Source organism: Vibrio sp. 10N.222.55.C7 (assembly GCF_041473335.1).
Taxonomy (GTDB): domain Bacteria; phylum Pseudomonadota; class Gammaproteobacteria; order Enterobacterales; family Vibrionaceae; genus Vibrio; species Vibrio crassostreae_C.
Genome location: NZ_JBFRSC010000040.1, coordinates 101814 through 159484, shown reverse-complemented (window position 1 = coordinate 159484; position 57671 = coordinate 101814). Strand labels below are relative to the sequence as shown.

Here is a 57671-nt window from a genome sequence, read left to right as displayed (position 1 = left end):
GTTGAGGTGACGATTGTTGATTTGCCACAGCAGCTAGAAATGGCAATGGCAAACGCGGCAAAGCATGGTCATCAAGAGCGAGTCACGCCATTCCCAGCGAATATGCTCGATAAACAGCAAACTCTGCCAACGGGCGCGGATGTTTGGTGGATGAGTCAGTTCCTTGATTGTTTCTCGCCAATGGAGATTCTGAGCATATTAAAGCGCGTTCGCTCTCATATGTCAGAAGACGCGACTGTCTATATCCTTGAACTGTTTTGGGATGCACAGAAATACGATGCGGCTTCTTATAGCTTAAACGCGACGTCTCTCTACTTTACCTGCTTGGCAAATGGCAACAGCCGTTTTTACCGCAGTGAAGATTTCTTAGAGATCGTTGAAGAAGCGGGCTTTGAAGTGGTAACTCGCACCGACGATATCGGTCTTGGTCACACGCTTCTTGAATTGAAAGCTGGCGCGCAATAAAAATAACAAACATGGCTTAAATAATGAAAAAACTATCAACTCAAGTGGTGATCATCGGAGCTGGGCCATCAGGGTCTATTGCTGCGTCTTTACTTCATAAAAAAGGCATCGATGTTCGAGTGATTGAAAAGAGCGTATTCCCTCGCTTTTCTATTGGTGAAAGCCTATTACCAGCTTGTATGGAAGTGATTGAACAGGCTGGGATGACTGACGCAGTGATCAACGCTAACTTCCAATACAAAGATGGCGCTGCCTTTCGCAAAAATGGCGTTTATACGGCGTTTAATTTTGAAGACAAGTTCTCTTCTGGCCCTGGAACTACGTTTCAGGTTCAGCGAGGTGCCTTTGATAAGGTTTTGGCAGATACGGCTGAGGCGCAGGGTGTCTGCATTGATTACCAACATGAGTTAATGGGCATTAATTTCACCGACGACAGCACCATTTTAGATGTACAAGTGCTGGGTGGAGAGCGTTATCAGATAGAAGCGCAATACGTTCTGGATGGCAGTGGTTTTGGTCGAGTGCTACCAAAAATGCTTAACTTGGCAGAGCCGTCATCGCTCCCTCCACGCAAAGCTATTTTTACGCACATTAACGATCATATTGCAGAGGTGGATACCGATCTTGAATATGACCGAAATAAAATTCTTATCTCTGTGCATCCAACCAACCCTGATGTTTGGTATTGGTTGATCCCGTTTAGTAACGGTGTCTCTTCGTTTGGTGTCGTAGGAGAGCCTAAGTTCTTTGAGTCCTATCCAGAAGACAAGATTGCTGCAATTAAACAGCTGGCAGCGGAAGAGCCGGGCTTGGCTGAGATACTGGCAAGCGCCGAGTATCCAAACCCTGGGGGTGAAATTGGTGGCTATTCTGCCAATGTAAAACATTTGGCGACGGATAAGTACGCGTTGCTTGGCAATGCCGGCGAGTTCCTTGACCCGGTGTTCTCGTCAGGCGTGACGATTGCGATGAAGTCGGCACAGTTTGCGGTTGAGTGTGTCGAAAAGCAACTTAACGGTGAGAAGGTAGATTGGGAACGCGATTATGCCGCTCCTTTGATGGTTGGTGTAAACACCTTTAGAACGTATGTTGAGGGGTGGTACTCAGGTACTTTGCAGGATGTGATTTTCTATCAAGATCCAAATCCAAAGATTAAGCAGATGGTGTGCTCAATTCTGGCGGGTTACGCATGGGATCAAGCCAACCCTTATGTGAAAGAGTCTAAGCGCCGATTGGCGACACTGGCTGAGATATGCCGAAACTAGGTAATCGATTTTGTATGTAGCAATACTCTAAATTGCCACGATGGATCGTCATAAATTAAAAACAGCCGCAATGTGCGGCTGTTTTTGTATCTGAAAAATATGGGCGGTCAGCTTAATCGGATTTAAGCCTATTTTAAGTCGATGCTGTTCAATCGTCCCATAAATATAAGTAGATCAATTACGTCTTTGTGAGCATCAAGCAGCGCACGTTTGGTTTGGCTATAAGCTGCAAGTCGGCCGTGCTTTCTGATTGAACATACCTTGGTTTTGTACTTGTAGTCACCATTCTCAGAGAAGACGCGCCACTTAGCGATGTAGCACTCGTCGCGGTGCTCAGGATCACTCTGAGTTGGATTTGGCTTGAATACAATTTTGGGTTCTAAACTATGAGGCAGGCGCGTCATCAGGAAGGGCTCTTTGAGGACTTTGGGCCAAAATTTACCCCAAAGCTGTCTGCCCAGTTCATCTCTTAATTTAATGGTTTTCTTTAGTGCTTTGTCTTCACCCATACGAACAAAACCGACCGACCGATGCAGCACCGTATCTTCGGGAGTATGGATGTGGATCTTAAAAGCGGTTTTACCTTTCGAGATAAAGCGGTAACCGGTAGCACCAATTAGATTATTCTGACTCATAGTTTGCTAAGTGATGATTATGTTATTAATAAGATTACGCCAAATACTACAAAACCGAAACTAATACCCATGAAAAAAAATAAAGCCTTAACAAAAGTGCTAAGGCTTTATTAGAAACTGTGAGGCGGGCGTGTCGCTAACTACATGATTTTCTGCATCACATCACCAATTTGAATGCTTCCAGCAAGGCTTGGTTGGTCGATCGTCAGTTCTGCTTCGTTTTCATAAACGCGAGAAACGGTCAGTGTGATATCGCTTTGAGATACCTTATTACGTGGCAAGCCGCGTTGGTCGATAAACGAACCTGTGTGCCACAGTTGCAGTTTGTCACCTTGTTGAACACCATGCATTCGACCTAAATCAATGGTCACCGTGTTACCAAATACCGCTGCCACCTCTGGAAGCGTGATCTTACATGACACTTCAGATTCCAAGTCCAACATAATATTGCGGCTAACACGCAGCATCATACTGCCGTAGGTTGATGCCCAGAAACGAGCACTGCGGGTGTCCACTTCACTGGTCTTAGCAAATGGCCACTTTGCCACTTCACGATAGCTACGGTTGTAAACCTGATGTCCTGTTTTACCATCGAAGACTTGCATCTCTAACGCAAACTGGCGATTGATGATGTCGTCTTTCAACAGTTTGGACTCGATGGTCGCGGTTAAATCGGTAATGTCGCCACCAATGATGTATTGTGCGCCAGTGTCTTGGGCGATCATCTTGATCACTTCAGGTCGACGTTTGTCGATGTCGTAATTGGTCGTGCCAACGGAAACAAAGCTGCGAGACTCTTGCGCCAGCTGTCGATCTACGACATGACCAAAATCATCACCGATGTTATAGATTCTGCCCATTACAGCTTGCTGTGGGGAAGTCACATCGATGTTGCCGACCAAAAATGTCTTCTTATATTGGCTCTCATGGCAAGCATTTGCCGAAGGATAGATATCGATCCTTGCGGTGATCATTATATTGCCACTGCGTTTTTTCTCTTTTTCTACCAAGATGTAGCGCACTTCATGATTGGTAAATTGAAACTCTTTTTTGTTTGCGTCGAGGTAGGGCGTGAGGTTGGCAATGCTACCAATATCGGCTCCTGAGAACTGGATCGCTTTATATACCGCGTCTTCCAGAGCATGGACCCTTGCCGTTTCCTCTGACGATACGATGGCTGCGGTACCGGTAACCTCATACCAAGAGGCATGAGCACTGAAGCTTATGGTTATCAGTGAACTTATTGAAAATAAGTAAGAAATTATTTTTTTCATCTATTCGTTACCAGTTGGGTATAAATATTGCTTAACAAATAACTATAAGCTTGAAGCTGACTTAAGTGCGTTTTTCTTAATCTGAACCATTAATGAAAAGCAAAGACTGTTCCAACATTGTAATCCATTGAAAAGAATAATGGTGAGAACATATTGGAACAGGTGGCACTAAAACTATCTGGAGATTAGAGAATGAAAAAATGGCTCGTAGTAATGAGTGTCATGTTACTGACATCATGCGCTTATTCGCCGATCTATAACGGCAAGTCTGAATATTCAGGCAGTCAGTTTATGTTGATGGACAGCCCTCGTCATACCATGGATTTTTTTGTGGAAAGTATGACTGAAGATTTGATCATTTCGAATACAAGTATTTCAGCGAGAACGCCAATAGCAATTACTTCGTTTGTGGACCTGCAGCACATGGACACAACGAACTGGCTAGGCAACTCGGTATCAGAAGGCTTCATTCATCAGTTTCAGCGTCGTGGCTTCAAGGTAGTTGATTTTAAAACTACTGGCTCTATCCAAGTGACTCACCAAGGTGACTTTGCGTTGAGCCGCGATTGGAAAGACTTAGCTCAAGAGCAAGACGTACAGTATGTACTGACAGGCACCATGCTTCGCCAAGAAGGCGGTGTACTAGTAAATGCTCGCGTTGTTGGCATGCAAACTCGAATTGTAGTGGCGACGGCACAAGGCTTCTTACCTGCAGACCGTATTGGCCGTGACCTAGATACTCTCAACAGTATTCGAACTCAAGATGGCGTGATCATTCGTTCCGATCCAACGATCAGTCAGCCTTATACTGTTATTCTTCGCCCTTAGGAGTTCGAGATGAAGAAGTTAATGTTTGTTGTTGCCGCTTTATTGCTTGTTGGCTGTCAGCCATTGCAGAGCATGAGACCTGATGATTTCTTAGTGGCTGTTGGCTATGCGAGTATCAGTGAGCAGAAAGGTCGTAACGACGAAGAGAGACGTATCCGCGCGATGAGAGCCTCTAAGATCGATGCTTATCGTGAGCTTGCTGAACAGGTTTACGGCATGCGAGTAAGCGGTCGAGCAGAACTTGAAGATCAACGGCTTGGTACAGAGCGTACGTCAGGTGCGGTTGATGGTGTTATCCGTGGCGCAGAAGTGGTGCGCAGTTACCCTGTGGGTGATAGCTACGTAACAGAGCTTCAGTTGGATATTCGCAAGATGGATCAGCTACGTAACTACGGTGAAGTTCAGGCAGTACCTGAGAAGAGACAACAAACACTGTTCTAATTTCGGTGTTCGAATTGAATATTCAGTGATATTGGTTGCTACTCGCTTTCCAGATGGCATATCGGCAACCAATAACTAATATGGATGTAAAAGCGGCAAGTATGAAAATACTTGCCGCTTTTTTGTTTATCGATTTTGTCAGGGTGTTCAAAGGCTGATTAGAAATTTTGATAAAGAACAACGACAGAAATAGCCTGAGATACAGACTTAAGTAGGAGTGTTGTTGAAGAGGTAGCTTAACTAGGCTTTTACGTTGGTTCCCAGCGTGGAAATAGTATGCGTTTGACCACCGGCATTGTAGGTCATGCCAATTTTACCGTGGCTTTGCTGCATCATATTGCTGAGTTTTTTGAAGCTAAGGTGTGCTCGATTCAAGGCTTCGCCATTAACAAGGTTCGCTTGCTGGCAATCGTGCACTATCGACTGGATCTTTGTGACTAACTGAGCAAGTTCAGGATTCTCGGTCAGTTCTGAGATATTGGTATGGGTCGCGATTCGCTGATCGGTTGATCTTAATTGTTCAACAAGGACTACTTTTTCTTTGGCGATTCGCTCAATATCGTTTGATTGTCGGCTCGTAATAGCGGTTTTCTCTGAACTTAGTAATTCAGATAAGGCTTTGGCATTTTGAAGTTGAAAATTAACTAAATCTGCTAGTGCCGCCATAACGTAAACCTATTCATAACCTCGTGTACTTTAAGACAATAACTTCAATCAAAAGTTAGTGTTTTCTTAAAGGCCTTTTAATTCATCTTCGAACTTGATCATGTTGTCAGCCAGTTTCTCTGGATCGACAGTGTATGAACCATTCGCAATTGCTTCTTTGATCGCTGCTACTTTCACAGAATCAAAGCTTGGCTGTGCTGCCATATCTTGGTGGAGCTGACCAATCGCTTTGCCTTGTTGGCTCAGTGAAACCGCATCTTTGCTTGCTGGTGATTTAGTTGATACATCAGAGCGTGATGCCTCAGAACTAGAATCAGAGCGTACTGCTGATCGGTTAGTGGTCGTTAGGGTTTGCCCTGAACGAATATTATCAATGCCTGCCATAGTTAAGCCTTTTTCTTCAAAAATGGGAACCTGTACAGTCAATATCGACCAAGGGTTCGAATACTTTAGCAATTTTTAGCTCAATAGTCGAAAAGGGACAAAACACCGCAGCCGTTATATTTGGCGTTAGAGTTGAGGGTGAAATCGCTAACGATACCGTCAATTTAGAAGTAAAGAGTTAAAAGTAAACCGTGACTTCAGACATGCTGGTAACAATCCCTTCAATTATACGCTGTGATTTATCATTTTTCACTCTTACTTGATCACCCATAGAGCCATCGGTAAGCGCAGTTCCTTTGGTGGTAATGGTCATGCCACCTTTTACTGCCTGTATGATAACCTTCTCGTTTCGGCACACGACACAGATATCACCTCTTTCTACAACATCGCCCGGTCTTAGGTTCTTTTTTACCTTAGCGCCGATGACCTGATGTGGAGCTGTGAAACCTTGGCGACGAAACTTGTTAAGAGAAATCATAGCGGTGGTGACATCGTATTGACCGACGATTTCGCCTCTCGCGAGTGAGCGAGTGGTGGTGACAAGAGGCACCGACATCGAAAGGCGCACCGGTACATAAACTCGCCACTCATCAGGAACACATTGCACTAAAACCGTAATACTGCTGCGGGTATTGGTGGTTGTTGAAGCGCTGGTCTCTAAAGGCACTGGGCAGTCTGTCGCTTTGATTCTTGAGTCAACATTTGCTGAATTAACAAAGAGTTCGCCACCTTGTGGCTGCTCAACTGTATCAAGGATATGTTGCTCCGCTGCAGACTGAATCATCTCAATTTGTTCTGGGGTCGCAGCTTGTACAAAAAAACTAAACAATATTGATAAAATGCCGATAAACTTAGCGACAGTTTTAAAAGTAGCTCTACACATTGCTATGGAAAGAGGTGGCAAATTTGTTTTATAATACGTCATTCCGTTTCTCTGGTGGTTCGTAGCCTGCAGTAGACTAACACTTTTTATACAAAAAAGTTTGATATGGAGATGAGCTCATGACGGGTATTCTTGATTCGGTGAATCAGCGTACGCAACTCGTCGGTCAAAACCGATTAGAATTACTAACCTTTCGCCTAATGGGGCGTCAGCGTTACGGCATTAATGTCTTTAAAGTAAAAGAAGTGCTGCAATGCCCTAAGCTGACAAAGATGCCAAACTTGAACCCACTGGTTAAAGGTGTAGCACACATTCGTGGCCAAACGATCTCTGTGATCGACTTGAGCTTAGCGATTGGTGGCCGTCCTACAACGGATATTGAAAAGTGTTTTGTGGTTATCTCTGAGTTTAACCGAACCATTCAAGGTTTCTTGGTAAGTTCAGTTGAGCGCATTATTAACATGCACTGGGAATCGATTCTTCCGCCGCCAGATGGCGCAGGTAGAGCTAACTACCTGACAGCGGTAACCAACATTGATAATGAATTGGTAGAAATTCTTGATGTTGAGAAGATCCTTGCAGAAATTTCTCCTGTTGATGAAACAATGGACAGCAAGATTGCTGAAGATATTGCGAAAGTAGAACAAGAGAAAGAACTGGTTCGCCGCATCTTGATTGCTGATGACTCGACCGTTGCTCGTAAGCAGGTTCAACGTGCTATTGAGTCGATTGGTTTTGAAGTTATCTCGGTGAAGGATGGTAAAGAAGCCTACGAGAAGCTGATACAGATGTCATCAGAAGGCAGTATTTACGATCAGATTTCATTGGTGATTTCTGATATCGAAATGCCAGAAATGGATGGATATACGCTGACTGCTGAGATTCGTCGTCACGCCGAACTTAAAGATTTATACGTAATTTTACACTCATCGTTGAGTGGTGTATTTAACCAAGCCATGGTTGAGCGTGTTGGAGCTAACTCCTTCATCGCTAAATTCAACCCAGATGAGCTTGGTGCAGCTGTAAAAGCTGCGTTAACTAACTAAAAGAGACATTAATGACTGCTATAACAATAAGTGATCAAGAGTATCGCGATTTCAGCCGTTTCTTAGAATCTCAATGTGGCATTGTATTAGGTGACAGCAAGCAGTATTTAGTGCGCAGTCGTCTAAGCCCATTAGTAACGAAGTTTAAGTTAGCTTCTTTGTCTGATTTGTTGAGAGATGTAGTAACAGGTCGAAACCGTGAGCTGCGTGTGGCTGCTGTCGATGCCATGACGACGAACGAGACACTTTGGTTCCGTGATACTTACCCGTTTGCTGTGCTTGCGGATAAGCTTCTACCGGAAATAGCGGCAAATAAACGTCCTATTAAGATTTGGTCTGCGGCAAGCTCTTCAGGCCAAGAAGCATACTCAATGGCAATGACGATTCTTGAAACTCAAGCTCGTAAGCCAGGTATGCTGCCAAATGTATCGATTACCGCAACTGACATCTCAGCAAGTATGTTGGATATGTGCCGTACTGGCGCTTATGACAACCTTGCATTGGGACGTGGACTTTCTCCAGAGCGCCGTCGTACTTTCTTTGAAGATGCGGGCGATGGCCGTATGAAAGTGAAAGATAACGTCAAGCGCATGGTGAACTTCCGCCCTCAGAACCTGATGGACAGCTATGCATTGTTAGGCAAGTTCGACATTATTTTCTGTCGTAACGTGCTGATTTATTTCTCGCCTGATATGAAGTCAAAGGTACTTAACCAGATGGCAAATAGCCTGAACCCTGGTGGTTACTTACTGTTGGGTGCGTCTGAATCGTTAACAGGCTTAACCGATCGTTTTGAAATGGTTCGCTGTAATCCAGGCATCATCTACAAATTAAAGTAACGAGTGGCACCCATATTAGGTGTAACGTTACCGTCTAAATTTAAAACCCAGCCAAGTGCTGGTTTTTCTTTTTCCTGCTTAAGCTATATCTTTAAGTCAGAGTGACATTCCAATTTACTCTATTTTTTGGCTTGTATATTGCAAGTTTACCCACGAGTAACCTGTAAAAGCATTGATAGACCGCCTCGTTTTAAAAGTTGGTATATATATTGCTTTGGTTATTTCATAACAGTCAGTTCTTGAGTTGAGGTTTACATGGCTATTTCTTTTGACAATGCTTTGGGCATTCACCAGCACACAGTTGGTGTACGTGAGCGTAACGCTGAGGTGCTTTCCACCAATATCGCGCAAGCAAACACGCCTGGGTATAAAGCAAAGGGACTAGACTTTAAGAAATCACTGCAAGCGGCAAGTTCTGGGGCAAGCATTGGTCTTAGCCGTACAGATGGTCGGCACATTTCTGCCTCAACAACGGTGAACGGGGAAACGAAGTATCGTATTCCTACCCAACCTGATACAGGAGATGGCAACACGGTTGATTTGGATTTGGAAAGAAACCTTTTCATGCAAAACCAAATTAGGCATCAAGCCTCTCTCGACTTCTTAGGAAGTAAGTTCAAGAATTTAACTAAAGCGATTAAAGGGGAATAATTAGATGAGTTTATTCAATGTATTCAATGTGACTGGTTCTGCGATGAGTGCTGAATCTGTTCGTCTAAATACGACCTCGAGCAACCTTGCGAACGCGGACAGTGTAAGTAGTTCTGCTGAAGAAACTTACAAGGCTCGTCACGCAGTGTTCGGCGCTGAGTTAAATAAAGCACGCAACAGTGGTCACACTGTGCCTGTGAAAGTATTAGGTATTGTGGAAAGCGATAAGCCGCTAAGCGCGGAGTACAACCCGGATCACCCATTAGCGAACAACGAAGGCTATATCTACAAGCCTAATGTCAACGTTATGGAAGAAATGGCAAACATGATTTCGGCATCACGTGCGTACCAAACGAACGTACAGGTTGCTGACTCGAGTAAACAAATGCTGCTGCGTACGCTGCAGATGGGTCAATAAGGATAAGGAGGTAGCACATGGCTGGAATCAACAACAATGTTGGTCAAAGCGGCTTGTCCTATGTTGACCAGCTGAAGAGTCTTCAAGATGGCGCTAAAAAGCCCGATGAAACAACAGGTAAGCAGGATCTTAAACAAGAAGATTTCTTATCTTTGTTGACTAAGCAACTAGCACAACAAGACCCTTTCAAGCCGGTTAGCAATGACCAGATGATTGCGCAAATGGCTTCATTTGCGACTGTAGATGGCATTGGCAAAATGAATACACAGTTTGAAAGCTTGAATTCATCAATGACCTCTAACCAAGCTCTTCAGGCCTCCTCTTTAGTTGGGCGTGATGTATTGGTTCCTGGTGCGGCAGGTGTAAAACCCGGTGATGGCGGTATGGCGGCAATGGTTAAGCTTCCTCAGGCAATGGACAATGTAATGGTCCGTGTTGAGAACGAAGTTGGCCAATTGGTTCGCACATTTGATATCGGCTCTAAACCATCTGGTGATACACGTGTTGAATGGGACGGAAAAGACGAAGACGGTAACCCATTGCCGGCCGGTAAATACAACGTGAAAGCGTCGGGTTTGCTGGATGGCGAGAACACAGAGTTCCAAGTTTCCAGTTATGCGAACGTGAACAGTGTGCTTCTTGGTAAGGGCGATGGCAACGTACTACTCAATCTGGCTGGTTTCACATCGCCAGTACGACTTGCTGAAGTACTAGAAGTTGGTAAAGCGTAGCTCTTTATTGAGTGACTATGCTAGCTAGATAGATTAGGAGAATAATGGAATGTCATATGTAGCTTTAAGCGGCCTATCCGCTGCACAATTAGACCTGAATACAACCAGTAACAACATTGCGAACGCGAACACATTTGGCTTTAAAGAGTCTCGTGCCGAGTTTGGTGATGTTTACTCAAGCTCGTTGTTCACTAACGCAAAAACGACGGCAGGTGGCGGTGCGCAAGCTAGCCAAGTGGCGCAACAGTTCCACGAAGGTTCAAGTATTTATACGAACAACCCAATGGACTTACGTGTAAGTGGTACAGGTTTCTTTGCAGTATCGAAAGACCGCATGGTGCCAGAGATTAACGAATTAACGCGTAATGGTGCATTTCACCTAAACAAAGACAACTACATGGTTACCGCTAACGATGAGTTTCTTTTAGGTTACGATGTTGATCCAAACTCGGGTGAAGTTCTTTCTTACGCGCCAAAGCCTCTCGACATTCCTGCTGAGTTTGGTAAGCCAAAACAGACAGAAAACATTGAAGTAGGGGTTAACCTTCCTGCAAACGGTGATCTTAAAGACCCGGCTGCATTTAACTTCAAAGATGCTGATACTTATAACCGTGCAACGTCTTCGACGGTATACGATTCTATGGGTCAGTCTTACAAGTTAACGACTTACTACCTCAAAGATCAGACTCAACCAAACACTTGGCAAACGTACTACACCATGTCAGATGAGAACGGTGAAAAGCCGGTCAACATTACTGGTGGTGATGCGACGAATGCACAAGGTCATGTTGGTCACACAATGAAGTTCAACAATGACGGTACGTTAGCAAGCCTAAACAATGGTCAGCCGATTAACTCGGAACCACTGGGTGCTGGTGCGAACCCTATTGACTTGAACGGTGCTGATCCAACTCAAGTGCTTAAGTTTGGTTTAGATTCTTCAACTCAGTTTGCCGCTCCGTTTGAATTGACTAAGTTTGATGAAGATGGCGCGACAACAGGTTTCTTAACAAAAATCGATTTCGATGAGTACGGCAGTGTTCTAGGTACTTATTCAAATGGTGAAAACGTGATGCTTGGCCGTGTAGGCTTGGTTCGTGTACCAAATGAGCAAGGTCTGGATAAGAAAGGAGGTACTCAATGGGATTCTACCAACGACTCTGGTGACAAGATCTGGGGTGAATCGAACAAAGGTTCATTTGGTAGCATCAACAACGGCTCGCTAGAGCAGTCGAACATCGATATGACTCAAGAACTGGTTGATTTGATTTCTGCTCAACGTAACTTCCAGGCGAACTCGCGTTCTCTAGAAGTACACAACCAGCTACAACAGAATATTCTTCAGATTCGTTAATCGTTTAAAGCGTTTGAATCATCTGCGAATACCCAATTCAATGTTATTGAATTGGGTATTGTTGTTTGTCTTTTTATTTGCCGCCCCTATTGCCGCCCGGTAATGCCACTGGCAACAATTCTTCCTCAATGATCCTTTGATGATCACCCTTCTTGTTCGTTTTCTATTTAAATTATTGATAAATAACAGTTAAAAATATTGGCACAGTGTTTGCTTTATTAGCCCCAGAAGATGATTTTTGGAGCAAAATTATGGATCGCGCACTGTTTCTTGCCATGAGTGGCGCTAAGCAAAATATGCAAGCTTTGCAGCTACGTGCAAACAACCTTGCCAACGTAAGTACAACGGGTTTCCGTGCTGATTTAGCACAGGCACGTTCAATGCAAGCGTATGGCGAAGGCATGCCTACTCGTGTTTTCAGCATGACAGAGCGTCCGGGTCATAATTTCGCTCAGGGTAGTGTGGTTACTACTGGCCGAGATCTAGACGTTACCATTCAAGGTGATGGTTGGATTTCAGTGATGGACAATACTGGCCGTGAAGGTTTAACACGTAACGGTAACCTAAGGGTGGACCAAAACGGTTTACTAACCAACGCAAGCGGTCACTTAGTGCTTGGTGAAAACGATGCACCAATCACGCTGCCAATCCCAATCAGCAAAGTAGAAATTGGTACAGACGGTACGATTTCGGTGATTCCTCAAGGCGCTCCAGCTGAAGAATTGGCCGTGGTTGATCGTATTAAGCTTGTACGTCCAGACAACCAAAGTTTGTTTAAAGACACGAATGGTCTATTCCGTTCGAAAAACCCAGATCAGGCATACGAAGCAGATGCAGCGGTAACGTTGCTAAAAGGTGCTATCGAAGGCAGTAACGTAAATGCCGTAGGTGAAATGACCAGCCTAATTGACTTACAACGTCAGTTTGAAATGCAGGTCAAAATGATGAGCACAGCAGAGGAAATGGACAAGTCGTCTGATTCACTGCTTCGTATGAGCTAATAGAATTTAAAGGACATTGCTATGCATCCAGCATTATGGGTAAGTAAAACGGGTTTAGACGCCCAACAAACCAATATCTCAACGATTTCGAACAACCTTGCCAACGCCTCGACCATTGGTTTTAAAAAGAGCCGCGCGGTATTTGAAGATCTGTTCTACCAGAATATTAATCAACCGGGTGGTCAATCGTCTCAGAATACTGAGCTGCCAAGTGGTTTGATGCTGGGTGCCGGTTCTAAGGTCGTCGCGACTCAAAAAGTGCACACTCACGGTAACGCACAAACGACATCTAACAGCCTAGACATGATGATTGAAGGCGACGGTTTCTTCCAAGTTGAAATGCCAGACGGTGAAACAGGTTACAGCCGCAATGGTCAGTTCACACTGAACGGTGAAGGCGCGATCGTAACGTCGGGCCAAGGTTATCCTCTACAACCAGAAATTGTGATTCCTGAAGACGCGATCTCGGTAACGGTTGGTAACGACGGTGAAGTATCGGTTCGTCTACGTGGCGAGCAAAACAACGTCGTGGTTGGTCAAATTACCATTACTGACTTTGTAAACCCAGGTGGTCTAGAGCCAGTAGGTCAAAACCTTTACTTGCCAACTGGCGCGAGTGGCGACCCACAAGAGGGTGTACCGGGCTTTGATGGCCTGGGTAACATCCGCCAATCGATGCTAGAAACATCGAACGTAAACGTAACCGAAGAGCTGGTAAACATGATTGAAGCTCAGCGTGTATACGAAATGAATTCGAAAGTTATCTCGTCAGTAGACAAGATGATGAGCTTTGTTAACCAACAGCTGTAATTGGTTTATTCGCCGTTTACTTTTTTAATTAATCTATCTGTTTTTGCTAATTGACCCATTTACCACTGCCTGCTGAGAGTATATCGCCATGAAACGTATTTTTTGTTTAGCTTTGTTTATGTCTATGTCGGGATGTGCTGTTCTGGACCCGATCGAGACTCCGGCAGAAGAAAATGCAACCACAGTGGTTGATGCTGTGGAAGGTGATAAGTCGGCGCAAGAGAGCTCTGGCATTATTGACACGCTTCGTGGGCGAACCGATCCAATTGCTGGTGACCCTGCATGGGCGCCAATCAACCCCAAGCAGAAACCAGAGCATTACGCAGCGGCAACGGGCTCACTGTTTAATGTGAACCACATTGGCAGCATGTATGACGACTCAAAACCGCGTGGTATTGGTGACATAATTACTGTAGCGTTAGATGAGAATACTCGAGCGACCAAAAAAGCCAACGCAGACATGTCTAAGTCGAATGATGCATCAATGGAGCCGCTGGCTGTTGGTGGTCAAGATCTGACGATCGACAAGTACAACTTCTCTTATGATCTGAGTAACACCAATACTTTTGCTGGTGATGCGTCAGCCAACCAAAGTAACAGCATCAGCGGCTACATTACCGTTGAAGTCATCGAAGTATTAGCTAATGGCAACCTAGTGGTTCGTGGTGAGAAGTGGATGACACTGAACACCGGCGATGAGTACATCCGCCTAAGCGGTACCATCCGTCCAGACGATATTGACTTCGAAAATACCATTGCTTCAAACCGTGTTTCTAACGCACGAATTCAGTACTCAGGGACTGGCGTACAGAAAGATATGCAAGAGCCTGGATTCTTGGCACGATTCTTTAATGTATCTCTGTAGAGCTTGATAGGACGACGACATACTGACAGCCTCTATCACTCAGCCACATTTAGCTAAGCTATTATAAATTAAAGCAATACAGACAGGTTACTCAATGAAAAAACTGACACTCGTACTATTCGGCATGCTATTTCTTGCCACCAGTGCCCATGCTGCGCGAATCAAAGACGTGGCAAAAGTGGCGGGTGTTCGTAGTAACCAACTTGTCGGTTATGGTTTGGTCACGGGCTTGCCGGGTACTGGTGAGACAACTCCCTTTACCGATCAAACATTTAACGCAATGCTGCAAAATTTTGGCATCCAATTGCCGCCCGGCACTAAGCCAAAAACCAAAAACGTCGCGGCTGTTATTGTGACTGCTGAACTGCCAGCATTCTCTAAGCAAGGCCAAGAAGTTGACGTAACCGTTTCTTCTATCGGTTCAGCAAAAAGCCTTCGTGGTGGTACCTTGCTACAGACCTTCTTGAAAGGTCTAGACGGTCAAGTGTATGCGGTCGCGCAGGGTAACTTGGTGGTAAGTGGCTTTAGTGCACAAGGTAACGACGGTTCTAAGATTGTCGGTAACAACCCTAACGTTGGTATCATCTCTAGCGGTGCGACGGTTGAACAAGAGATCCCAACGCCATTCGGTCGTGGTGACTACATCACCTTCAACCTAATCCAATCAGATTTCACAACGGCTCAGCGTATGGCTGATGCGGTTAATAATTTCCTAGGCCCACAAATGGCTTCAGCGGTAGACGCAACTTCAGTAAAAGTTCGTGCACCGCGTGAAATCAGCCAGCGTGTAGCATTCTTGTCGGCTATCGAAAACATCGAGTTCGACCCTGCTGAAGGCTCTGCAAAAATCATCGTCAACTCTCGTACAGGTACGATTGTGGTTGGTAAGCACGTTCGCCTAAGAGCGGCGGCGGTAACCCATGGTGGTATGACGGTTGCAATCAAAGAAAATCTCAACGTAAGCCAACCGAATGCATTCTCTGGTGGTCAAACGGTAGTGGTTCCTGATTCTGATATCGAAATCACGGAAGGCGATGGCAAGATGTTCAAATTTGAACCGGGCCTAACGCTGGACGATTTGGTACGCGCAGTCAATGAAGTAGGCGCTGCACCTTCTGATTTAATGGCAATCCTTCAAGCACTGAAACAAGCCGGTGCAATTGAAGGCCAATTGATCATTATCTAAGGAATAAAGCATGATTAAGAATAACAATGACATCGGCTTTATTCACGACATCGGTAGTTTAGACCGTCTTCGTCAACAAGCCGTAAACGGTGAAGAAGGCAGCGAGAAAGAAGCATTAACCGCGGCGGCGAAACAGTTTGAATCGATTTTCACCTCGATGTTGTTTAAGTCAATGCGCGATGCTAACTCGAGCTTTAAGTCGGATATGCTGAACAGCCAGAACGAGCAGTTTTATCGTCAGATGCAAGATGACCAAATGGCGAGTGAGTTGAGTGCTTCAGGTTCATTAGGCCTTGCGGACATGATTGTAGCTCAGTTAAGCGCGGGTCAAGCAAGCGACGCGACAGAAGATAAGGTTCGCAGTGAAGGTTTTGATACCTCGCTGGAAAGACCGCAATACTCAGGTCGTTCAGAAGAGAAAGTCTCTGAAGTTCAATCTGCTAAGTCAGCAACAGCCATGTCAGCAGCAAAACAACCCGCTTCATTTGATTCGCCAGAATCGTTTGTTACGTCGATGAAGCCTTACGCTGAAAAAGCGGCGAGCGCACTCGGTGTTGACTCGTCACTGCTACTGGCGCAAGCGGCACTTGAAACAGGTTGGGGTTCTAAGATGATTAAGAACTCTTTGGGCAACAGTAATAACCTATTCAACATCAAAGCAGATAGAAGCTGGAAGGGCGATAAGGTCGCGACTCAAACTCTTGAGTTCCATGGCAAAACCGCCGTTAAAGAGTCTGCTTCTTTCCGTTCTTACTCTAATTTCGAAGATAGCTTTAATGATTACGTGAAGTTCTTGAACGAAAATCCAAGATACGAAACAGCGCTACAGCATCAAGGCAATTCAGAGAATTTCATCAAAGGCATTCATCAGGCTGGTTACGCAACTGACCCTAACTATGCAGACAAGGTTTTACGAGTTAAAGCCAAGATTGATGAGATGAACTAGCGTCATCAATCAACATAGAGAGCTTGCTACTGGCAGGCTCTTTTCTTCTCCGCCCCTTCAGTTCTTACGCGTAATCCATAGTTATCTCCTTACACTTCAATAAATTATCGTATTTTAACTCTCCATTGTTTGTATTGGCATATATATTGCTTTTATCTTAGTAATATACGGTTGTAGTTAATCAGTTCATTCTGGTTTTGTTAAGTTTTTTGGGGGCATTATGGCGTCGGATCTTCTGAATGTAGGGGCACAAAGTGTTCTTACGGCTCAGAGACAGCTCAACACCACAGGTCATAACATTTCTAACGCCAACACAGAGGGCTATAGCCGCCAGTCTGTGATTCAAGGTGTGAATGACCCGCGCCAGTACGGTGGGCAATCCTACGGTATGGGGGTACATGTGGAAAATGTTCGCCGCTCTTGGGATCAGTTTGCCGTCAAAGAACTTAACTTATCGACAACCAATGCCGCCAACAAAGGCGATACCGAAGCCAACCTCGATATGCTGTCGAGCATGTTGTCGTCGGTCGCTTCAAAGAAGATTCCAGAAAACCTCAACGAATGGTTTGATTCCGTTAAGACTCTCGCCGATACCCCAAATGATGTGGGTGCGCGTAAGGTCGTGTTAGAGAAAGCAGGGCTTGTAACTAAAACCTTGAATGAATTTCATGAAACAGTTCGTCAACAGTCTGATTCTACGAATAAAAAATTAGATATGGGTATCGAGCGAGTTAACCAACTTGCGTACGAGATCCGTGATGTTCAGCGTTTAATGATGCGAACTCCTGGGCCTCATAATGACCTACGAGATCAGCATGAAAAGTTGATTAATGAGCTTTCTGGTTACACCAAAGTTACGGTGACACCACGCTCAAATGCCGAAGGGTTTAATGTCCATATTGGTAATGGCCATACCTTGGTCTCTGGTAGTGAAGCGAGTCAGCTGAAGATGGTTGATGGCTTACCCGATGCACATCAGCGCCGCCTAGCGATTGTTGAAGGTAAGTCTTTAAAACCGATCACCAGCAGTGATATCGACGGAAAAATCGGCGCCATGCTAGACATGCGTGACGAACATATCCCAGCAATCATGGATGAGCTTGGTCGTTTGGCGACCGCGTTTTCATATGAGGTCAATAGTCTTCAAGAACAAGGTTTGGATCTTAACGGCAACGTAGGTAAGGGCTTGTTTACCGACGTGAACTCAGAGCTGGTGGCAAAATCTCGTGTCACGGCTAGCGGGCAATCGAAAGCCGATGTTGCGGTATACATTGATGATACTTCTGCCTTAAAAGGCGGTGAGTATGGACTGAAATACGATGGCAGTGATTATGTCGTGACTAAGCCGAACGGTGAGACCGTTAAGATGGCGACCGACTCTAGCGGTAGTGCTTTTTATCTTGATGGCATGCGAGTGGAAGTACGTAACCCTCCTGAACTAGGAGAGAAACTGTTACTGCGTCCAACGCGTAATTTTGCTGCGCAGATTCATATGGAAACCAAAGACCCGAAAGACATTGCTGCGCAAAGTTATGAGGCATCGACCACGTTTGCCAAGGGTACAGCGGGATTTAAAATCCTAGAAGCAGGTCAACTGCGTGAGTTTGAAGTGATTGTCTCACCAAAAGGTGAGCAGTTTGCTGTGACGGATCCGAAGGGTAACATTTTAATGCAGCCTCAACCGTATCCGCCACAAGGGCCAGTGACCATCAACGGTACAACGTTTGAGCTCACACCCGGTGCGGTGGCAAATGATAAGTTTACGGCAAACCTTGTCCCATCAGAAGGTGACAACGGTAACCTGCGTAAGCTACAAGATCTTCAAACAGGAAAGCTGTTGAATGATGGTGAGTCTACGATTTTAGACCTTTACCACAACTTGAATACTAATACGGGCTTGAAGTCTTCAACGGCAAATCGCCTGAGTGATATTGCGACATTAGAAAAACAGTCGGCTCAAGAACGTATTGCTTCTATCTCGGGAGTAAACCTCGATGAAGAAGCGGCAAACATGATGAAATTTCAGCAAGCGTATATGGCTTCTTCACGTATCATGCAAGCAGCCAATGATACGTTTAACACTATTTTGGCTCTGAGATAGGAAGGTATAAATGTTGAATCGTATCTCTAGCTTCCATAATTATCAGTCAGTACAAAACGACTTGCGCCGTCAAGAGAACAAGGTGCATCACAACCAAGCACAACTTGCTTCGGGTAAGAAGTTACAGTCGCCAAGTGATGACCCATTAGCGACGCACTATTTACAGAACATTGGTCAGCAGTCAGAACAGCTTAAACAGTATGTCGATGCGATTACTCTAGTCAGAAACCGTCTTGAGCATCATGAAGTATTGGTTTCTAACACTGAAGGCTTTGCTGATGAAGCAAAACGAACCGTGATGGAAATGATCAACGGTGCGCTTTCTCCGGAAGACCGTTTAGCTAAGAAGCGTGAAATTCAAGAACTGGCGAATAACTTCCTGCATTTAGCCAACTCTCAAGATGAGTCGGGTAACTACACGTTTGCAGGCACTAAGCCGAAAAATCAGCCTTTCTTTCGAGATAACGAAGGAAATGTGACATATCAAGGTGATGACTACCAACGCAAGATGCGTGTGGCAAGCAGCTTTGAAATGGCAATGAATGATCCGGGCAGCAAGATGTTTATGGAAATAGACAACCCGTTCGGTGACTACGAACCTCAGTACGAGCTTGAACCTGCGTCTGAGTTATTGCTCGGGCGTGCGACCAACAGCGATGAAGATGGGTCTACTTATAAAGTGACGTTTGTCGACATGCAGACGGGCAATTTCGCTTATCAGCTTGAAAAAGACGGCGCAGTGGTTGCGGCAGAAGATTTTGATCCTTCGACAGGCATTGTTTATGAAGGGCTGAATATTCAAATCAAAGGCCAAATCACTAAAGGTGATTCGATCACCTTAGAACCACGAGAGACTTTCTCTATCTTTGATACGTTCAAAGAGGCTGCTGAGCAGGCTGAAAACCCGGTATCGGATGCATCAGCAACAGCGAAACTGCACCAAGTAACTGAAGAGTTCCACGCTGCGTTTATCCATTTGACCAAGGCAAGAACCGATGTTGGTGCACGTTTGAGTACTTTGGATATTCAAGAGCAACAACATGAAGATTTCAAGTTGTCTTTAGCAAAAGCAAAAAGCAACTTTGAAGACTTGGATTACTCGAAAGCGATCATTGAGTTCAATGAAAACTCTCGAGCACTACAAGCTTCTCAACAAGCGTTTGGCAAAACCAAAGACCTGACCTTGTTTAACTATATTTAATGATCAATCGGTATTTAATGGTGGCTTGTCGATCACCATGGCGTTGATTCCTTGCCGTATGTGCTATGCCATACGTGCGAATGACGCCACAGTTTGCCGCTTTTTTGTACGAAGCATGATGTTTCTAGAATAGCGGCAAAAAACGGCAATAAGGAAGGTGAATGTTTTTCATCTTCTAATAGTAGAAAATCATAATTGCGCAGTGTTGTTTGTAAGCTTCTGATTTTTAGATAATTAAAAAATTATTTATATGATATTAAACTTGGCATACAACTTGTATCTGTGTTGGTTATAAATGATTAATACAGATCTTAAACCTTGTATAGGGTTTATCGAGTAATACACGGTCAGTGCTTATCCATATGAGAGTAAAGCTGGCCGCTTCGCAGAAACTTTGCGAACTCATAAGGAGAGCAAAATGGCTATCAATGTAAGCACTAACGTATCTGCTATGACAGCACAGCGTTACCTGAATAAAGCATCTAATGACTTAGCGACTTCTATGGAGCGTTTGTCATCTGGTCACAAGATCAACAGCGCGAAAGATGATGCGGCAGGTCTGCAAATCTCGAACCGTCTAACCGCTCAGTCTCGTGGTCTTGATGTGGCAATGCGTAATGCCAACGACGGTATTTCGATTGCTCAAACAGCAGAAGGCGCGATGAACGAATCGACTAACGTACTACAACGTATGCGTGATCTAGCGATTCAATCATCAAACGGCACTAACTCGCCGGCAGAGCGTACTGCACTGAACGAAGAGTCAATGGCACTTCAAGATGAGCTTAACCGTATTGCGGAAACCACATCGTTTGGTGGTCGTCGTCTACTGAACGGTTCATTCGGTGAAGCTTCATTCCAGATCGGTTCTAACTCTGGTGAAGCAATGATCATGGCTCTGACAAGTATCCGTGCAGATGACTACCGTATGGGTGGTACTACGTTCGATTCAGAAAACGCGAAAGATAAGAACTGGGAAGTGCCGCCAACAGCGAGCGATCTTAAGTTCGAATTCAAAACCAAAGCGGGTGAAGACATCGTTTTAGATATCAATACCAAAGCGGGCGATGATATCGAAGAGCTTGCGACTTACATTAATGGTCAGTCTGATCTTGTGAACGCATCGGTTACTGATGATGGTCGCATTCAACTGTTCGTTGCTGAACCTGACCTTGACGGCCCAATGTCTATCTCTGGTGGTCTAGCGTCTGAGCTAGGTATTAAGAGTGAAGGCAGCGCAACCTCGGTTCAAGATGTTAGCTTAACCAGCGTTGCGGGTTCACAGAACGCGATCAGCGTGATTGATTCTGCAATGAAGTACGTGGATTCACAGCGTGCTGATTTGGGTGCAAAACAGAACCGTCTAAGCCACAGTATTAATAACTTGGCAAACGTACAAGAGAACGTAGACGCTTCAAACAGCCGAATCAAAGATACGGACTTTGCGAAAGAGACGACGCAAATGACCAAATCACAAATTCTGCAACAAGCAGGTACTTCAATACTTGCTCAAGCAAAACAGTTGCCTAACTCTGCAATGTCATTATTGCAATAGTTATTGGTTGAACTTGCTGCTCGTGTTCAGACGTGAGCCATGCAGCAAGGGAAACTGGCAAGCATACTTACTATTGAATGTTTAGCTCTCTCATCTCTCACCTGCTATCCATTTTTGCAGTAAGAATGCAACGGCAAGTCGGAAATGTGTTCATTTCTCGATGATCTCCACACAGGCTCTGACGCGCCAACTAGCCCCGGTTCTCTCAAAGGAAAAGGGGCTTTTTCCTTTCTGTATTTCTTGTTTTTGCTATTTATTTTCCTGTGAACTTTCTCGCACTACCTTTTCCAAATCTCTATTTGATGGTTCTTCTTCACGACAAATAATGTCATCTATTACACAAGATTTGCGTAAGTCAGAGATCTTTGGCGATTGATCATTTCTCGACCTTGAGCCATTTAGACGGCGGTTCGTACGCTTTCTGAACAGATTAAGATCTTTTTCCAATTGAAATCTATCGCTGTATTAGAAAATGATGAAAATTAAGTTGTTGATAAATATTAGATTAATATTTTTTTTGTGGTTTTTTGAAAGTTTTTCTAAAGCTTCTGATTTTCGCGCCGTTATTAAAAGTAACTTTGAGAGAACTACTTGGTTTTCCGAGACGTCGGAAACCGCTATACCGGAAAATCAATTGGAGAAATCACCATGGCAGTGAATGTAAATACAAACGTTTCAGCGATGACAGCGCAACGTTACCTAAACAACGCAAACAGCGCACAACAAACATCAATGGAGCGTCTAGCTTCTGGCTCAAAAATCAACAGCGCAAAAGATGACGCTGCGGGTCTACAAATCTCGAACCGTTTGAACGTTCAAAGTCGTGGTCTTGATGTTGCTGTACGTAACGCGAACGACGGTATCTCAATTGCACAAACAGCTGAAGGTGCAATGAATGAGACGACTAACATCCTGCAACGTATGCGTGATTTGTCTCTACAATCTTCAAACGGCTCAAACTCAAAATCTGAGCGTGTAGCGATTCAAGAAGAAGTAACAGCGCTGAACGACGAACTGAACCGTATCGCGGAAACGACGTCTTTTGGTGGCAACAAGTTGCTTAACGGTACTCACGGTACTAAATCATTCCAAATCGGTGCAGACAACGGTGAAGCGGTAATGCTTCAACTGAAAGACATGCGCTCTGATAACGCTCAGATGGGTGGTAAGAGCTACCAAACTGAGAACGCGAAAGATAAAGATTGGAACGTTCAAGCAGGCTCTAACGACCTAAAAATGTCGTTCACTGATAACTTCGGTCAAGCACAAGAAATCGACATCAGCGCAAAAGCGGGTGACGACATCGAAGAGCTAGCAACGTACATCAACGGTCAACAAGACTCTGTTAAAGCGTCTGTAACTGAAGACGGTAAGCTACAAATGTTTACTGGTAACAACAAGGTTGAAGGCGAAGTGGCATTCTCTGGCAGCCTGGCTGGCGAACTAGGCATGCAACCTGGCAAAGACGTAACGGTTGATACTATCGACGTAACATCAGTTGGCGGCGCACAAGAGTCTGTAGCTATTATCGATGCGGCACTTAAGTATGTAGATAGCCACCGTGCTGAGCTAGGTGCTTTCCAAAACCGTTTCGACCACGCTATCAGCAACTTAGACAACATTAACGAGAACGTTAACGCATCTAAGAGCCGTATTAAAGATACCGATTTCGCGAAAGAAACGACTCAGATGACTAAGTCTCAGATCCTTTCTCAAGCTTCAAGCTCGATTCTTGCTCAAGCGAAGCAAGCTCCGAACTCGGCACTTAGCCTACTAGGTTAATCGATTAAAAAGCCACGTTGACTATAAGCGTCAACGTTAGGCTTCCACAAATTAGCTCGTGGTGAGAGATGAGCGCTAAACAGACCCAGCTTCGGCTGGGTTTTTTATTGCCTGCAATTTGGAGAAGGGGGGAGTTTTGGTGTTGGTCGTTGATTGGAAAGCGAGATTCCCTATCACGCTCGCTCCTCACTGTAGGGAGTGACGGGAATTGGGAAATGATGGTTTCCTCGCTTACTACATCGAAGCAGTCTTTCGTCACCCCAGAATCGAGTAGAACGAGATATCAGGGATCTCTTCTGACTTTATATTCAACACTACGCTCATTAACTTAAATAATGGGGCAACTTTAGCGAATGTCGCCCTATTAATTGAAGCCCGATCACACTTTCCTTTGTTGTTGAAAAGAATATGAAAAAAAGCGCATTTTTTATTAAAGCTTCTAATTAAGGCGCCGTTAAAGGGATTGAGAGAAATGATATGTACCAATGTAAGGTGAGAGAGACACTGGTGCATAAACAAAATTGACATGTATTAGTGTGAGGTGAGAGTCACATAAGTACATTAAAAAATGCCTAAAGGAGATCAACTATGGCGATTAATGTAAGCACAAATGTGTCTGCAATGACGGCTCAGCGCTACCTAAATAGCGCGGCTGAAGGTACTCAAAAATCAATGGAGCGTTTGTCTTCTGGCTATAAAATCAATAGCGCAAAAGATGATGCTGCAGGCCTACAAATCTCTAACCGCTTAACGTCGCAAAGTCGTGGCCTAGATATGGCTGTGAAAAACGCGAATGACGGTATCTCTATTGCACAGACAGCTGAAGGTGCAATGAATGAGTCAACCAACATTCTGCAACGTATGCGTGACCTTTCTCTTCAATCTTCAAACGGTTCGAACAGCAAATCTGAACGTGTTGCGATCCAAGAAGAAGTCTCTGCTCTAAACACAGAACTTAACCGTATCGCTGAAACGACCTCTTTTGGTGGTAACAAGCTTCTGAACGGTACTTACGGCAGCCAATCTTTCCAAATCGGTGCTGACTCAGGTGAAGCAGTAATGCTATCTATGAGCAACATGCGTACTGACACTCAAGACATGGGTGGTAAGAGCTACGGCGTTACAGAAGGCAAAGATGCTTCTTGGCGTGTAGGTGCGGGTGCTGATTTAACAATCAAATACAACGATAAGTTTGGTGAAGCGCAAGAGCTATCTATCTCTGCTAAAGAAGGCAACGATATCGAAGAGCTAGCAACTTACATCAATGGTCAAAGCCAAGACGTTAAAGCGTCTGTGGGTGAAGGCGGTAAACTGCAACTTTTCGCTTCAAGCCAAAAAGTTGAAGGTGATGTTGAGTTTGGCGGCAGCCTTGCGGGCGAACTAGGTATCGGTGCTGGTAAAGACGTTACCGTTAACGATATCGACGTAACTTCTGTTGCAGGTGCAAACGAAGCAGTATCTATCATTGATGGTGCTCTAAAATCTGTTGATAGCCAACGTGCTTCTCTAGGTGCTTTCCAAAACCGTTTTGACCATGCAATCAGCAACTTAGACAACATCAACGAAAACGTTAATGCGTCTAAGAGCCGTATCAAAGATACCGATTACGCGAAAGAAACAACAGCTATGACGAAGTCTCAAATCCTACAACAGGCGAGTACTTCTATCCTAGCTCAAGCAAAACAGTCACCATCAGCAGCTCTAAGCTTATTGGGCTAAACTTACCTCGGTAAGTAGCGGTAAACTCTACTCTGGGTAGAGTTTTACTGTTTGGCTCATAAAGGAGGGAGGGAGAGTGTTATGGAAATATCATCCAACGCATCGAACATCCAGCCTTATGGCTCACCTAATGGCATTAAAATTGCAAGCGATGAAGGTAGTAGTGCGTCGAGTCTTTCGCGACTAAAAGAAGCAACATCTTATGACAAGGTAGAGAAATCGAAAGAGGAAGCTACCGAAGCGGCGATTCAATTAGCTCAACATAGACAAGAGTTAAATGATGAAGAGCGAGTCAAAATGGTGGAGAAGGTAAACGAGTTTATCTCCTCTCTCAATAAAGGTGTGGCTTTTAAGGTCGATGAAGAATCTGGGAGAGATGTGGTTACCATTTATGAGACCACAACCGGTGATATTATTCGCCAGATCCCTGATGAAGAAATGCTTGAAATTCTAAGACGCCTAGCAGCCCAAAACTCGAATAGTCGAATATTTGAGGTGAAGGTTTAAGTCGTATTATTGAGGTGATTTAATGAGTTTTGGCCCAATGGGGATTTCGTCTGGCATGGATATCAATTCCATGGTCAGCAAAATTGTTGATTCGGAGCGTGTACCTAAACAGCAACGAATCGACAATGAACGAACGCGAATCGATACCAGCATTAGTGCCTATGGAAGACTCAGAGAATCCCTTGATTCGATGAAAAACCTGATGACAAACTTTCGTCAGGAAAAAGCTTTTGCTGTGCGAACAGTGGAAAGTACCGATGAAGCGCTTGTCTCTGCAACCGCGACTACCGAAGCGATCGCTGGCAAATATGCCATCGATGTGTTGCAGCTTGCCCAAAGCCATAAAGTGGCTTCTGATGTACTGTCAGAGGACATGAAATTTGGCCCAGGTAAGCTGCAGGTTTCGCTTGGTGATGACAGCTTTGACGTGCAAGTTGGCGACAGATCGAGACTTATCGAAGTTGTTCGTGGTATCAACGGTGCAGATAGCAACCCAGGCGTTCGTGCATCTATTATCAACGATGTCGAAGGTCCAAGACTTATTATTGCCTCGAACCAGTCTGGTTCAGATCAGCAGATCAGCATTAATGTTGAGTCAGATGCTGCCAATCCCTTAAAAAAACTCGAATACAAAACGCTTGAAGAACGTGTTAAAGCGCTAGAGAAAGCGCGCGTTGCTGCTCAAGATATTCTAGCTCTAACCCCTGCAGGAAAAGCCGTTGAACTCATCGATGAAGTGATCGCTAGCGATGACCCAAATGCGAATGAAACACTCGATAAAGATGGCAATATCATCCCAGCAGCCCAAACCGATTCTACTTCAGATGTTGACGGAGACTCTAAAAGTCTCAGCTACGGTGAGCAAGCAGCCGCCGACGGCCAAGCCGCCCTAGACGCAGCTCAAGCGGCAAAGTCTGTGATGCCTGAAGATAATATCCCTGGCTGGACTGAAACCGCGTCAGGTACGCTTTTAGATTCTTACTACACACCAGAACTTGAGCTTGATGAAAAAGCGATAGAGAAGGCACCCGATGTGCCGGGGTGGTCAAATGCTGCCTCAGGTACTCTGACCGATTCATACGTGACACCGAAAGAAGCCCAACAAAAGCTTGAGGCTGAGCAAGCGCGTATCGAAGAGAAGATTTCACAAGAAAAAGCGGAGTTGGCTGAGAAAGTTCAAAAAGGCGAACTCACCGCAGAGCAAGCCAAGAAAATTGAGCGTGCCAAATTAGAACCCGAAGAGCGCGAGCTCTTAGAGAAGGTCGATAAAGCGCAAGCAGATCTTGAACAAGCACAGCAATCTTTTGATACCTATAGTGGAATGACTGAAGTTCAGGCTGGCCAAGATTCTATGGTTGTCCTAGATGGTGTTGCTCAACTCTCTAGTAATAACAATGTGATTGAAGATGCCATTGAAGGTATTGATATTACGGTGAAAGGAAAAACGCCAAAAGATAAGCCGCCGGCAGAAATTGGTGTGGAGTACGACCGTAACAGTGTTCGCCAAGATATCGAATCCTTTGTGAGCTCTTATAACCAGTTCTATCAAGTGTCGAAAGACCTCGCGGGTGTTGATCCAACGACTGGTCAAAAAGGCCCGCTCTCTGGTGACAGTACAGTGCGTAACGCCGACTCCCGATTGAAAGGGGTGTTCTCATCAAGTATCGAAGGTGCGCCAGACAATCTAAAGTCTTTGACTGAATTCGGTATCACCACCACAAGACAAGGCTCGCTAGAAATCAACTACGATATGCTTGACCGTCAACTCAACAATAACTTTGATAAGTTGGGTGAGTTCTTTGGTGGCAACAACGGTTTCGCCAAAAAAGTGGAAGATGCGATTCAAGGTATCACAGGTATCACGGGTTCAATCCGTACTAGAGAAAAGAGCTTGGTCGAGCAAAACTACCGTTTGGTTGATGACCAAAGCGCGCTCGACCGCCGCATGGACAGCCTAGAGAGCCGTACCCACTCTAAGTTCACAGCCATGCAAGATGCGACCAGTAAGATGCAATCTCAGCTGGGCAGTATGATGAATGCGTTGGGCTAATAGATGAATAGCCAGCTACAAGAGCTTTGTGAACTCGATCAACTAATTATCTCTAAACTGGAATTTAGTGAAATTAATGCTGAAGAAATAACGCAGCTTGTCGATAACAGAGAACAGTTATTGCAAAACGTGGTTCAAATAATCGACTCACATCCCGACGTTAAGCAAAGTTCTGAATGGTTTGAAGCCATTACCAGAACCAGAAAATTAGTCGAATTGATGCAGTCTGAGACGAGTCGAGTAGGTAAGACCCTACATAAATACCGTCACGGCGCTAAATCAGTTCAACAATACAAAAAGTTTTTATAGAAGAGGTTTACTATGCGCGGTTCTTTACAGGCATATAAAAAGGTATCAGTGGATAGTCAGCTAACGGCTGCCTCACCGCATAAGATTGTACAAATGCTAATGGCCGGTGCTATCGAGCGTTTGATTCAAGGCAAAGCGGCAATGCAAGCAGGCAACATCCCAGTGAAAGGTGAGCGACTTGGTAAGGCTCTAGATATCATTATTAGCCTACGTAGTTGCCTATCTATGGACGATGGTGGCGATATTGCGAAAAACCTAGATCAACTTTATGAGTTCATGATCACGCAAATTTCTGCGGCAAATCACAAAAATGACCCACAGCCTATTGATGATGTTATCGATATTATTCGCGAAATTAAGAGCGCTTGGGACCAAATTCCGAACGAATATCACAACTTGACGTCCGCTGACGTAGGTATTTAAAGAAAAATTGCAGTTTTAACCAATCTCATATCCCTTAATTGGTTGGTTGCCTTATTTTTTTAATCAAATAAAATAGAAGCCATTAGATAGCCTAATGGCTTTTTTCGTTGCTGATTTCCTAAATTTGTCCACGTAGACCATAATCATTGATACATCTCACTGTTTTATAGACTACGTTGCTCACCGTTTTTCCGCATCGCACCAAAATAAAGGCAATAATTCCTACTTATGCAAGGTTTGGCAAAACTGCTTGTCGTCGACGATAACGCTCAAGATCGTCACAATTTAAGCACAATATTAGAGTTTGTAGGAGAGAGCTGCGAAGTAATCAGCTCTGAACAAGCACGTAAAGTTGACTGGTCACTACAGTGGGCCGGCTGCATTATTGGTACCATTAAAGGTAAAGGCTTCAACGCATTACTGAATGAGAAGCTTGTTCACGCCAATCACATCCCTTTACTGGTGATTGGCAAAAACAATCACCCGGTTGACGAGTTGACTAACTATGTTGGTGAGCTTGAACTTCCTCTTAACTACCCGCAATTAAGTGATGCATTAAGACACTGTAAAGACTTCTTAGGCCGCAAAGGTGTTCAAGTTGTGTCTTCGGCACGCAAGAACACCCTGTTTCGCAGCCTAGTAGGACAAAGTGCTGGCATTCAAGAAGTACGTCACTTAATTGAACAAGTCTCTTCTACGGAAGCGAACGTGCTGATTCTTGGTGAATCTGGTACAGGCAAAGAAGTCGTAGCGCGTAACATTCACTATCACTCTAAACGTCGTTCAGGGCCTTTTGTTCCTGTAAACTGTGGCGCGATTCCACCTGATTTGCTTGAAAGTGAACTGTTTGGTCATGAGAAGGGCGCATTTACTGGGGCGATTACCGCACGTAAAGGCCGTTTTGAATTGGCTGAAGGTGGCACACTGTTTCTTGATGAAATTGGCGATATGCCGATGGCGATGCAAGTTAAGCTGCTACGAGTACTGCAAGAGCGATGCTTTGAGCGTGTAGGTGGCAATAGCACCATACAAGCTGATGTTAGAGTGATTGCGGCAACCCACCGCAACCTTGAAGATATGATCGACGATGATTCGTTCCGTGAAGATCTTTACTACCGCTTAAATGTATTCCCGATTGAAATGCCGGCGCTTCAAGATCGTAAAGAAGATATTCCACTGTTGCTTCAAGAGCTGATGACTCGAATGGAAGCGGAAGGCAGCATGCCTATCTGTTTCACGGCTCGTGCTATCAACTCTTTGATGGAGCATTACTGGCCAGGTAACGTTCGTGAACTAGCGAACCTGGTTGAACGAATGGTTATCTTGTATCCAAACAGCTTGGTTGATGTGAATCACCTGCCAACTAAATATCGATACAGCGATATCCCTGAGTTCCAGCCAGAGTTTAATAGCTTTGGATCTGAAGAGGAGCAAGAGCGTGATGCACTTGCTGACTTATTCTCAGAAGATTTCAGTTTTGATCAGCAAGATGATATTGCCGACAATGCTAATGCGCCTCAAGAGTTACCGCCAGAAGGGGTTAACTTGAAAGAGCTACTCGCGGATATGGAAGTGAATATGATCAATCAAGCGTTGGAAGCGCAGGGCGGCATTGTTGCTCGTGCTGCTGACATGCTTGGAATGCGTAGAACCACTCTGGTTGAAAAAATGCGTAAATATAACTTGCAGCGATAGTGTCCAGTTTTCGATGAAAACGAAAAACTAGCACACACTTTTTAGCTATTTGGTAACTCTAGCTAAGTGAACAGATAAACCATAGTCGAGTTGTTGCTTGCTTAACTATGTGATAAATATAGCAAATAGCCTGACTCGTGTTGTACGTCTCAGGCTGTTTTAGTATTTGAGGCAAATTTTTGACATGCGCGTATCTAACGAACCAGAAAATCAATCACACCTAGATTCTGTTGAACAGCAGGTTGAGCGCTATAAGCAAGTACTCGACGTGATGCCAGCTGGGGTTATCTTGTTAGATACACACGGCGAAGTGAGAGAAGCGAACCCTGAAGCGCATCGTATTCTTGGTGTTGAGTTGGTTGGCGAGAAGTGGTTTTCAGTGATTCAAAGTGCCTTTGACCCAAAAGACGATGACGGTCATGAGATCTCATTGAAGAACGGGCGAAAAGTGCGTTTGGCGATTTCAGCCTCTACCACGGGTCAGCTGATTTTGATTACCGATCTGACCGAGACCCGACTATTGCAGTCTCGCGTGAGTGATCTTCAGCGTTTGTCTTCATTAGGTAGAATGGTGGCCTCGCTTGCCCATCAAGTGCGAACGCCGCTTTCAAGTGCGATGCTGTATGCATCAAACCTTGCCGCGCCAAATCTGCCGCCGGCAACAAAAACGCGTTTTCAATCTAAGCTTATGGATAGATTGCATGACTTAGAGAAGCAAGTGAACGACATGCTGTTGTTTGCCAAAGGTGGTGACAACAAAGTCGTTAAGCCATTTACTGTGGCTGAATTGATCACTGAATTTCACCCTATGGTGGAAGCGGCATTGAAAACTAACCAGATTGATTATTGCCAAGAAGTTGAGGGCGAACAGACTCAAATGTTCGGCAACGCCAATGCTATCGCCTCAGCGTTAAGCAACCTAGTGTTGAACGCGGTTCAAATTGCGGGTAAGGAATCGCAGATCGATGTGTTTTTTAGGCCCGTAAATGGCGAGCTTAAGATATCAGTGCAAGACAGTGGCCCCGGCGTACCGAAAGAGCTTCAAGGTAAAATAATGGAACCCTTCTTTACCACTCGTTCACAAGGTACAGGTCTAGGCTTAGCGGTTGTACAAATGGTATGTCGAGCACATGAAGGCCGACTGGAATTGATATCAGAAGAAGGCGACGGCGCATGCTTTACCATGTGTCTACCGCTTGAAAGAAGTGCTTCTTCTGAAGACTAATAAGTTTTAACTGAATTTACACTGGAGAATCCTATGGCTCAAAGCAAAGTGTTAATCGTCGAAGATGATGAAGGTCTACGCGAAGCCCTTGTCGACACACTCGCGCTTGCTGGCTATGAATGGCTGGAAGCGGATTGTGCGGAAGATGCTCTGGTCAAATTAAAATCGAACTCCGTTGATATTGTCGTATCTGACGTGCAGATGGCGGGCATGGGTGGCTTGGCACTATTGAGAAACATTAAGCAGCATTGGCCAAATTTGCCGGTATTGCTAATGACAGCGTACGCCAACATCGAAGATGCCGTTGCTGCAATGAAAGAGGGCGCTATCGACTATATGGCAAAGCCATTTGCGCCAGAAGTGCTGCTCAACATGGTCAGCCGTTATGCGCCTGTAAAGTCGGATGACAACGGCGACGCTATCGTTGCTGATGAAAAAAGTATCAAGCTAATGATGCTGGCTGATAAAGTTGCGAAAACCGATGCCAACGTCATGGTGTTGGGCCCGAGTGGTTCTGGTAAAGAGGTGATGTCTCGCTACATTCACAATGCTTCTAGCCGTAAAGACGGTCCATTTGTTGCGATTAACTGTGCCGCTATTCCAGATAACATGTTGGAAGCGACCCTGTTTGGTTATGAAAAAGGCGCATTTACTGGCGCTATTCAAGCTTGCCCGGGGAAATTCGAGCAAGCGCAGGGCGGTACAATTCTGTTGGATGAGATCAGTGAAATGGATCTTAGCCTACAAGCCAAACTACTGCGTGTTTTGCAAGAGCGCGAAGTTGAGCGATTAGGTAGTCGTAAGAGCATCAAATTGGATGTTCGTGTATTAGCGACCAGTAACCGAGACCTTAAACAGTATGTTTCTGAAGGGAATTTCCGTGAGGATTTATACTACCGCCTGAATGTATTCCCAATTTCTTGGCCTCCATTGTGCGAGCGTAAAGGCGATATTGAGCCTTTAGCCAAGCACTTAGTTGAGCGCCACTGCACCAAACTTGGTATGCCTGTACCCGTTATGTCAGCACAAGCGATCAGCAAACTCGTCAATTATCCGTGGCCGGGCAATGTTCGCGAATTAGACAATGTGGTACAGCGTGCGCTAATATTGAGCGAACAAGAGAACATCTCTGGTGAGCATATCCTTCTTGAAGGTGTCGATTGGCAAGACGCAAGCAGCCTACAACAAATCGTCGAAGGCAGTGACGTAGCTGCGCCAGAAATTAAGCCTATTACCGAAGCAAACCCAATCAATAAAATCGCGGCTAGCAGCGAAGGGTTAGGTAATGAGCTTAGAGATCAAGAGTATGCGATCATTCTTGAAACCCTGATTGCATGTAATGGCCGACGCAAAGATATGGCTGAAAAACTGGGTATTAGCCCTCGTACACTGCGTTACAAGTTGGCTAAAATGCGCGATGCTGGAATAGATATCCCAAACTGAGGATAGATTAGTAGTGTCAGCTTTCTGACTAGTGTAATACGATATCTAGTCAATTTAATGTGTGGCACGCTAATTGCTCTGTCAATAATATAGCTAAATAGATGGTCATAATTTTGACTCCTGAGGTAGTAGATGAGAATAGATGGTTTACAAGGCGAAATGCAGGCGATGATGGTCGAAGCTGCCAGCGCGCGTCCCGCAGCAACGGGGCAAGCGGTCGGTGCAGATTTTGGCAACATGCTGACTAATGCCATCAATAATGTGAACTCATTACAAAAGACCTCAGGTGATCTTCAAGCTCGTTTTGATAGTGGCGACCAAAGCGTATCCCTATCGGACGTGATGATTGCTCGTAATAAATCTAGTGTGGCTTTTGAGGCGACGATCCAAATTAGAAATAAATTGGTCGAATCGTACAAAGAGCTGATGAATATGCCGGTATAAGTTGGGTAGTTAAATAGTGGCAGATAATAGTCAAACAACAGATTTAACCGTAAGCGATAGCAATGACCACGCACTGATTGCAGGCTCTGAGCTAGACGGAGAAGGGCAAAATCCCGATCTAGGTGAACGCAGTTCATCGAAGTTCGATATGGCTGTCGGTGATCTCGATTTACTTCGTCAGGTCGTCTTAGTCCTTTCTATCTCTATCTGTGTAGCGCTGATTGTGATGCTGTTTTTCTGGGTAAAAGAGCCAGAAATGCGTCCATTAGGGGCTTACGAAACAGAAGAATTGATCCCCGTTCTTGATTACTTGGATCTGCAAAAGATCCAGTACACGCTTGAAGGCAATACCATCTCAGTACCGGCGAGTGAGTACAACTCATTAAAGCTTAATATGGTACGAGCGGGTTTGAATCAAGAGCGAAACGCGGGTGATGACATCCTCATGCAAGACATGGGTTTTGGTGTATCACAACGTTTAGAACAAGAACGCCTTAAATTAAGCCGCGAAAGACAACTTGCCAAAGCCATTGAGCAGATGAAACAGGTGCGTAAAGCTCAGGTTTTATTGGCCCTGCCGAAGCAGAGTGTTTTTGTACGTCATAATCAAGAAGCCTCTGCTTCTGTATTCCTAACTCTAAAAACAGGTACTAACCTCAAGCAGCAAGAAGTTGATTCTGTTGTGGATATGGTGGCAAGTGCCGTTCCGGGAATGAAAACCTCACGTATTACGGTGACCGATCAGCATGGCCGATTGTTGAGCTCAGGCTCTCAAGACCCTATGTCAGCGGCGCGTCGTAAAGAACACGAGTTAGAGCGCAATCAAGAACAAGCGCTGCGTGAAAAAATTGACTCCATCCTGATTCCTATTCTTGGGTTTGGTAACTACACCGCTCAGGTTGATATCCAGCTCGATTTCAGTGCTGTGGAGCAAACCAGAAAACGTTTTGATCCGAATACACCGGCGACTCGAAGTGAATACACTTTAGAAGATTACAACAATGGAAATACGGTGGCGGGTATTCCGGGTGCGTTGAGTAACCAGCCTCCAGCGGATGCCTCAATTCCACAAGATGTGGCTCAGATGAAAGACGGCGCGATGACAGGTCAAGGCTCTGTTCACAAAGAAGCGACTCGAAACTTTGAGCTAGACACCACCATCAGTCATGAACGTAAACAGAGCGGCACGGTTAATCGTCAGACGGTTTCTGTTGCGATCAAAGACCGCCAATCCTTGAACCCAGATACGGGTGAAGTGGTTCATACGCCAATCCCGGCGAGCGAAATCAATGCGATTCGCCAAGTACTGATTGGTACGGTGGGCTTTGATGAAACTCGTGGTGATTTGCTCAACGTATTAAGCATGCAGTTTGCACCTCAAGTAACAGATGTTGTTGCTGATGTGCCAATCTGGGAGCATCCAAACTTCAATGATTGGGTTCGTTGGTTTGCAAGTGCCTTGGTTATCATTGTGGTGGTGTTGGTACTTGTTCGCCCTGCAATGAAGAAACTGCTTAACCCAGCAGCAGACAACGATGAACAGATGTACGGACCTGATGGCATGCCAATTGGTGCCGACGGCGAAACCAGCTTAATTGGTGGTGATATTGAAGGTGGTGAGCTGTTTGAATTTGGTTCAAGTATCGACTTACCAAACCTTCATAAAGACGAGGACGTGCTGAAAGCAGTACGTGCACTTGTAGCGAATGAACCAGAGCTAGCAGCTCAAGTAGTTAAGAATTGGATGGTAGATGGCTAACGAAATAGTTCCACAACAAACTGAAGGCGGTGAAGTGCTTGATGTCTCTAGCGTGGATATCGGCTCTATTTCAGGCGATGAGCGCGCTGCGATCTTGTTGCTCAGTTTAAATGAAGAAGATGCTGCTGGTATTATTCGTCACCTAGAGCCAAAGCAGGTTCAGCGTGTGGGTAGTGCGATGGCGCGAGCTACAGACCTATCCCAAGAGAAAGTAGGCGCTGTGCACCGTGCTTTCTTAGATGATATTCAGAAGTACACCAACATTGGTATGGGCAGCGAAGACTTCATGCGTAATGCGTTAGTTGCTGCTCTGGGTGAAGACAAGGCGAATAACCTTGTTGACCAAATCCTTCTCGGCACAGGTTCGAAAGGTTTGGATTCGCTTAAGTGGATGGATCCTCGTCAGGTGGCGAGCATTATCATCAACGAGCACCCTCAAATTCAAACTATTGTGTTGTCGTACCTCGATGCCGATCAATCGGCTGAGATCCTGTCTCAGTTCCCAGAGCGAGTTCGTCTGGATCTGATGATGCGTATTGCCAACCTTGAAGAAGTTCAACCTTCGGCGCTTGCTGAACTGAATGAAATCATGGAGAAACAGTTCGCGGGTCAAGCGGGTGCTCAAGCTGCCAAAATTGGTGGCCTGAAAGCCGCGGCTGAGATCATGAACTACATGGATAACAACGTGGAAGGCGTCTTGATGGATCAAATCCGTGACCAAGACGAAGACATGGCAACACAGATTCAAGATCTGATGTTTGTCTTTGAAAACCTTATTGAAGTTGATGACCAAGGTGTTCAACGACTACTACGTGATGTTCCACAAGATATTCTACAGAAAGCACTTAAAGGTGCAGATGAAGGTCTACGTGAGAAGATCTTCAAGAACATGTCTAAACGTGCTGCCGATATGATGAGAGACGATATTGAGGCGATGCCGCCAGTCAAAGTCTCTGATGTTGAAGCGGCTCAGAAAGAGATTTTGGGTATCGCGAGGAAGATGGCAGACAGTGGCGAAATTATGCTGTCTGGTGGCGCCGACGAGTTCCTTTAATACAGAAATCTCAAAAGCCCCACACTGTTGGGGCTTTTCTTTATCCAATCTCGAACCACAGATTAACTCAGTTTAACTGCTTGAATTCACAATACAGTTAAGCCACTCATAGATAGGTACTGATATGTCAGGTGATAGAAAACGCGGCTTCCTTCGCCCTGAAGAAGATAACACGGTTGCCCAACCTCAGAAATGGGGGCTGCCTGACTACACCTCTGACGTGAGCAAACAAGCCAAAGAAACCGCTTTTAACTACGACCCTAGTTGGATGCCAACGGTTGAAGAAGCCATTGAAGATGAAGAGCTGGTTCTGACTGAAGAGCAAATCGAGCTGATTAAACAAGGCGCTTATCAGGAAGGGCTGCATCAAGGCCAAGAGGCGGGCTTTAAGCAAGGCTATGAAAAAGGCAAAGAAGAAGGTTTTGCTGCCGGTCACGAAGAAGGCAACGAAGCCGGCAAGCTTGAAGGCGTAACCGCGGGTCAAGAGTACATTCAACAGCAGGTGGCCGTCTTCATGGGGCTGGCAAACCAGTTCGCTCAACCATTAGAGTTGATGAACGCTCAGGTGGAGAAGCAATTGGTCGACATGGTGCTTACCATGGTCAAAGAAGTGGTTCATGTTGAAGTGCAAACCAACCCACAAATCATATTAGATACCGTTAAAGAATCGGTAGAGTCGTTGCCGATTTCTGGTCACGCAATCACATTGAAACTCAATCCGGAAGATGTGGCGATCATTCGCTCTGCGTATGGCGAGACTGAATTGGACTGCCGTAATTGGACGCTGGTCGCAGAGCCAGCACTCAACCGTGGTGATGTACAAATTGAAGCGGGTGAGTCGAGCGTTAACTACCGCATGGAAGATCGTGTAAAGAACGTTATTCAAAATTTCTGCGGCGCAAATCGTCACCAAGGTCATGAGTAATGCTTGAGTTAGCGAATCGTCTCAGTCAGTACAAAGTCGAGGGGCTAAAATCGCGACCAATTGCCTCTGGTAAATTAGTACGCGTTGTTGGCTTAACGCTTGAAGCGACCGGCTGTAAAGCGCCAATCGGCAGTTTGTGTTTAGTCGAAACCATGTCTGGTCAGATGGAAGCCGAAGTCGTCGGTTTCTCTGGCGATAACCTATTTTTGATGCCGAGTGAGCAAATCACCGGGATCTTACCTGGCGCTCGCGTCACGCCAATGACTACCGAAAGTGGTATCCCTGTTGGAATGGAACTGCTCGGTCGAGTGATCGACGGCGTAGGTAATCCACTCGACGGTTTAGGTCCAATCTATACAGAGCAATGCGCTTCATTTAATGCGGAGCCAATCAACCCGTTAGCTCGTAAACCGATTTCTGAACCACTCGATGTCGGCTTGAAAGCCATTAATGGTTTGCTAACCGTGGGTAAAGGGCAACGTATCGGTCTGTTTGCTGGCTCTGGTGTCGGTAAATCCGTAACTCTGGGCATGATGACTCGAGGCACAACTGCGCAAGTAGTGGTCGTAGGCCTAATCGGTGAGCGTGGACGAGAAGTTAAAGAATTTATTGAAGAGATTCTTGGTGAAGATGGCCGTAAGCGTTCGGTTGTTGTTGCCGCTCCTGCCGACTCATCACCATTGATGCGCTTAAAAGGCTGTCAAACCGCGTTGGCTGTCGCCGAGTACTTCCGCGACCAAGGCTTAGATGTTCTGCTACTCATGGATTCATTGACCCGTTTTGCTCAAGCTCAGCGTGAAATTGCTCTGTCTGTGGGTGAGCCGCCAGCAACCAAGGGCTATCCGCCATCAGTCTTCGCTAAGCTTCCTGCGCTGGTGGAACGAGCAGGTAACGGCAATGATGAACAAGGTTCTATCACGGCTTTCTTTACCGTGTTAACCGAAGGCGATGACTTACAAGATCCGATTGCGGATGCGTCGCGAGCAATTCTCGATGGTCACGTTGTGTTATCTCGTGAGATGGCCGATGCCGGTCACTACCCAGCGATTGACGTTGAGAAATCCGTCAGTCGTGTTATGCCGCAAATCACCACTGAAGAACATGTCTTGATGTCGAAAGCGGTAAGGCAAGTGCTGTCTATCTGCCGTAAAAACCAAGATTTGGTGTCGATTGGTGCTTACAAGCCAGGAACGGATCCAGCAATCGATAGTGCCTTCACGTTGAAACCAAAACTGGATGAGTACTTGCAGCAGAAGATGAAAGAGACCGTCCCATACGACATGTGCGTCAACATGTTGAAACATGTATTGGGTGGCTAACGGGTGAATAAGGTTAGTCATGGATAACGCATTAGAATTTTTGCTCGATCAAGCCAAAGATCAAGAGAACCAAGCGGTACTTGCGCTCAACAAAGCGAACTCTGAGCTGCAAGGCTACTATGAGCAGGTTGCGCAGATTGAAAAGTATCGACTGGATTACTGTCAGCAGCTCGTTGACCGCGGCAAGGCAGGCTTAACGGCGAGCCAATATGGTCACTTGAACCGCTTCTTAACTCAGTTGGATGAAACATTATCCAAACAGAGAGAAGCCGAGCACCACTTTAAAAATCAAGTCGACAACTGCCAAGGCTACTGGATGGAGTTACGCAAAAAACGTAAATCCTACGAGTGGTTGATGGAGAAAAAGCAGAAAGAGAAAGCAAAGCTGCAAGATCGAAGAGAACAAAAGCAAATGGATGAGTTTTCGACTCTGTTATACAGCCGAAAGAAGATGTGATCCTAAGCCACGAATGACGTCAGTGCTGTTCTCTATATTGTGAAAACCGAACTTATAGGCATGTTTCTTGCTCCGTTTTATATAAAATTGCGCGTTATGCCCACCAAAGGCATGAAAAGCATCCGACTTTCTTTTTGTTGCCTGATTCATGGCAGCAAAGCTAGTAGATAGAGCTTGTATATATGAATGTTAGTCTTTCCTCAAATTCAGCGACCAACAAAATGTCATCGTTGTTGGACACCGGTTCTGCCTCTTCCAAGGTAGAAGAAACCGGCGACTCTAAAGGTTTCTTTGAGTCCTTCAAAGAAGCGCTCGGCTTTGAAGAAAGTGACAGTAAAGTCGCAGCAAAAGACACAGAAAGCACTGCGAAACCTGATACTAAACAGACATCTACCGAAGGTGAAGCGTCAGCCGAAGCGAACAAAGGTGATTCCGCTGAATCAAAGGCTACTGACGAAGTGAGCGAAGCGCAAAGCAAGCAAGCAGCTTCAGAAGTAGAAGGCGAGAAAGCTGCTGATAAAACATCAGCAGAGGCTGCGTCTGGATCTGAGGCTCAGCTCAAAGCCAATTCGGGCACTGATAGCACTGTCGCTGATAAGACTGTTGCAGATAAGGCAGATGGTAAAGATGCGCAGGATACGACTAACGAGTCTAAAGAACATATTGCTCAATCCCAAACTCAGGGTCCATCAGCGGTAGATGGTGCTACGCAGGCATCGCAAGCCAATGCAGCGATGAGCGAAGGCAATAAATTGCTTGGTCAATTGGATGAGGCAAACAAAACCCTAAATCAAGCGCCAAACGGCAAAGGCTTGCCTCAGCAAGGTCAGGTAGAACAAGCCCAAGGTAATATCACCGGTGCTTCTGTTGCAGGAGTTTCCGTTACGGATAAGGCGACACAACAAGCTAAGGCTGCAAATCAGGAGAAGAGCCTTGAAGTCGATTCTGAAATCGCTGTACTTACCGGAGGTAAGGGTGTTTCTCAGCTAACTGATACTGAAATTCGACAGTTGATGGATAAAGGCGTCACTCCAGAACAAATTGAAGCCAGTATGAGCCGAGAGCTGAGCCAAAAGAATGCAGCTAGTGCGGTTGCTGCCGAGCAGAGCCAAGCATTGTCAGCCGTGGATATTGAACTGGCAAAGCAAGTAGATGCCCATACCAAAGCGCTAAACCAATTGAATGGACAAATCGAATCAGAGCAGTCTGTTGTCGATAGCTTGCTTGATAAGCAACAAAGTGGCGCTAAGTTGACGGTTGATGAGCAAGCCGCTTTGGCTAAAGCGACCTCTAACCTAGACTTGTTGAATCAACAGCTCGCTAACGTTCAACAACAAGTAACAGCTTTGCTAAGTCAAGCTCCGGCTGCGAACAGTGCGTCTGGTGAACCCACTGCTATCGATTGGGATAATACGGATTCAAGCGAAACTAAAGCCTTAGCTGCGGCAGCATCAACAGCAGCTGTAGCGACGGCTACACAACAAGTGTCAGCGCAGGCCGCTTCTCAATCAGCAAACAATGCTCTTACGGACAAGGCGGCAATGCTGCACGCCAATAATGCACATGCAGCCCAACAGGCCGCAGCTCAGCAAGCTAATGTGGCTTCACCTCAGCAGCAAGCAACGTTGGATCCAGCTTTAACCGCGCAAGGAATGGCGATGAATGCAACGCCAGCTGCCACAAAAGCAGGCTCGACTGATACGCTTCTTAAAGCGGGCGCCGGTGCAGCAGCACTGTCTGGTTTGGGTAAAGCGGGTGCTAAAGAAGATTCTAAAGATTCGACCTTTGCTCAGCAGATCGCTTCTGCGGCTGGTGCACAAGGTACGGCAACGGTGGGTTCAGCACCTACGCGAGCTGAAATTCAAGCTGCTCAACAAGCGCCCTTACAGCTCACCAAAGAGCTAGCCAATGAGCAAGTGGCTGAAAAAGTACAAATGATGATGTCTAAGAACCTTAAGAACTTGGACATTCGTCTCGACCCACCAGAATTGGGCCAAATGAAAATCCGCATGACCATGAATAATGACGTGGCAAACGTGCACTTTACGGTGAGTAATCAGCAAGCGAGAGATGTGATTGAACAAACCTTACCTCGCTTGAGAGAGATGCTTGCTCAGCAAGGTCTGCAGCTTGCCGATTCGTCTGTTCAACAACAGAACTCCGGTCAGGGACAAGATAGATACAACAATGGTGAGCAACAATCCGGCGCTAACCGCACAAATGATACGCAAGGTGATGAAAACCTTGATAGTGACAGCAATCTTGAATTGAATGTCGCATCAAAGCGTGATGGAATTAGTTATTATGCCTAATATCAGGCTAAGAACGCTTGGTTAATAGAAAAAACCAGTTAATAAAAAGAACCATCAGTTAATCGCAAGAACAGGAAGTTAGAGTAAGATATGGCCGAAGAACAAGATGCACCTAAAGGGAAGAGCAAGCTCCTTATAATTATTATTGCCGTAGTTGTGTTACTGCTTGGTATAGGTGGTGCGCTGTACTTTTTCTTAGGTTCTGACGATAGCGCCTCTGAATCTCAGTCTCAGCCAGCAACGGCTGTGGTCGCTGCAGAGCCGGTTATGTATGTTAATATTCCTCAGCCCTTCTTGTTTAATGTGACAGGTGACAAAAAAGATCGCCTAGTTCAGATAAAAGCACAGCTCATGGTACGTGGCAGTAAGAATGAAGACCTGGCTCGTTACCACTCTCCACTTGTAGAAAGTACGCTACTGGCCACGTTCGCTTCGGCAACGGTTGATCAATTGCGCTCACCAACAGGCCGCGTGGAACTGCGTAATAAGGCAACAGAAGATATTAAAGCAAGCCTGGCTCAAGCTGTTGGCCAGCCTGTGATTGAAAAAGTGTTATTCACTGACTTCGTAATTCAATAGGTAATTTGTGACCGATTTATTAAGCCAAGACGAAATTGATGCGCTGTTACATGGCGTTGATGATGTTGAAGAAGTTGAAGATGTCTTAGAAACCGAAAATGACAATGCGGTCAATTTCGACTTCTCATCTCAAGATCGAATCGTCCGTGGTCGAATGCCGACCCTTGAACTTATTAACGAGCGCTTCGCACGTCATATGCGTATCAGCTTGTTTAATATGTTACGTAAAACGGCTGAAGTGTCGATCAACGGCGTACAGATGATGAAGTTTGGTGAGTACCAAAACACATTGTATGTACCCACCAGTTTAAACATGGTTCGTTTCCGTCCATTGAAAGGTACGGCACTCATCACCATGGAAGCTCGTCTGGTTTTCATTCTCGTAGAGAACTTTTTTGGCGGTGATGGTCGTTTCCACGCCAAGATTGAAGGTCGTGAATTCACGCCTACTGAAAGACGAATCATTCAGTTACTGCTGAAAATTGTTTTTGAAGATTACAAAGAAGCTTGGTCGCCAGTGATGGGGGTTGAGTTTGAATACTTGGATTCCGAAGTGAACCCAAGTATGGCGAACATTGTGAGCCCAACCGAAGTGATTGTTGTGAGTTCGTTCCACATTGAAGTGGATGGCGGTGGTGGTGACTTCCACGTTGTCATGCCTTACTCCATGGTTGAGCCGATCCGTGAACTGCTTGATGCGGGTGTTCAATCAGACAAGATGGAAACCGATGTTCGTTGGAGTACCGCACTGCGTGATGAGATCATGGATGTGCCCGTCAATTTCCGCGTGAATTTGCTAGAGCAAGATATTTCCCTTCGTGATCTGATGGAGCTGCGCCCTGGTGATGTTATCCCAATGAACATGCCTGAGCACGCAACCATGTTTGTCGAAGAACTGCCGACTTATCGTGTGAAAATGGGCCGTTCTGGTGAGAAGCTTGCAGTACAGATTTCGGAAAAAATTCAAAGACCACATGTGGTTAAAACTGATCTCGCTTTTCTAGGTAAAGACTTATTGTCTGAGCTCGAAAACAGTGATGATGACGACGAATAGTAAAATAGATAAAAGTATAGGAATTGGTAATGGAACCTAGTGAAGATCAAAAGCTAGCAGACGAATGGGCTGCAGCACTTGGTGAAGATCCTTCAGCGCCGTCAATTGATGTTGATGATGTGCTTGCGGCACCACTTGATGAGCTAACCGATTCATCATCTCCGATTTCTGAAGATGAGCGTCGTAAGCTGGATACCATTATGGATATCCCCGTGACTATTTCGATGGAAGTTGGCCGCTCTCAGATCAGTATCCGTAATTTACTTCAGTTGAACCAAGGTTCGGTTGTTGAGCTAGATCGAATCGCTGGTGAGTCACTAGACGTGATGGTCAACGGAACTCTGATTGCTCACGGTGAAGTGGTTGTAGTAAACGACAAGTTTGGTATTCGTTTGACTGACGTTATTAGCCAGACAGAACGAATTAAGAAGCTGCGTTAATGAGCTTTTTGTCTCAAAGACTTGCGGGCTCTTTTCTCGGAATGACAGGTTTGTTACGAGGAATCTTGGGAGTAGGGCTATTAACGGCTCCTTCCATTGCCTTTGCAGCAACACCGCCTTCTCTCGATTTAGCGACCACCTTTGGGTCGCTAATTTTCGTTATAGCCTTCATTTTATTTATTGCTTGGCTACTCAAGCGAATGCAAGTACCTGCGATGTCGAATCAACAAGGTTTGGCGATTGTTAGGCAAATCCCTGTTGGTACTAAAGAGCGTATCGCTATTGTGCAAGCGGGTGATGAACAGTTCTTGGTAGGGATTACCACACAATCGATTCAGCTGATCTCTAAGCTCGATAAACCTCTTACTCAGGAGATGCTGGAAAAAAGTACATTTTCAAGTCAGCTTTCCCAGCTAATAAAAAAAGATGCAAACAAGTAACGGACTTTTGAACTCCTCTTACTTTCACCAAGCCGGAGCTTTCCGAGCGGTGAAAGTGTGGTTGGTTCAGCTTATTCTCCTATGCTCAATCGTATTCAGTGTGTCGGTATTTGCACAAGCTGAAGACGGCACCGTCATTCCTGCGAATACCGCTGGCTCGGAATCGGTCACTATCAGCACGATGGAACAAGACCAAGCCAAATCGACAACCATGACCACGGGCAGCTTGACTGGCAATGGTGGCGGCATACCTGCCTTTACCATGACAACCAATGCCAATGGCGGTGAAGACTACTCGATTAACCTGCAAATTCTCGCGTTAATGACCATGCTTGGCTTCTTGCCGGCGATGGTGATTTTGATGACATCGTTCACTCGTATTGTGGTTGTGATGTCTATCTTGCGTCAGGCGATGGGTCTACAACAAACACCGTCTAACCAAGTCATTATTGGTATCGCGATATTCTTGACCTTCTTCATCATGTCGCCAGTGATCAATCAAGTTAACGAACAAGCAGTTCAGCCTTATCTTAATGAACAGATATCGGCACGACAGGCATTTGATGTTGCCCAAAAACCGATTAAATCCTTCATGCTCAAGCAGACTCGAATCAAAGATCTTGAAACCTTTGTTGAGATTTCTGGCGCGGAAGTGACTAACCCTGAAGATGTTTCGATGGCGGTTCTGATTCCAGCATTTATCACATCGGAATTAAAAACGGCTTTCCAAATCGGATTTATGCTGTTCTTGCCTTTCCTAATCATCGACTTGGTGGTGGCATCGGTATTGATGGCTATGGGTATGATGATGTTGTCACCGATGATTGTATCGCTGCCGTTTAAGTTGATGCTGTTTGTTCTTGTTGATGGCTGGAACTTGATACTCTCCACACTCGCCGGCAGTTTTGCCTTGTAGCTGGGGGAATAATGAATCCTGAAATATTCGTAGAGTTGTTCCGAGATGCCCTTTGGATGGTATTAATCATGGTTTGCGCCATCATTATTCCTAGCCTGCTGATCGGTTTGGTTGTGGCTGTTTTCCAAGCTGCGACCTCAATCAACGAACAAACCCTGAGTTTCCTGCCGCGTTTGATCGTAACTTTGTTGGCGTTGATGCTATTCGCACACTGGATGACCCAGATGATGATGGAGTTCTTTTTTGAGCTCATCGAACGCTTGCCGCAAGTTCTGTATTAAACCGATATGGAATACCCAACGAGCCTTGTACTAGAGTGGTTAGCCAATTATTTTTGGCCATACACTCGCATCTCAGCGATGCTGATGGTGATGACGGTAACAGGGGCACGCTTCGTGTCGCCGCGTATTCGTCTGTATTTAGGCTTGGCGATCACTTTTGCGGTGATGCCTGCGATTCCGGCCGTTCCCAAAGAGATTGAACTTCTGTCCTTTCAAGGCTTCCTGACTGTCTTCGAGCAAATTGTGATTGGCGTGGCCATGGGTTTTGTTACCCAGTTCATGATTCAAACCTTTGTTATGCTGGGTCAGATCCTCGGTATGCAATCGAGCTTGGGTTTTGCATCAATGGTCGACCCGGCTAACGGGCAAAATACGCCGGTACTTGGTCAGCTGTTCATGCTGCTAGCGACCATGTTTTTTTTGGCGACCGATGGTCACTTGAAAATGCTGCAGCTGGTGGTGTTTAGTTTTAAGACCTTGCCGATTGGCAGTGGCTCTCTAACCTCTGTGGATTTTCGAGAGCTCGCGTTGTGGCTCGGCATCATGTTCAAAACGGCATTAGCGATGTCATTGTCGGGGATTATTGCGCTGCTAACGATTAACCTTTCTTTTGGTGTAATGACGCGTGCGGCGCCTCAATTAAACATCTTTTCTTTGGGTTTTGCATTTGCGCTACTCGTGGGTCTGTTACTTTGTTGGTACATCCTTGGCGGCTTATATAGTCACTATGAGCTATTTTGGATGCAGGGCGAACAACAGATATGTCGTCTAATCCGGTTAGATTGCTAGGAGACTGAAATGGCAGAGTCAGACGGTCAAGAACGCACAGAAGACGCCACGCCCAAACGCTTGCAACAGGCCAAAGAGAAAGGGCAGGTTGCAAGGTCAAAAGAGCTAGCGTCAGCGTCGGTACTTATTGTCGGTGCAATTGCATTAATGTGGTTTGGCGAATCGATGGCGAAGGCTTTGTTCGAGGCCATGCAACGTCTGTTCTCTTTGAGTCGCGACGAAATTTTTGACACTAACAAACTCCTAGAAATCGCTGGTGGTGCACTGGTGAACCTGCTGTTCCCGCTGTTTTTGATACTGATAACCTTGTTTGTTGCTGCCGTCATCGGCGCTGCGGGTGTCGGTGGGATTAACTTCTCAATGCAAGCAGCAATGCCTAAGGCGTCTAAGCTCAACCCACTCAGTGGCATCAAGCGTATGTTTGGCCTGCAAAGCTGGGTTGAACTGCTCAAGTCTATTCTTAAAGTAGCGCTCGTATCGGGGATGGCGATTTATCTGATTCAAGCCTCTCAGCATGATTTAATGCAGCTGAGTATGGATGTGTACCCACAGAACATCTTCCATGCCTTGGATATCTTGCTCAATTTCATCCTGTTGATCAGTTGCTCGCTGCTTATTGTGGTGGCGATTGATATCCCGTTCCAGATCTGGCAACACGCCGATCAATTGAAGATGACCAAACAAGAAGTCAAAGACGAATTCAAAGACACTGAAGGTAAGCCGGAAGTGAAAGGCCGAATTCGTATGCTTCAAAGGGAAGCGGCTCAGCGTCGCATGATGGCAGACGTTCCTCAAGCGGATGTGATTGTGACCAACCCGGAACACTTTTCAGTGGCGCTGCGCTATAAGCAGAATCAAGACAAAGCACCAATTGTGGTTGCTAAAGGTGTCGACCACATGGCGATGAAGATCCGAGAGATTGCGCGTGCAAACGACATCTATATAGTTCCAGCGCCGCCATTGGCGAGGGCGCTTTATCACACCACTGAGCTAGAACAACAAATTCCTGACGGTCTGTTTACGGCAGTTGCACAAGTGCTTGCATATGTTTTCCAGCTTAAACAGTACCGAAAACGAGGTGGTGAGCGACCAAAACTGCAAGATTCTAATATGCCGATCCCACCTGATTTACGTCATTAGATCAATTGCTTGAGCTCTGCGTGATGAACCCTGATAATAGCGAGCTAGCTAATCTTCCTTTTATAGAGGTGATGGCGATAATTTGACGTGAGATGTTGGTACAGTGTTTGCTGTAGTAGCCTGAACATTATAAGCCCATAGCAAACAGCCCTGACTAAGACCTAATCCACTTGTTCAGAGAGCTACAACATAGCGAAACTGTCTAGATTTATGAAATTCTCCCTGCCTTTTGCGGACAAGCTACCTAAAATCCCTAACCGTGCCATGCCTGCGATTGGTGCACCTATTATGGTACTTGCAACGCTTGCTATGGTGGTGTTGCCCATTCCAGCTTTCTTGTTGGATATGTTCTTCACCTTCAACATTGCACTGTCTATGGTTGTGCTACTGGTCTCGGTATATACCCGCAGGCCTTTAGACTTCGCTGCATTCCCAACCGTCCTGCTGATTGCGACTCTACTTCGATTGGCCTTGAACGTTGCTTCGACACGTGTGGTATTGCTTCATGGTCATGAAGGTGGCGACGCGGCCGGTAATGTGATTGAAGCCTTCGGTAACGTGGTTATCGGTGGTAACTATGCGGTAGGTCTAGTGGTGTTCTTGATTCTTATGATCATCAACTTCATGGTTGTAACCAAAGGTGCGGGTCGTATCTCGGAAGTAAGCGCGCGTTTCACGTTAGACGCCTTACCGGGTAAACAGATGGCAATCGATGCCGACTTGAACGCAGGTTTGATCGACCAAGACCAGGCGCGTCTGAGACGTTTTGAAGTAACCAAAGAAGCTGACTTCTACGGTTCGATGGACGGTGCTTCTAAGTTTGTTAAAGGCGATGCGATCGCTGGTATCTTAATCTTATTCATCAACATCATTGGTGGCTTGAGCATTGGTATGGCTCAGTTTGATCTTGGTTTTGGTGAAGCAATCGAAATCTACACGCTACTGACTATCGGTGATGGTCTGGTTGCACAAATTCCATCTCTATTACTGTCTATTGCAGCTGCGATGATGGTAACGCGCCAAAATACTGATGAAGATATGGGTGAGCAACTTGTCTTCCAGATGTTCGACAATCCAAAAGCCTTGATGATCACCGCCGCCATCCTTGGCATCATGGGTATTGTTCCGGGTATGCCACATTTCTCGTTCTTGAGCCTTGCCATCGTTGCAGGCGCGGGGGCGTATTACATCGATAAAAAGAACAAGAAGAAGGCGGAAGAGCCTAACCTTCCGGCGACAGTTGAAGCGAATGGAGAAGTAGGCTCTCAGAAGGAGCTCTCTTGGGATGATGTTCAACCTGTCGATATTATTGGTTTAGAAGTGGGTTACCGTTTAATTCCTTTGGTTGATAGAGACCAAGGTGGTGAATTGCTTGAACGCGTTAAAGGTGTGCGTAAAAAGCTGTCTCAAGACTTTGGTTTCTTGATCCCAGCGGTACACATTCGCGATAACCTAGAACTGACACCAAACAGCTACCGTATTACCCTGATGGGTGTTGCTGTGGGTGAAGCTGAGATTAAGCCAGACATGGAGCTCGCGATTAACCCGGGCCAAGTCTATGGCATGATCGATGGCGAGCCGACGATTGACCCTGCCTTTGGCCTTGAAGCGGTTTGGATTCGTGAAGAGCAGCGTGAACACGCACAAGCTCTAGGTTATACCGTTGTAGATTCTTCTACAGTACTGGCGACACACCTTAGCCAGCTGCTAACCAACAACGCATCGCAGCTCATTGGCCACGAAGAAGTTCAGAACTTACTTGAGATGCTCAGCCGCTCAACACCTAAGCTGGTGGAAGGTTTTGTACCGGATCAATTGCAGTTGGGTGTGGTTGTGAAAGTGCTACAGAACCTGCTGAATGAAGCGATTCCAATTCGTGACATTCGAACCATAGTCCAAACTTTGTCGGAGTATTCAGGTAAGAGTCAAGAACCTGACATACTTACTGCGGCGGTTCGCATCTCATTGAAACGATTAATTGTTCAGGAAATCAATGGTATAGAGCCCGAGTTACCAGTGATAACCTTGATTCCTGAGCTGGAACAAATCTTGCATCAAACCATGCAGGCATCCGGCGGAGAATCTGCTGGTATTGAACCTGGTTTAGCCGAACGTTTACAGACCTCTCTCAGCCACGCTACACAAGAGCAAGAGCTGAAAGGTGAGCCCGCGGTACTATTGACCTCTGGCGTGTTGCGTTCGACTCTGGCTAAGTTCGTGAAGAACACGATCCCAAGCTTGCGAGTCTTGTCTTACCAAGAAATACCGGACGAAAAGCAGATACGTATAGTACAAGCTGTTGGTAATTAAGCCGCCTAATTAGAACGGACAATCGAATTGAAAATTAAACGATTTTTTGCAAAAGATATGCGAACGGCTCTGCTCCAAGTTAAAGAAGAACTTGGTTCAGAAGCGGTGATCATGTCTAACAAAAAGGTCGCAGGTGGCGTGGAAATTGTTGCCGCTATTGATGGCGAATCCAGCCCGTCGACAGCGAGCCAGAGATTAAATAAACCTCAGCAGCCTGCACAAAGCCAATATACGCAAATGGCCGCGCCCGCAGCTCCTGCTGGGCGACGTCAACTAGACGATGACAAGGTTAGCCTACAGTCGAATGTTGAAGGTGGACGCTCAATGACTAAGCGCTTTGCGAATATGCTTAAGCAATACAGTCATGGCGCCGATGATGAGCCACAGCATCGTGCAGAAAATGAAGATTCATTGTCAGCATTGCTCAATCGCCAATCAAGCACGGGCCATAAGCCTCATAGTCATCAGACTCAAAGCAATTTGCAGTCTCATGGCCATCAGCAATCTCACGGTAACCAACAGTCTCACGGAAATCTTGATTCTGCATTTGCTCGTGAAACGGGTTTGTCTAAGTTGATTGCTGAAGACCGCAGAGTAGAGCGCCCGACACCTCGCTTGGATCCTACCCGTTATGATCGTGGTCGAGAAAACACTCAGTCCAAAGGTTCTGATACTGAAATGGAAACGATGCGCGAAGAGATGACCTCAATTCGTCGTCTGTTAGAGCATCAAGTTTCTGGGTTGATGTGGCAAGAAGTTGAGCGCCGTGAACCACTGAGAGCCATGCTTATTAAGCGCCTTGAACGTATGGGTGTATCTGCAGAGCTTGCCGATCAAATGGCTTGCTACATTCCTGAAGATACTAAACCTGCACGTGCATGGAAGGCTCTGTTAGCTCTGGTTGCTGACCAAATCTCCGTTACACAAAAAGATATTTTAAAACGCGGCGGTATTGTGGCTCTACTTGGCCCAACCGGCGTGGGTAAAACAACGACTGTTGCAAAGCTAGCTGCACGTGCTGCCATGGAATATGGCGCTGATAACGTCGCACTAGTGACAACTGACACATATCGTATAGGTGCACATGAGCAGTTATCGATCTACGGCCGAATTATGGGTTGTCCTGTAAGAGTTGCTAAAGATTCTAGCGAACTGGCCGATGTAATATATCAGTTACGTAATCGTCGCCTGATTCTGGTCGATACTGCAGGCATGGGACAACGAGATGTTCGCCTATCTGAGCAGTTAGACACATTGATGCAAGAGAGTGGTTCCGTTATCAATAGCTACCTTGTGTTGCCTGCAACCGCGCAACGCAAAGTGCTGCAAGAAACAATTGAACACTTTAGAAGAATCCCGTTGTCGGGATGCATCATGACTAAGCTGGATGAATCCCTAAGTCTAGGTGAATTCATCAGTGTCGTAATACAAAATGCATTACCAGTTGCTTACATAGCAAATGGTCAACGAGTTCCTGAAGATATCGTTATAGCTCAGCCAAAGTACATGATTGCTAAGGCTAATGAGCTATTAGAAAAATCTACAGAGAATGAACCTCATTACTGGAATAGCGATTCTGAAGGGCTCTAGGCGGCGGATAAATATGAATGAAAATATGATACATGACCAAGCTAGCGGCCTCCGTCGCTTAACCAAGCCTTCACTCACAAAAGTTATCGCTGTAACCGGTGGTAAGGGAGGCGTTGGTAAATCTAATGTGACGTTAGGTATGGCTATTTGCATGGCGCGCCAAGGCAAAAAAGTCATGGTGCTAGATGCCGATTTAGGACTAGCGAACGTCGATATCATGCTAGGTATTCGTTCTAAACGAAACCTTGGGCATGTGTTGGCTGGCGAATGTGAACTTAAGGATGCGATTGTCGAAGGGCCGCACGGAATTAAAATTATTCCAGCGACATCGGGCACTCAAAGCATGACTGAACTTTCACACGCACAGCATGCTGGTTTGATTCGCGCATTCGGTTCGCTTGAAGACGAGATGGATATCTTGTTGGTTGATACCGCAGCCGGTATTTCGGACATGGTGATCAGCTTCTCAAGAGCGGCGCAAGACGTGGTTGTCGTGGTATGTGATGAACCTACCTCGATCACGGATGCATATGCTTTGATTAAGCTTTTAAGCAGAGAACACCAAGTTCAGCGATTCAAAGTTGTTGCAAATATGGTCAGAAGCTACCGCGAAGGCCGAGAATTATTTGCAAAGTTGACTTTGGTCACAGAGCGCTTCTTGAATGTGAGCCTCGAACTCGTAGCATGTATTCCTTTAGATGATAAAGTACGTCAATCAGTCAAGAGACAGAAAATCGTAGTCGATGCGTTTCCTCGCTCTCCAGCTGCATTGGCAATCAGCTCTTTGGCTAACAAAGCCTTGACCTGGCCAATACCAAAAACACCGAGCGGACACTTGGAGTTCTTTGTTGAAAGGCTGCTGAATCGTACTGAATTTATAGAGGAACCATTTGGTGAATAAAGCGCTTACTTACGACCAACACGCTAATCACAATAGCCAACAGGCTTTTTTTGAGAAGTACTCTGTGTTGGTTAAACGTATCGCTCATCACTTGTTGGGGCGATTACCGCCTAATGTATTGGTTGATGACTTAATTCAAGCTGGCATGATCGGCTTGATTGAAGCGCAACAAAACTATGATGGTACCAAAGGCGCAAGCTTTGAGACGTATGCTGGTATTCGGATTCGCGGGGCAATGTTGGATGACATTCGCCGTGGGGACTGGGTGCCGAGATCGGTTCATAAGAACAATCGAGAAATCAGCAGTGCAATTGCGGAATTAGAGGGTATCCTCAACCGCGACCCGAGTGATGCCGAAGTGGCAAAACACATGGGGCTCAGTTTAGAGCAGTATCACAGTGCTTTAACTGACATTAATTGCTCAAGACTGGTTGGAATCGAAGATTTAGGCGTCTCAGATGATGTAATATCTCCGAATGAAGACTCTCAAGATAATACGCCTTTTCAAGGGGTTGCTGATGAGTCATTCCGCCAAGCTTTGATCGATTCGATTAAACAACTTCCGGAAAGGGAAGGCCTTGTGCTTTCGCTTTATTACGACGAAGAACTCAATTTAAAAGAGATTGGGGAAGTGTTAGGTGTCAGCGAATCTCGTGTCAGCCAAATACTGAGCCAATCTATGCAGCGTTTACGCACTAAGTTAAGTGCTTGGACACAGAACGACTAACAACACTGATCCTATTCAGTGGAGGCTAATTTGAACAAAAACATGAAAATTCTCATTGTTGATGATTTTTCAACGATGCGCCGAATTGTTAAAAACCTACTTCGCGATTTAGGTTTCAACAACACTCAAGAAGCAGATGATGGCTTGACCGCGTTACCTATGCTGAAAAAAGGCGAATTTGATTTCGTGGTAACTGACTGGAACATGCCAGGCATGCAAGGGATTGACCTGCTTAAACACATTCGCGCAGACGCAGAACTTAAGCACCTTCCAGTGCTTATGATCACAGCTGAAGCGAAGCGTGAGCAGATCATCGAAGCTGCGCAAGCGGGTGTTAATGGTTACATTGTGAAGCCTTTCACTGCTGCAACGCTGAAAGAGAAACTTGATAAGATTTTTGATCGCTTATAAGCATCAATAAATTTAGGTACTTCTAGGTAAACACTGACTGATAAGTTATCTGTTTATCTCGATAGCCTAAGCGCACAAAGTATGCGGAGTAAGGCCGAATTCAGGATGATTTCATTAGAACAAGCAAAAAAATTAGTAGAGCTGCTTGAGAACGATGAGCAGCAAAATGCTGATTCTCTTGTGAGAAGCATTTATGAAGATAACTTTAGTCTTCAAGACAATCCAATGCTTCAAGAAATAGGAAGTCTGACACGCGACCTCCACGACTCTTTGACTCAATTCAATTTCGATGAACGCATCAGCGTTATCGCAAATGACGAAATCCCTGATGCAAGGGATCGCCTTCAGTATGTCATTGATAAAACGGAAGTTGCGGCAAATAAGACGATGGACGCTGTCGATCGCTGTATGCCAATCGCAGACAACCTACACGAGTGTTTACTTCAAGTAAGGCCTCAATGGAATGAACTGATGCATGGCCGCATTGAGCTGGCACAATTTAAAGCTTTATGTCACCGCATTGATGGATTGCTTGTCCAAGTAGAAGGCGACAGTACTGAACTACGCGGACAATTGACTGAAATCTTGATGGCTCAGGATTTCCAAGATTTAACTGGGCAGATAATCAGCAAAGTTATTACCTTGGTGAATGAGGTGGAAGGACGTTTGGTCGAGATTCTCACGGTATTCGGTGCGAATCAAAAAGAGCCAACTCCAGAGTCAGAGAAGAAAGCATCGATTGCGCCTGAAGGTCCAATTATGAACCCAGAAGAGCGCGAAGACGCTGTCGCATCTCAAGATGAAGTCGACGATTTGTTATCCAGTCTTGGATTTTAAAGGTAACGTATGAGCTACGATTTAGACGAAGATATTCTTCAGGACTTTTTAGTCGAAGCAGGAGAGATCCTTGAACTCCTATCAGAACAACTGGTAGAGCTTGAGAATAACCCTGACGACAAAGACCTATTAAATGCTATTTTCCGTGGTTTCCATACAGTAAAAGGTGGTGCTGGTTTCCTAGCATTAACTGAGCTGGTGGATACTTGTCATGGTGCTGAGAATGTGTTCGACATTCTGCGAAACGGCCAACGCAGCGTAACATCAGGTTTGATGGATACCATGCTGCAGGCGCTAGATACAGTCAATGTACAGTTTCGCGCCGTGCAAGATCAGGAACCTTTAGTGCCAGCCGACCAATCTTTATTGGATGAACTTCACCGTCTCTGTAAACCAGAGTCTGCGGATGAAGTGGCACCAGTAGAAGCGCCTGCACCTATTATCCCTGAACCTGTTGTTGCAGCGCCTGAGCCTGTTATTGCTCCGGAACCTACTGCTGAAAGCTCAAACATCAATGCATCTTCAGTCGATGATATCTCTGAAGATGAGTTTGAACGCTTGCTTGATGAGCTTCACGGTAAAGGTGGTTCACCAACAGCGCCTTCTGCACCAACACCGCCGCCAGCACCCGCTGCACCTCAGTCTGTTGCTGACAGTGGTGATATTACTGATGACGAATTTGAAAAGTTATTAGATGAATTGCACGGTGCGGGTAAGAGCCCGACAGCGGCAAGTTCAACGCCTCCTCCACCGCCAACGCCGCCAGCAGCACCTGTTTCGGCGATGTCTGAAGGCGATGATCTGATGACTGACGAAGAGTTCGAGAAGTTACTTGACCAACTACATGGCTCAGGTAATGGACCTTCGATTGAAGAATTGGATGCCGCGACTAAGCCAGCAGAAGTTAAGGCAGTAGCACCTCAAGCTGCGCCTAAACCTGCTGCGCCAGTTGCCGTTAAAGCTGAGCCAAAACCGAGCGCTCCAGCAAAAGCTGAAGTTAAAGTGCCGGCTAAGAAGCAACAAGCTGAAGCGACAGTTCGTGTTGATACATCAACACTGGACACCATCATGAACATGGTGGGTGAACTGGTATTGGTGCGTAACCGACTAGTCAGCCTAGGCCTCAACAGCAACGACGAAGAAATGTCGAAAGCTGTCTCTAACTTAGATGTTGTTACTGCAGACCTTCAAGGTGCGGTAATGAAGACTCGTATGCAGCCGATCAAGAAAGTATTTGGTCGCTTCCCACGAGTTGTCCGTGACCTTGCTCGTAGCTTGAAGAAAGACATCGTTCTTGAAATGCGTGGCGAAGAAACGGACCTTGATAAAAACTTAGTAGAAGCACTTGCTGATCCCCTGATTCACTTGGTGAGAAACTCTGTCGATCATGGTATTGAAATGCCAAACGACCGTGTTGCTGCGGGTAAATCACAAACGGGTAAAGTGATTCTGTCTGCCTCTCAAGAAGGTGACCACATTGAACTGGCTATCGTTGATGACGGTGGCGGTATGGACCCTGATAAGCTTCGTGCTATCGCGGTTAAACGTGGCCTGATGGATGAAGATGCAGCGTCTCGCTTATCAAATAAAGAGTGTTTCAACCTGATTTTTGCTCCTGGCTTCTCAAGCAAAGAGCAGATCTCGGATATCTCTGGTCGTGGTGTGGGCATGGACGTTGTGAAAACAGCGATCAACACACTGAACGGCTCTATTGATATTGATTCAGAAATGGGACAGGGCACCAAGATCACCATCAAGGTTCCACTAACCCTAGCGATTCTACCAACCTTGATGGTCGGTGTTGCCGGTCATCCATTTGCATTGCCATTGGCTTCTGTAAACGAGATCTTCCACCTAGATTTAAGCCGCACAAACGTGGTTGATGGCCAGCTGACGATTATCGTTCGCGATAAGTCTATTCCGTTGTTCTACTTGCAAAACTGGCTTGCTCCTAAAGCGGGTATTGTTGAGCTGCGTAAAGGGCACGGCCATGTTGTTATCGTACAACTTGGTAGCCAACGTGTTGGTTTTGTTGTCGATACGCTTATCGGTCAAGAAGAAGTCGTGATCAAGCCGCTTGATAAGCTTCTGCAAGGCACGCCAGGAATGGCAGGTGCGACAATTACAAGTGACGGACACATTGCATTGATTCTAGATGTGCCGGACTTGTTGAAGCAGTACGCAGCTGCGTCAAGAATTTAATTTAAGGATAAATATGGCGATTAAAGTATTAGTCGTTGATGATTCGAGTTTCTTTCGTCGTCGCGTTAGCGAGATCATCAACTCAGAGGCTCGCCTAGAAGTCATTGATGTAGCAGTAAACGGTAAAGAAGCCGTTGAAAAAGCGAAACAGCTAAGACCTGACGTAATCACGATGGATATTGAAATGCCTGTCATGGACGGTATCACTGCCGTTCGTGAAATCATGGCCGCGTCTCCAACGCCTATTTTGATGTTTTCATCGTTAACGCATGATGGAGCGAGAGCAACGTTAGATGCGTTAGATGCAGGTGCTCTCGACTTCTTACCTAAGAAGTTTGAAGATATTGCACGTAACCGCGACGATGCAGTTGCATTGCTTCAACAGCGTGTGATTCAGATTGCAGCAAAGCGTGCGTTTATGCGCCGTGCTCCTATTACGCCGAGAGCGACAGCAACGACTTCAACAGCTACGCCATTGCGCCAGCCGATTTCAACAGCAGCTTCGACTTCGACAGCGAAGCCTGCGGTTGCATCTACGGCGAAATTCAGAGCGTCAGGTAAGAAGTATCAATTAACAGCAATTGGTACGTCGACTGGCGGCCCTGTTGCTCTACAGAAGATTTTGACTCGCATCCCTGCTAACTATCCACACCCAATTGTGTTAGTTCAGCATATGCCAGCAACATTCACTGCTGCTTTTGCGAGCCGATTGAACACCTTGTGTAAGATTGAAGTTCGCGAAGCGCAAGACGGTGATGTGTTAAAACCTGGCGTGGCGTATCTTGCTCCGGGTGGTAAACAGATGATGGTGGATGGCCGCGCAGGGTCTGCACGTCTACGAATTATCGATGGCGGCGACCGCATGAACTACAAGCCTTGTGTGGATGTCACATTTGGCTCTGCAGCGAAGATCTACGGCGACAAAGTTTTGTCTATGATACTGACCGGTATGGGCGCAGATGGTCGAGAAGGTTCGCGTATGTTGAAAACTGCGGGCTCGACGATTTGGGCACAAGACGAAGATAGTTGTGTTGTATATGGTATGCCTCAAGCTGTAGCAAAAGCTGGCATTTCTACTGAAGACCTCCCTCTAGACCGCATCGCGGAAAGGATCTTGGTTGAAGTTGGGTTAGCTTAGGTAAATCGAAATGATTGTTTGGAGTGTTGCAAACCAAAAAGGTGGTGTTGGTAAAACGACCACGACCGTGACTCTAGCAGGTTTACTTGCGTTGAAGGGGCACCGTGTTCTGTTGGTTGATACTGACCCACATGCATCACTGACCACCTATCTGGGTTACGATTCAGATACGGTGGAGTCGAGCCTGTTTGATCTGTTCCAGTTGCGTGAGTTTAACGTGCAGACGGTAAGACCTTTGCTTTTACAAACAGAAGTCGAAGGTATCGATATTATCCCTGCGCACATGTCTTTGGCGACATTAGACCGTGTAATGGGAAATCGAAGCGGCATGGGGTTGATCTTGAAGCGTGCTTTAGCCGCTTTGAAAGACGACTATGACTATGTATTGATCGATTGCCCGCCAATTCTGGGTGTGATGATGGTCAATGCATTGGCTGCTAGCGATCGTATATTGATTCCGGTACAGACTGAGTTTTTGGCGATGAAGGGCTTAGAGCGCATGATTCGCACTTTGACCATCATGCAGAAGTCTCGCAAAACACCGTTTAAGGTTACGATTGTCCCAACGATGTACGACAAGCGAACCAAAGCCTCACTGCAAACATTAACGCAGCTCAAAGATGATTACCCAAACCAAGTTTGGACGTCTGCTGTGCCGATTGATACCAAGTTTCGAGATGCGAGCCTAAAGCGCTTGCCAGCCTCTCATTTTGCATCGGGTAGCCGTGGTGTATTTGCTTATAAACAGTTGCTTATTTATCTCGAAAGGTTGGCGATAAATGAGCGCGAATAAAGAATCAACATTGGCGCAGCCAAGTCTCTCCAGTGAACAAGCACTGGATGATTATTTTACTGCGCTGTTAGGTGATGAAAGCTTTGAATCTGACGATTTTTTTGTTGACGAGTCGAGCGACGAATCACAATCTGAAGAGCCAGAGCCAGAGCCAG

At 45.7% G+C, this 57671-nt stretch carries 56 protein-coding genes and 1 pseudogene (1 of these 57 only partly in view); 52 read left to right on the top strand and 5 right to left on the bottom strand.

The window, feature by feature from the left end; all coding sequences use genetic code 11:
• Window positions 1-465, top strand: partial view of a methyltransferase gene (locus tag AB4482_RS15125; protein ID WP_065584069.1) — the final stretch only. Its footprint begins 609 nt before the window's first position; the window shows 465 of its 1074 coding nt (coding positions 610-1074); the start codon falls outside the window, past its left edge; its stop codon occupies window positions 463-465.
• A 23-nt stretch (window positions 466-488) separates the two neighbouring features.
• Complete coding sequence (locus tag AB4482_RS15120) at window positions 489-1730, top strand: NAD(P)/FAD-dependent oxidoreductase (RefSeq protein ID WP_136974758.1); 1242 nt, start codon at window positions 489-491, stop codon at window positions 1728-1730.
• 128 nt (window positions 1731-1858) lie between these two features.
• On the opposite strand, the gene AB4482_RS15115 is transcribed toward AB4482_RS15120, so the two are convergent.
• The gene (locus tag AB4482_RS15115) at window positions 1859-2365 is read right to left on the bottom strand and encodes a Fe3+-citrate ABC transporter substrate-binding protein (RefSeq protein ID WP_123301878.1); all 507 of its coding nucleotides are present in this window, start codon (window positions 2363-2365) and stop codon (window positions 1859-1861) included.
• A gap of 140 nt (window positions 2366-2505) precedes the next feature.
• The gene (locus AB4482_RS15110) at window positions 2506-3639 is read right to left on the bottom strand and encodes a flagellar assembly protein FlgT (protein ID WP_017062267.1); all 1134 of its coding nucleotides are present in this window, start codon (window positions 3637-3639) and stop codon (window positions 2506-2508) included.
• Between the two features lie 192 nt (window positions 3640-3831).
• Here AB4482_RS15110 and AB4482_RS15105 point away from each other — a divergent pair, with 192 nt between their 5' ends.
• Both AB4482_RS15105 and flgP read left to right on the top strand, forming a co-directional pair.
• Window positions 3832-4467: a FlgO family outer membrane protein gene (locus AB4482_RS15105; protein ID WP_017064137.1), complete on the top strand. Its 636-nt coding sequence runs from the start codon at window positions 3832-3834 to the stop codon at window positions 4465-4467.
• Window positions 4468-4476: 9 nt separating this feature from the next.
• On the top strand, window positions 4477-4908 hold the full coding sequence (flgP, locus tag AB4482_RS15100; RefSeq protein WP_016791311.1) for a flagellar assembly lipoprotein FlgP: 432 nt from the start codon (window positions 4477-4479) through the stop codon (window positions 4906-4908).
• A gap of 240 nt (window positions 4909-5148) precedes the next feature.
• Here flgP and AB4482_RS15095 read toward each other — a convergent pair whose 3' ends face one another.
• The 3 genes from AB4482_RS15095 to flgA form a co-directional block, all read right to left on the bottom strand.
• A complete protein-coding gene (locus tag AB4482_RS15095) occupies window positions 5149-5574 on the bottom strand; it encodes a flagella synthesis protein FlgN (protein WP_017062264.1) in 426 nt (141 codons plus the stop codon).
• A 66-nt stretch (window positions 5575-5640) separates the two neighbouring features.
• The gene (gene flgM / locus AB4482_RS15090; RefSeq protein ID WP_017062263.1) at window positions 5641-5958 is read right to left on the bottom strand and encodes a flagellar biosynthesis anti-sigma factor FlgM; all 318 of its coding nucleotides are present in this window, start codon (window positions 5956-5958) and stop codon (window positions 5641-5643) included.
• A gap of 178 nt (window positions 5959-6136) precedes the next feature.
• Window positions 6137-6883, bottom strand: coding sequence for a flagellar basal body P-ring formation chaperone FlgA (gene flgA, locus AB4482_RS15085; protein WP_017064135.1), 747 nt, complete (start codon window positions 6881-6883; stop codon window positions 6137-6139).
• A 77-nt stretch (window positions 6884-6960) separates the two neighbouring features.
• Here flgA and AB4482_RS15080 point away from each other — a divergent pair, with 77 nt between their 5' ends.
• The 48 genes and pseudogenes from AB4482_RS15080 to AB4482_RS14845 form a co-directional block, all read left to right on the top strand.
• The gene (locus AB4482_RS15080; protein WP_017066180.1) at window positions 6961-7887 is read left to right on the top strand and encodes a chemotaxis protein CheV; all 927 of its coding nucleotides are present in this window, start codon (window positions 6961-6963) and stop codon (window positions 7885-7887) included.
• An 11-nt stretch (window positions 7888-7898) separates the two neighbouring features.
• Window positions 7899-8726 (top strand): protein-glutamate O-methyltransferase, encoded by an 828-nt coding sequence (locus AB4482_RS15075; RefSeq protein ID WP_004736174.1) that lies wholly within the window; start codon window positions 7899-7901, stop codon window positions 8724-8726.
• 255 nt (window positions 8727-8981) lie between these two features.
• Window positions 8982-9377, top strand: coding sequence for a flagellar basal body rod protein FlgB (gene flgB, locus AB4482_RS15070; RefSeq protein ID WP_004736175.1), 396 nt, complete (start codon window positions 8982-8984; stop codon window positions 9375-9377).
• 4 nt (window positions 9378-9381) lie between these two features.
• Window positions 9382-9795 carry a flagellar basal body rod protein FlgC gene (gene flgC / locus AB4482_RS15065; RefSeq protein ID WP_004736176.1) on the top strand — a complete coding sequence of 138 codons (414 nt, stop codon included), beginning with the start codon at window positions 9382-9384 and terminating at the stop codon, window positions 9793-9795.
• 17 nt (window positions 9796-9812) lie between these two features.
• Window positions 9813-10526, top strand: coding sequence for a flagellar hook assembly protein FlgD (gene flgD / locus AB4482_RS15060; protein ID WP_010439286.1), 714 nt, complete (start codon window positions 9813-9815; stop codon window positions 10524-10526).
• A gap of 49 nt (window positions 10527-10575) precedes the next feature.
• A complete protein-coding gene (gene flgE, locus AB4482_RS15055) occupies window positions 10576-11880 on the top strand; it encodes a flagellar hook protein FlgE (RefSeq protein WP_017062260.1) in 1305 nt (434 codons plus the stop codon).
• A 251-nt stretch (window positions 11881-12131) separates the two neighbouring features.
• On the top strand, window positions 12132-12881 hold the full coding sequence (flgF, locus tag AB4482_RS15050) for a flagellar basal-body rod protein FlgF (RefSeq protein ID WP_017056855.1): 750 nt from the start codon (window positions 12132-12134) through the stop codon (window positions 12879-12881).
• A gap of 21 nt (window positions 12882-12902) precedes the next feature.
• Complete coding sequence (gene flgG / locus AB4482_RS15045) at window positions 12903-13691, top strand: flagellar basal-body rod protein FlgG (RefSeq protein WP_017062259.1); 789 nt, start codon at window positions 12903-12905, stop codon at window positions 13689-13691.
• Between the two features lie 88 nt (window positions 13692-13779).
• Window positions 13780-14556 carry a flagellar basal body L-ring protein FlgH gene (flgH, locus tag AB4482_RS15040; RefSeq protein ID WP_017066181.1) on the top strand — a complete coding sequence of 259 codons (777 nt, stop codon included), beginning with the start codon at window positions 13780-13782 and terminating at the stop codon, window positions 14554-14556.
• Window positions 14557-14650: 94 nt separating this feature from the next.
• A complete protein-coding gene (locus AB4482_RS15035; protein ID WP_048609564.1) occupies window positions 14651-15742 on the top strand; it encodes a flagellar basal body P-ring protein FlgI in 1092 nt (363 codons plus the stop codon).
• Window positions 15743-15752: 10 nt separating this feature from the next.
• The gene (gene flgJ, locus AB4482_RS15030) at window positions 15753-16688 is read left to right on the top strand and encodes a flagellar assembly peptidoglycan hydrolase FlgJ (RefSeq protein ID WP_017084509.1); all 936 of its coding nucleotides are present in this window, start codon (window positions 15753-15755) and stop codon (window positions 16686-16688) included.
• Window positions 16689-16908: 220 nt separating this feature from the next.
• The gene (gene flgK / locus AB4482_RS15025; RefSeq protein WP_372131280.1) at window positions 16909-18789 is read left to right on the top strand and encodes a flagellar hook-associated protein FlgK; all 1881 of its coding nucleotides are present in this window, start codon (window positions 16909-16911) and stop codon (window positions 18787-18789) included.
• Window positions 18790-18799: 10 nt separating this feature from the next.
• Window positions 18800-19990 (top strand): flagellar hook-associated protein FlgL, encoded by a 1191-nt coding sequence (gene flgL, locus AB4482_RS15020; protein ID WP_017064129.1) that lies wholly within the window; start codon window positions 18800-18802, stop codon window positions 19988-19990.
• A 418-nt stretch (window positions 19991-20408) separates the two neighbouring features.
• On the top strand, window positions 20409-21545 hold the full coding sequence (locus tag AB4482_RS15015) for a flagellin (protein ID WP_372131282.1): 1137 nt from the start codon (window positions 20409-20411) through the stop codon (window positions 21543-21545).
• A 648-nt stretch (window positions 21546-22193) separates the two neighbouring features.
• Window positions 22194-23327: a flagellin gene (locus tag AB4482_RS15010; RefSeq protein ID WP_048616124.1), complete on the top strand. Its 1134-nt coding sequence runs from the start codon at window positions 22194-22196 to the stop codon at window positions 23325-23327.
• A 588-nt stretch (window positions 23328-23915) separates the two neighbouring features.
• A complete protein-coding gene (locus AB4482_RS15005; RefSeq protein ID WP_017066381.1) occupies window positions 23916-25046 on the top strand; it encodes a flagellin in 1131 nt (376 codons plus the stop codon).
• Between the two features lie 81 nt (window positions 25047-25127).
• Window positions 25128-25553, top strand: coding sequence for a flagellar protein FlaG (flaG, locus tag AB4482_RS15000; protein ID WP_017066380.1), 426 nt, complete (start codon window positions 25128-25130; stop codon window positions 25551-25553).
• Between the two features lie 22 nt (window positions 25554-25575).
• Window positions 25576-27603, top strand: a complete 2028-nt coding sequence (gene fliD, locus AB4482_RS14995; RefSeq protein ID WP_017066379.1) for a flagellar filament capping protein FliD — start codon at window positions 25576-25578, stop codon at window positions 27601-27603.
• 3 nt (window positions 27604-27606) lie between these two features.
• On the top strand, window positions 27607-27912 hold the full coding sequence (locus tag AB4482_RS14990) for a flagellar protein FliT (RefSeq protein ID WP_372131284.1): 306 nt from the start codon (window positions 27607-27609) through the stop codon (window positions 27910-27912).
• A gap of 12 nt (window positions 27913-27924) precedes the next feature.
• The gene (fliS, locus tag AB4482_RS14985) at window positions 27925-28335 is read left to right on the top strand and encodes a flagellar export chaperone FliS (protein WP_004736194.1); all 411 of its coding nucleotides are present in this window, start codon (window positions 27925-27927) and stop codon (window positions 28333-28335) included.
• Between the two features lie 228 nt (window positions 28336-28563).
• Window positions 28564-30030 carry a sigma-54 dependent transcriptional regulator gene (locus AB4482_RS14980; RefSeq protein WP_017064122.1) on the top strand — a complete coding sequence of 489 codons (1467 nt, stop codon included), beginning with the start codon at window positions 28564-28566 and terminating at the stop codon, window positions 30028-30030.
• A gap of 184 nt (window positions 30031-30214) precedes the next feature.
• Entirely contained in the window at window positions 30215-31255 is a 1041-nt protein-coding gene (locus tag AB4482_RS14975) for a PAS domain-containing sensor histidine kinase (RefSeq protein ID WP_017060686.1), read from the top strand.
• Window positions 31256-31288: 33 nt separating this feature from the next.
• On the top strand, window positions 31289-32698 hold the full coding sequence (locus tag AB4482_RS14970; RefSeq protein ID WP_372131286.1) for a sigma-54-dependent transcriptional regulator: 1410 nt from the start codon (window positions 31289-31291) through the stop codon (window positions 32696-32698).
• Window positions 32699-32830: 132 nt separating this feature from the next.
• The gene (gene fliE / locus AB4482_RS14965) at window positions 32831-33142 is read left to right on the top strand and encodes a flagellar hook-basal body complex protein FliE (protein ID WP_017060684.1); all 312 of its coding nucleotides are present in this window, start codon (window positions 32831-32833) and stop codon (window positions 33140-33142) included.
• Window positions 33143-33158: 16 nt separating this feature from the next.
• Window positions 33159-34901, top strand: coding sequence for a flagellar basal-body MS-ring/collar protein FliF (fliF, locus tag AB4482_RS14960; protein WP_017064120.1), 1743 nt, complete (start codon window positions 33159-33161; stop codon window positions 34899-34901).
• Window positions 34894-35955 carry a flagellar motor switch protein FliG gene (gene fliG / locus AB4482_RS14955; RefSeq protein ID WP_017060682.1) on the top strand — a complete coding sequence of 354 codons (1062 nt, stop codon included), beginning with the start codon at window positions 34894-34896 and terminating at the stop codon, window positions 35953-35955. Before fliF ends, fliG begins: the two co-directional genes overlap by 8 nt.
• Before the next feature lie 124 nt (window positions 35956-36079).
• Window positions 36080-36880, top strand: coding sequence for a flagellar assembly protein FliH (fliH, locus tag AB4482_RS14950; protein ID WP_017060681.1), 801 nt, complete (start codon window positions 36080-36082; stop codon window positions 36878-36880).
• Window positions 36880-38199 carry a flagellar protein export ATPase FliI gene (gene fliI, locus AB4482_RS14945; protein WP_372181156.1) on the top strand — a complete coding sequence of 440 codons (1320 nt, stop codon included), beginning with the start codon at window positions 36880-36882 and terminating at the stop codon, window positions 38197-38199. Before fliH ends, fliI begins: the two co-directional genes overlap by 1 nt.
• A gap of 19 nt (window positions 38200-38218) precedes the next feature.
• On the top strand, window positions 38219-38656 hold the full coding sequence (gene fliJ, locus AB4482_RS14940; RefSeq protein WP_372131288.1) for a flagellar export protein FliJ: 438 nt from the start codon (window positions 38219-38221) through the stop codon (window positions 38654-38656).
• A gap of 182 nt (window positions 38657-38838) precedes the next feature.
• Window positions 38839-40968: a flagellar hook-length control protein FliK gene (locus AB4482_RS14935; RefSeq protein WP_102429083.1), complete on the top strand. Its 2130-nt coding sequence runs from the start codon at window positions 38839-38841 to the stop codon at window positions 40966-40968.
• Between the two features lie 90 nt (window positions 40969-41058).
• Complete coding sequence (gene fliL, locus AB4482_RS14930) at window positions 41059-41547, top strand: flagellar basal body-associated protein FliL (protein ID WP_017060677.1); 489 nt, start codon at window positions 41059-41061, stop codon at window positions 41545-41547.
• A gap of 7 nt (window positions 41548-41554) precedes the next feature.
• On the top strand, window positions 41555-42601 hold the full coding sequence (fliM, locus tag AB4482_RS14925; RefSeq protein ID WP_017060676.1) for a flagellar motor switch protein FliM: 1047 nt from the start codon (window positions 41555-41557) through the stop codon (window positions 42599-42601).
• 29 nt (window positions 42602-42630) lie between these two features.
• Window positions 42631-43041, top strand: a complete 411-nt coding sequence (gene fliN, locus AB4482_RS14920; RefSeq protein WP_004739851.1) for a flagellar motor switch protein FliN — start codon at window positions 42631-42633, stop codon at window positions 43039-43041.
• Window positions 43041-43481: a flagellar biosynthetic protein FliO gene (gene fliO / locus AB4482_RS14915; protein WP_017060675.1), complete on the top strand. Its 441-nt coding sequence runs from the start codon at window positions 43041-43043 to the stop codon at window positions 43479-43481. Before fliN ends, fliO begins: the two co-directional genes overlap by 1 nt.
• Complete coding sequence (fliP, locus tag AB4482_RS14910) at window positions 43468-44397, top strand: flagellar type III secretion system pore protein FliP (RefSeq protein WP_017064117.1); 930 nt, start codon at window positions 43468-43470, stop codon at window positions 44395-44397. Before fliO ends, fliP begins: the two co-directional genes overlap by 14 nt.
• 11 nt (window positions 44398-44408) lie before the next feature.
• Complete coding sequence (gene fliQ, locus AB4482_RS14905; protein WP_029235191.1) at window positions 44409-44678, top strand: flagellar biosynthesis protein FliQ; 270 nt, start codon at window positions 44409-44411, stop codon at window positions 44676-44678.
• A 6-nt stretch (window positions 44679-44684) separates the two neighbouring features.
• Window positions 44685-45467: a flagellar biosynthetic protein FliR gene (gene fliR, locus AB4482_RS14900; RefSeq protein ID WP_017060672.1), complete on the top strand. Its 783-nt coding sequence runs from the start codon at window positions 44685-44687 to the stop codon at window positions 45465-45467.
• A 9-nt stretch (window positions 45468-45476) separates the two neighbouring features.
• A complete protein-coding gene (gene flhB, locus AB4482_RS14895) occupies window positions 45477-46607 on the top strand; it encodes a flagellar biosynthesis protein FlhB (protein WP_017060671.1) in 1131 nt (376 codons plus the stop codon).
• 210 nt (window positions 46608-46817) lie between these two features.
• Entirely contained in the window at window positions 46818-48917 is a 2100-nt protein-coding gene (gene flhA, locus AB4482_RS14890; RefSeq protein ID WP_136979579.1) for a flagellar biosynthesis protein FlhA, read from the top strand.
• Between the two features lie 27 nt (window positions 48918-48944).
• Window positions 48945-50507, top strand: coding sequence for a flagellar biosynthesis protein FlhF (gene flhF / locus AB4482_RS14885; protein ID WP_029235190.1), 1563 nt, complete (start codon window positions 48945-48947; stop codon window positions 50505-50507).
• Between the two features lie 13 nt (window positions 50508-50520).
• Window positions 50521-51408, top strand: coding sequence for a MinD/ParA family protein (locus AB4482_RS14880; protein WP_017060668.1), 888 nt, complete (start codon window positions 50521-50523; stop codon window positions 51406-51408).
• The gene (locus AB4482_RS14875) at window positions 51401-52135 is read left to right on the top strand and encodes an RNA polymerase sigma factor FliA (protein WP_017060667.1); all 735 of its coding nucleotides are present in this window, start codon (window positions 51401-51403) and stop codon (window positions 52133-52135) included. Before AB4482_RS14880 ends, AB4482_RS14875 begins: the two co-directional genes overlap by 8 nt.
• A gap of 42 nt (window positions 52136-52177) precedes the next feature.
• Entirely contained in the window at window positions 52178-52546 is a 369-nt protein-coding gene (cheY, locus tag AB4482_RS14870) for a chemotaxis response regulator CheY (protein ID WP_016767062.1), read from the top strand.
• 105 nt (window positions 52547-52651) lie between these two features.
• Window positions 52652-53383, top strand: coding sequence for a protein phosphatase CheZ (locus tag AB4482_RS14865; protein ID WP_017064113.1), 732 nt, complete (start codon window positions 52652-52654; stop codon window positions 53381-53383).
• 9 nt (window positions 53384-53392) lie between these two features.
• On the top strand, window positions 53393-55585 hold the full coding sequence (locus AB4482_RS14860) for a chemotaxis protein CheA (RefSeq protein ID WP_017064112.1): 2193 nt from the start codon (window positions 53393-53395) through the stop codon (window positions 55583-55585).
• Between the two features lie 13 nt (window positions 55586-55598).
• Window positions 55599-56723, top strand: a complete 1125-nt coding sequence (locus AB4482_RS14855) for a chemotaxis response regulator protein-glutamate methylesterase (protein WP_017071205.1) — start codon at window positions 55599-55601, stop codon at window positions 56721-56723.
• 10 nt (window positions 56724-56733) lie between these two features.
• Window positions 56734-57516: a ParA family protein gene (locus AB4482_RS14850; protein WP_017071206.1), complete on the top strand. Its 783-nt coding sequence runs from the start codon at window positions 56734-56736 to the stop codon at window positions 57514-57516.
• Window positions 57503-57671: pseudogene (locus tag AB4482_RS14845) on the top strand (chemotaxis protein CheW); the annotation flags it as partial. The gene AB4482_RS14850 and the pseudogene AB4482_RS14845, both read left to right, overlap by 14 nt.

Bases quoted from the DNA above. Each gene is read 5' to 3' on its own strand.
- AB4482_RS14850 (WP_017071206.1), top strand. From the start codon at position 56,734: ATGATTGTTTGGAGTGTTGCAAACCAAAAAGGTGGTGTTGGTAAAACG.
- AB4482_RS15115 (WP_123301878.1), bottom strand. From the start codon at position 2,365: ATGAGTCAGAATAATCTAATTGGTGCTACCGGTTACCGCTTTATCTCG.
- AB4482_RS15010 (WP_048616124.1), top strand. From the start codon at position 22,194: ATGGCAGTGAATGTAAATACAAACGTTTCAGCGATGACAGCGCAACGT.
- AB4482_RS14935 (WP_102429083.1), top strand. From the start codon at position 38,839: ATGAATGTTAGTCTTTCCTCAAATTCAGCGACCAACAAAATGTCATCG.
- flgH (WP_017066181.1), top strand. From the start codon at position 13,780: ATGAAACGTATTTTTTGTTTAGCTTTGTTTATGTCTATGTCGGGATGT.
- fliI (WP_372181156.1), top strand. From the start codon at position 36,880: ATGCTTGAGTTAGCGAATCGTCTCAGTCAGTACAAAGTCGAGGGGCTA.
- fliN (WP_004739851.1), top strand. From the start codon at position 42,631: ATGGAACCTAGTGAAGATCAAAAGCTAGCAGACGAATGGGCTGCAGCA.
- AB4482_RS15080 (WP_017066180.1), top strand. From the start codon at position 6,961: ATGACGGGTATTCTTGATTCGGTGAATCAGCGTACGCAACTCGTCGGT.
- AB4482_RS15105 (WP_017064137.1), top strand. From the start codon at position 3,832: ATGAAAAAATGGCTCGTAGTAATGAGTGTCATGTTACTGACATCATGC.
- flgE (WP_017062260.1), top strand. From the start codon at position 10,576: ATGTCATATGTAGCTTTAAGCGGCCTATCCGCTGCACAATTAGACCTG.
- fliD (WP_017066379.1), top strand. From the start codon at position 25,576: ATGAGTTTTGGCCCAATGGGGATTTCGTCTGGCATGGATATCAATTCC.
- AB4482_RS15075 (WP_004736174.1), top strand. From the start codon at position 7,899: ATGACTGCTATAACAATAAGTGATCAAGAGTATCGCGATTTCAGCCGT.
- flgF (WP_017056855.1), top strand. From the start codon at position 12,132: ATGGATCGCGCACTGTTTCTTGCCATGAGTGGCGCTAAGCAAAATATG.
- flgK (WP_372131280.1), top strand. From the start codon at position 16,909: ATGGCGTCGGATCTTCTGAATGTAGGGGCACAAAGTGTTCTTACGGCT.
- flgP (WP_016791311.1), top strand. From the start codon at position 4,477: ATGAAGAAGTTAATGTTTGTTGTTGCCGCTTTATTGCTTGTTGGCTGT.
- fliO (WP_017060675.1), top strand. From the start codon at position 43,041: ATGAGCTTTTTGTCTCAAAGACTTGCGGGCTCTTTTCTCGGAATGACA.
- AB4482_RS14865 (WP_017064113.1), top strand. From the start codon at position 52,652: ATGATTTCATTAGAACAAGCAAAAAAATTAGTAGAGCTGCTTGAGAAC.
- AB4482_RS14990 (WP_372131284.1), top strand. From the start codon at position 27,607: ATGAATAGCCAGCTACAAGAGCTTTGTGAACTCGATCAACTAATTATC.
- AB4482_RS14970 (WP_372131286.1), top strand. From the start codon at position 31,289: ATGGCTCAAAGCAAAGTGTTAATCGTCGAAGATGATGAAGGTCTACGC.
- AB4482_RS15095 (WP_017062264.1), bottom strand. From the start codon at position 5,574: ATGGCGGCACTAGCAGATTTAGTTAATTTTCAACTTCAAAATGCCAAA.
- flhB (WP_017060671.1), top strand. From the start codon at position 45,477: ATGGCAGAGTCAGACGGTCAAGAACGCACAGAAGACGCCACGCCCAAA.
- fliL (WP_017060677.1), top strand. From the start codon at position 41,059: ATGGCCGAAGAACAAGATGCACCTAAAGGGAAGAGCAAGCTCCTTATA.
- fliJ (WP_372131288.1), top strand. From the start codon at position 38,219: ATGGATAACGCATTAGAATTTTTGCTCGATCAAGCCAAAGATCAAGAG.
- AB4482_RS14860 (WP_017064112.1), top strand. From the start codon at position 53,393: ATGAGCTACGATTTAGACGAAGATATTCTTCAGGACTTTTTAGTCGAA.
- AB4482_RS15035 (WP_048609564.1), top strand. From the start codon at position 14,651: ATGAAAAAACTGACACTCGTACTATTCGGCATGCTATTTCTTGCCACC.
- flgB (WP_004736175.1), top strand. From the start codon at position 8,982: ATGGCTATTTCTTTTGACAATGCTTTGGGCATTCACCAGCACACAGTT.
- fliQ (WP_029235191.1), top strand. From the start codon at position 44,409: ATGAATCCTGAAATATTCGTAGAGTTGTTCCGAGATGCCCTTTGGATG.
- fliR (WP_017060672.1), top strand. From the start codon at position 44,685: ATGGAATACCCAACGAGCCTTGTACTAGAGTGGTTAGCCAATTATTTT.
- flgL (WP_017064129.1), top strand. From the start codon at position 18,800: ATGTTGAATCGTATCTCTAGCTTCCATAATTATCAGTCAGTACAAAAC.
- AB4482_RS15120 (WP_136974758.1), top strand. From the start codon at position 489: ATGAAAAAACTATCAACTCAAGTGGTGATCATCGGAGCTGGGCCATCA.
- flgA (WP_017064135.1), bottom strand. From the start codon at position 6,883: ATGACGTATTATAAAACAAATTTGCCACCTCTTTCCATAGCAATGTGT.
- flgM (WP_017062263.1), bottom strand. From the start codon at position 5,958: ATGGCAGGCATTGATAATATTCGTTCAGGGCAAACCCTAACGACCACT.
- fliE (WP_017060684.1), top strand. From the start codon at position 32,831: ATGAGAATAGATGGTTTACAAGGCGAAATGCAGGCGATGATGGTCGAA.
- fliH (WP_017060681.1), top strand. From the start codon at position 36,080: ATGTCAGGTGATAGAAAACGCGGCTTCCTTCGCCCTGAAGAAGATAAC.
- AB4482_RS14975 (WP_017060686.1), top strand. From the start codon at position 30,215: ATGCGCGTATCTAACGAACCAGAAAATCAATCACACCTAGATTCTGTT.
- AB4482_RS14855 (WP_017071205.1), top strand. From the start codon at position 55,599: ATGGCGATTAAAGTATTAGTCGTTGATGATTCGAGTTTCTTTCGTCGT.
- fliS (WP_004736194.1), top strand. From the start codon at position 27,925: ATGCGCGGTTCTTTACAGGCATATAAAAAGGTATCAGTGGATAGTCAG.
- flgG (WP_017062259.1), top strand. From the start codon at position 12,903: ATGCATCCAGCATTATGGGTAAGTAAAACGGGTTTAGACGCCCAACAA.
- AB4482_RS14880 (WP_017060668.1), top strand. From the start codon at position 50,521: ATGAATGAAAATATGATACATGACCAAGCTAGCGGCCTCCGTCGCTTA.
- flgJ (WP_017084509.1), top strand. From the start codon at position 15,753: ATGATTAAGAATAACAATGACATCGGCTTTATTCACGACATCGGTAGT.
- flgC (WP_004736176.1), top strand. From the start codon at position 9,382: ATGAGTTTATTCAATGTATTCAATGTGACTGGTTCTGCGATGAGTGCT.
- fliG (WP_017060682.1), top strand. From the start codon at position 34,894: ATGGCTAACGAAATAGTTCCACAACAAACTGAAGGCGGTGAAGTGCTT.
- AB4482_RS15110 (WP_017062267.1), bottom strand. From the start codon at position 3,639: ATGAAAAAAATAATTTCTTACTTATTTTCAATAAGTTCACTGATAACC.
- AB4482_RS15015 (WP_372131282.1), top strand. From the start codon at position 20,409: ATGGCTATCAATGTAAGCACTAACGTATCTGCTATGACAGCACAGCGT.
- flhA (WP_136979579.1), top strand. From the start codon at position 46,818: ATGAAATTCTCCCTGCCTTTTGCGGACAAGCTACCTAAAATCCCTAAC.
- flaG (WP_017066380.1), top strand. From the start codon at position 25,128: ATGGAAATATCATCCAACGCATCGAACATCCAGCCTTATGGCTCACCT.
- AB4482_RS14980 (WP_017064122.1), top strand. From the start codon at position 28,564: ATGCAAGGTTTGGCAAAACTGCTTGTCGTCGACGATAACGCTCAAGAT.
- AB4482_RS15005 (WP_017066381.1), top strand. From the start codon at position 23,916: ATGGCGATTAATGTAAGCACAAATGTGTCTGCAATGACGGCTCAGCGC.
- flgD (WP_010439286.1), top strand. From the start codon at position 9,813: ATGGCTGGAATCAACAACAATGTTGGTCAAAGCGGCTTGTCCTATGTT.
- cheY (WP_016767062.1), top strand. From the start codon at position 52,178: ATGAAAATTCTCATTGTTGATGATTTTTCAACGATGCGCCGAATTGTT.
- fliP (WP_017064117.1), top strand. From the start codon at position 43,468: ATGCAAACAAGTAACGGACTTTTGAACTCCTCTTACTTTCACCAAGCC.